At 70.8% G+C, this 57,671-nt stretch carries 47 protein-coding genes and 9 pseudogenes (1 of these 56 cut by a window edge); 31 read left to right on the top strand and 25 right to left on the bottom strand.

The genetic code is table 11. The features are described from left to right. Positions 1-83: 83 nt before the first annotated feature. The 6 genes and pseudogenes from OG524_RS05300 to OG524_RS05275 all read left to right on the top strand — a co-directional run bounded on the left by OG524_RS05300 (position 84) and on the right by OG524_RS05275 (position 6,867). A pseudogene (locus tag OG524_RS05300) lies at positions 84-1,252 on the top strand (PP2C family protein-serine/threonine phosphatase). Positions 1,253-1,353: 101 nt separating this feature from the next. Next, positions 1,354-2,438, top strand: a pseudogene (locus tag OG524_RS05295) (IS630 family transposase). 828 nt (positions 2,439-3,266) lie between these two features. Next, positions 3,267-3,872, top strand: a complete 606-nt coding sequence (locus OG524_RS05290; protein ID WP_405392101.1) for a PadR family transcriptional regulator — start codon at positions 3,267-3,269, stop codon at positions 3,870-3,872. Between the two features lie 186 nt (positions 3,873-4,058). Further along, a complete protein-coding gene (locus tag OG524_RS05285) occupies positions 4,059-4,595 on the top strand; it encodes a Clp protease N-terminal domain-containing protein (protein ID WP_405392102.1) in 537 nt (178 codons plus the stop codon). Between the two features lie 66 nt (positions 4,596-4,661). Beyond that, positions 4,662-5,714 (top strand): EamA family transporter, encoded by a 1,053-nt coding sequence (locus tag OG524_RS05280; protein ID WP_405392103.1) that lies wholly within the window; start codon positions 4,662-4,664, stop codon positions 5,712-5,714. Between the two features lie 233 nt (positions 5,715-5,947). Continuing rightward, positions 5,948-6,867: pseudogene (locus OG524_RS05275) on the top strand (DMT family transporter). A gap of 49 nt (positions 6,868-6,916) precedes the next feature. Here OG524_RS05275 and OG524_RS05270 read toward each other — a convergent pair. After that, positions 6,917-7,612: a pyridoxamine 5'-phosphate oxidase family protein gene (locus OG524_RS05270; RefSeq protein WP_405809287.1), complete on the bottom strand. Its 696-nt coding sequence runs from the start codon at positions 7,610-7,612 to the stop codon at positions 6,917-6,919. A gap of 35 nt (positions 7,613-7,647) precedes the next feature. Between OG524_RS05270 and OG524_RS05265 the strand changes: the two genes are divergently transcribed. After that, the gene (locus OG524_RS05265) at positions 7,648-8,979 is read left to right on the top strand and encodes an aminotransferase class I/II-fold pyridoxal phosphate-dependent enzyme (protein WP_405809285.1); all 1,332 of its coding nucleotides are present in this window, start codon (positions 7,648-7,650) and stop codon (positions 8,977-8,979) included. Here the strand turns inward: OG524_RS05265 and OG524_RS05260 are convergent. Next, complete coding sequence (locus OG524_RS05260; RefSeq protein ID WP_405809283.1) at positions 8,970-10,022, bottom strand: DMT family transporter; 1,053 nt, start codon at positions 10,020-10,022, stop codon at positions 8,970-8,972. The genes OG524_RS05265 and OG524_RS05260 overlap by 10 nt on opposite strands. Positions 10,023-10,095: 73 nt before the next feature. Here OG524_RS05260 and OG524_RS05255 point away from each other — a divergent pair, with 73 nt between their 5' ends. Continuing rightward, positions 10,096-11,040: a LysR substrate-binding domain-containing protein gene (locus OG524_RS05255; RefSeq protein ID WP_405392107.1), complete on the top strand. Its 945-nt coding sequence runs from the start codon at positions 10,096-10,098 to the stop codon at positions 11,038-11,040. Between the two features lie 37 nt (positions 11,041-11,077). Here OG524_RS05255 and OG524_RS05250 read toward each other — a convergent pair whose 3' ends face one another. From OG524_RS05250 to OG524_RS05225, 6 genes are all read right to left on the bottom strand, one after another. Then, positions 11,078-11,242 (bottom strand): hypothetical protein, encoded by a 165-nt coding sequence (locus OG524_RS05250; RefSeq protein ID WP_405809281.1) that lies wholly within the window; start codon positions 11,240-11,242, stop codon positions 11,078-11,080. A gap of 214 nt (positions 11,243-11,456) precedes the next feature. Then, positions 11,457-11,912 carry a Rieske (2Fe-2S) protein gene (locus OG524_RS05245; RefSeq protein ID WP_405392109.1) on the bottom strand — a complete coding sequence of 152 codons (456 nt, stop codon included), beginning with the start codon at positions 11,910-11,912 and terminating at the stop codon, positions 11,457-11,459. A 246-nt stretch (positions 11,913-12,158) separates the two neighbouring features. Next, the gene (locus OG524_RS05240) at positions 12,159-13,259 is read right to left on the bottom strand and encodes a hypothetical protein (RefSeq protein ID WP_405392110.1); all 1,101 of its coding nucleotides are present in this window, start codon (positions 13,257-13,259) and stop codon (positions 12,159-12,161) included. Between the two features lie 120 nt (positions 13,260-13,379). Then, positions 13,380-15,317, bottom strand: a complete 1,938-nt coding sequence (locus OG524_RS05235) for an ABC transporter permease (RefSeq protein ID WP_405392111.1) — start codon at positions 15,315-15,317, stop codon at positions 13,380-13,382. A gap of 64 nt (positions 15,318-15,381) precedes the next feature. Next, positions 15,382-16,179: a molybdate ABC transporter substrate-binding protein gene (gene modA / locus OG524_RS05230; protein WP_405809278.1), complete on the bottom strand. Its 798-nt coding sequence runs from the start codon at positions 16,177-16,179 to the stop codon at positions 15,382-15,384. Positions 16,180-16,323: 144 nt separating this feature from the next. After that, positions 16,324-16,719 (bottom strand): molybdopterin-binding protein, encoded by a 396-nt coding sequence (locus tag OG524_RS05225; RefSeq protein WP_405809276.1) that lies wholly within the window; start codon positions 16,717-16,719, stop codon positions 16,324-16,326. A 282-nt stretch (positions 16,720-17,001) separates the two neighbouring features. Here OG524_RS05225 and OG524_RS05220 point away from each other — a divergent pair, with 282 nt between their 5' ends. After that, on the top strand, positions 17,002-17,421 hold the full coding sequence (locus OG524_RS05220; RefSeq protein WP_405392114.1) for a molybdopterin-binding protein: 420 nt from the start codon (positions 17,002-17,004) through the stop codon (positions 17,419-17,421). A 278-nt stretch (positions 17,422-17,699) separates the two neighbouring features. On the opposite strand, the pseudogene OG524_RS05215 reads toward OG524_RS05220, so the two are convergent. The 3 genes and pseudogenes from OG524_RS05215 to OG524_RS05205 all read right to left on the bottom strand — a co-directional run. Continuing rightward, positions 17,700-17,887: pseudogene (locus tag OG524_RS05215) on the bottom strand (MerR family transcriptional regulator); the annotation flags it as partial. Positions 17,888-18,022: 135 nt separating this feature from the next. Continuing rightward, entirely contained in the window at positions 18,023-18,835 is an 813-nt protein-coding gene (locus OG524_RS05210) for an ABC transporter permease (protein ID WP_405392115.1), read from the bottom strand. After that, positions 18,832-19,758: an ABC transporter ATP-binding protein gene (locus OG524_RS05205; protein WP_405809273.1), complete on the bottom strand. Its 927-nt coding sequence runs from the start codon at positions 19,756-19,758 to the stop codon at positions 18,832-18,834. Before OG524_RS05205 ends, OG524_RS05210 begins: the two co-directional genes overlap by 4 nt. Positions 19,759-19,971: 213 nt before the next feature. Here OG524_RS05205 and OG524_RS05200 point away from each other — a divergent pair, with 213 nt between their 5' ends. Beyond that, the gene (locus OG524_RS05200; protein ID WP_405809271.1) at positions 19,972-20,610 is read left to right on the top strand and encodes a LysE family translocator; all 639 of its coding nucleotides are present in this window, start codon (positions 19,972-19,974) and stop codon (positions 20,608-20,610) included. Between the two features lie 639 nt (positions 20,611-21,249). On the opposite strand, the gene OG524_RS05195 is transcribed toward OG524_RS05200, so the two are convergent. After that, on the bottom strand, positions 21,250-21,618 hold the full coding sequence (locus OG524_RS05195) for a VOC family protein (protein WP_171397831.1): 369 nt from the start codon (positions 21,616-21,618) through the stop codon (positions 21,250-21,252). Positions 21,619-21,681: 63 nt separating this feature from the next. Here OG524_RS05195 and OG524_RS05190 point away from each other — a divergent pair, with 63 nt between their 5' ends. Next, positions 21,682-22,140, top strand: coding sequence for a MarR family winged helix-turn-helix transcriptional regulator (locus tag OG524_RS05190; RefSeq protein WP_405392118.1), 459 nt, complete (start codon positions 21,682-21,684; stop codon positions 22,138-22,140). Between the two features lie 286 nt (positions 22,141-22,426). On the opposite strand, the gene OG524_RS05185 is transcribed toward OG524_RS05190, so the two are convergent. Both OG524_RS05185 and OG524_RS05180 read right to left on the bottom strand, forming a co-directional pair. Continuing rightward, a complete protein-coding gene (locus OG524_RS05185; RefSeq protein WP_405392119.1) occupies positions 22,427-22,735 on the bottom strand; it encodes a hypothetical protein in 309 nt (102 codons plus the stop codon). Between the two features lie 310 nt (positions 22,736-23,045). After that, complete coding sequence (locus OG524_RS05180; protein ID WP_405809269.1) at positions 23,046-23,288, bottom strand: hypothetical protein; 243 nt, start codon at positions 23,286-23,288, stop codon at positions 23,046-23,048. Positions 23,289-23,635: 347 nt separating this feature from the next. Here OG524_RS05180 and OG524_RS05175 point away from each other — a divergent pair, with 347 nt between their 5' ends. The 7 genes from OG524_RS05175 (at position 23,636) to OG524_RS05145 (ending at position 29,807) form a co-directional block, all read left to right on the top strand. After that, positions 23,636-24,550, top strand: coding sequence for a HipA family kinase (locus tag OG524_RS05175; protein WP_405809267.1), 915 nt, complete (start codon positions 23,636-23,638; stop codon positions 24,548-24,550). After that, on the top strand, positions 24,547-24,930 hold the full coding sequence (locus tag OG524_RS05170; protein WP_405392122.1) for a DUF3037 domain-containing protein: 384 nt from the start codon (positions 24,547-24,549) through the stop codon (positions 24,928-24,930). The genes OG524_RS05175 and OG524_RS05170 overlap by 4 nt, the downstream gene beginning before the upstream one ends. Positions 24,931-25,132: 202 nt before the next feature. After that, complete coding sequence (gene fabG, locus OG524_RS05165; RefSeq protein WP_405392123.1) at positions 25,133-25,894, top strand: 3-oxoacyl-ACP reductase FabG; 762 nt, start codon at positions 25,133-25,135, stop codon at positions 25,892-25,894. A 22-nt stretch (positions 25,895-25,916) separates the two neighbouring features. Next, positions 25,917-26,672 (top strand): SDR family oxidoreductase, encoded by a 756-nt coding sequence (locus OG524_RS05160; RefSeq protein ID WP_405392124.1) that lies wholly within the window; start codon positions 25,917-25,919, stop codon positions 26,670-26,672. Positions 26,673-26,778: 106 nt separating this feature from the next. Then, on the top strand, positions 26,779-28,359 hold the full coding sequence (locus OG524_RS05155) for an ABC transporter substrate-binding protein (RefSeq protein WP_405392125.1): 1,581 nt from the start codon (positions 26,779-26,781) through the stop codon (positions 28,357-28,359). 81 nt (positions 28,360-28,440) lie between these two features. Next, a complete protein-coding gene (locus tag OG524_RS05150) occupies positions 28,441-29,124 on the top strand; it encodes a uracil-DNA glycosylase (protein WP_405392126.1) in 684 nt (227 codons plus the stop codon). A 257-nt stretch (positions 29,125-29,381) separates the two neighbouring features. Then, positions 29,382-29,807, top strand: a complete 426-nt coding sequence (locus OG524_RS05145) for a hypothetical protein (protein ID WP_405393314.1) — start codon at positions 29,382-29,384, stop codon at positions 29,805-29,807. Between the two features lie 48 nt (positions 29,808-29,855). Here the strand turns inward: OG524_RS05145 and OG524_RS05140 are convergent, their stop codons facing one another. The 3 genes and pseudogenes from OG524_RS05140 to OG524_RS05130 all read right to left on the bottom strand — a co-directional run. Next, entirely contained in the window at positions 29,856-30,302 is a 447-nt protein-coding gene (locus OG524_RS05140; RefSeq protein WP_405809264.1) for a hypothetical protein, read from the bottom strand. 146 nt (positions 30,303-30,448) lie between these two features. Beyond that, a pseudogene (locus tag OG524_RS05135) lies at positions 30,449-30,960 on the bottom strand (DinB family protein). 40 nt (positions 30,961-31,000) lie between these two features. After that, positions 31,001-31,225 (bottom strand): annotated as a pseudogene (locus OG524_RS05130) (TetR/AcrR family transcriptional regulator); the annotation flags it as partial. Positions 31,226-31,330: 105 nt separating this feature from the next. On the opposite strand from OG524_RS05130, the gene OG524_RS05125 reads away from it, so the two are divergent. Then, the gene (locus tag OG524_RS05125) at positions 31,331-32,236 is read left to right on the top strand and encodes a Gfo/Idh/MocA family protein (protein WP_405392128.1); all 906 of its coding nucleotides are present in this window, start codon (positions 31,331-31,333) and stop codon (positions 32,234-32,236) included. Here OG524_RS05125 and lnt read toward each other — a convergent pair. The 3 genes from lnt to OG524_RS05110 form a co-directional block, all read right to left on the bottom strand. Next, on the bottom strand, positions 32,208-33,842 hold the full coding sequence (gene lnt, locus OG524_RS05120) for an apolipoprotein N-acyltransferase (protein WP_405809262.1): 1,635 nt from the start codon (positions 33,840-33,842) through the stop codon (positions 32,208-32,210). The genes OG524_RS05125 and lnt overlap by 29 nt on opposite strands. Positions 33,843-33,941: 99 nt before the next feature. After that, a complete protein-coding gene (locus OG524_RS05115; protein WP_405809260.1) occupies positions 33,942-34,403 on the bottom strand; it encodes a nuclear transport factor 2 family protein in 462 nt (153 codons plus the stop codon). A gap of 129 nt (positions 34,404-34,532) precedes the next feature. Beyond that, positions 34,533-35,396, bottom strand: a complete 864-nt coding sequence (locus OG524_RS05110) for a universal stress protein (protein WP_405809259.1) — start codon at positions 35,394-35,396, stop codon at positions 34,533-34,535. Between the two features lie 249 nt (positions 35,397-35,645). Here OG524_RS05110 and OG524_RS05105 point away from each other — a divergent pair, with 249 nt between their 5' ends. The 3 genes and pseudogenes from OG524_RS05105 to OG524_RS05095 all read left to right on the top strand — a co-directional run bounded on the left by OG524_RS05105 (position 35,646) and on the right by OG524_RS05095 (position 41,292). Continuing rightward, complete coding sequence (locus tag OG524_RS05105; protein ID WP_405809257.1) at positions 35,646-39,812, top strand: molybdopterin-dependent oxidoreductase; 4,167 nt, start codon at positions 35,646-35,648, stop codon at positions 39,810-39,812. A 129-nt stretch (positions 39,813-39,941) separates the two neighbouring features. Then, on the top strand, positions 39,942-40,313 hold the full coding sequence (locus OG524_RS05100) for a VOC family protein (RefSeq protein WP_405392133.1): 372 nt from the start codon (positions 39,942-39,944) through the stop codon (positions 40,311-40,313). Between the two features lie 176 nt (positions 40,314-40,489). After that, positions 40,490-41,292: pseudogene (locus OG524_RS05095) on the top strand (HEAT repeat domain-containing protein). A 28-nt stretch (positions 41,293-41,320) separates the two neighbouring features. Here the strand turns inward: OG524_RS05095 and OG524_RS05090 are convergent. Beyond that, positions 41,321-41,449: pseudogene (locus OG524_RS05090) on the bottom strand (undecaprenyl-diphosphatase); the annotation flags it as partial. Positions 41,450-42,151: 702 nt separating this feature from the next. Here OG524_RS05090 and OG524_RS05085 point away from each other — a divergent pair. Beyond that, positions 42,152-43,132, top strand: coding sequence for an LLM class F420-dependent oxidoreductase (locus tag OG524_RS05085; RefSeq protein ID WP_405392135.1), 981 nt, complete (start codon positions 42,152-42,154; stop codon positions 43,130-43,132). Positions 43,133-43,165: 33 nt separating this feature from the next. Here OG524_RS05085 and OG524_RS05080 read toward each other — a convergent pair whose 3' ends face one another. The 4 genes from OG524_RS05080 to OG524_RS05065 all read right to left on the bottom strand — a co-directional run bounded on the left by OG524_RS05080 (position 43,166) and on the right by OG524_RS05065 (position 47,136). Continuing rightward, on the bottom strand, positions 43,166-43,663 hold the full coding sequence (locus OG524_RS05080; protein ID WP_405392136.1) for a MarR family winged helix-turn-helix transcriptional regulator: 498 nt from the start codon (positions 43,661-43,663) through the stop codon (positions 43,166-43,168). A gap of 209 nt (positions 43,664-43,872) precedes the next feature. Continuing rightward, a complete protein-coding gene (locus OG524_RS05075; protein WP_405392137.1) occupies positions 43,873-45,075 on the bottom strand; it encodes a cytochrome P450 in 1,203 nt (400 codons plus the stop codon). A gap of 14 nt (positions 45,076-45,089) precedes the next feature. Then, positions 45,090-46,280 carry an acyltransferase family protein gene (locus tag OG524_RS05070; protein WP_405392138.1) on the bottom strand — a complete coding sequence of 397 codons (1,191 nt, stop codon included), beginning with the start codon at positions 46,278-46,280 and terminating at the stop codon, positions 45,090-45,092. Between the two features lie 160 nt (positions 46,281-46,440). Then, positions 46,441-47,136 (bottom strand): response regulator transcription factor, encoded by a 696-nt coding sequence (locus tag OG524_RS05065; RefSeq protein ID WP_405392139.1) that lies wholly within the window; start codon positions 47,134-47,136, stop codon positions 46,441-46,443. Between the two features lie 366 nt (positions 47,137-47,502). Here OG524_RS05065 and hutH point away from each other — a divergent pair, with 366 nt between their 5' ends. From hutH to OG524_RS05025, 8 genes and pseudogenes are all read left to right on the top strand, one after another. Further along, positions 47,503-49,143: a histidine ammonia-lyase gene (gene hutH / locus OG524_RS05060; RefSeq protein WP_405392140.1), complete on the top strand. Its 1,641-nt coding sequence runs from the start codon at positions 47,503-47,505 to the stop codon at positions 49,141-49,143. After that, positions 49,127-50,560 carry a phenylacetate--CoA ligase family protein gene (locus OG524_RS05055; RefSeq protein ID WP_405392141.1) on the top strand — a complete coding sequence of 478 codons (1,434 nt, stop codon included), beginning with the start codon at positions 49,127-49,129 and terminating at the stop codon, positions 50,558-50,560. The genes hutH and OG524_RS05055 overlap by 17 nt, the downstream gene beginning before the upstream one ends. Positions 50,561-50,572: 12 nt before the next feature. Then, the gene (gene asnB / locus OG524_RS05050; protein ID WP_405392142.1) at positions 50,573-52,408 is read left to right on the top strand and encodes an asparagine synthase (glutamine-hydrolyzing); all 1,836 of its coding nucleotides are present in this window, start codon (positions 50,573-50,575) and stop codon (positions 52,406-52,408) included. Then, the gene (gene metK / locus OG524_RS05045) at positions 52,405-53,628 is read left to right on the top strand and encodes a methionine adenosyltransferase (protein ID WP_405809252.1); all 1,224 of its coding nucleotides are present in this window, start codon (positions 52,405-52,407) and stop codon (positions 53,626-53,628) included. Before asnB ends, metK begins: the two co-directional genes overlap by 4 nt. 1 nt (position 53,629) lies before the next feature. Beyond that, positions 53,630-54,625 (top strand): carbohydrate kinase family protein, encoded by a 996-nt coding sequence (locus OG524_RS05040; RefSeq protein ID WP_405392144.1) that lies wholly within the window; start codon positions 53,630-53,632, stop codon positions 54,623-54,625. Next, entirely contained in the window at positions 54,622-55,566 is a 945-nt protein-coding gene (gene metF, locus OG524_RS05035; protein WP_405392145.1) for a methylenetetrahydrofolate reductase [NAD(P)H], read from the top strand. Before OG524_RS05040 ends, metF begins: the two co-directional genes overlap by 4 nt. Then, positions 55,553-56,647 (top strand): carbohydrate kinase family protein, encoded by a 1,095-nt coding sequence (locus tag OG524_RS05030; protein ID WP_405809249.1) that lies wholly within the window; start codon positions 55,553-55,555, stop codon positions 56,645-56,647. The genes metF and OG524_RS05030 overlap by 14 nt, the downstream gene beginning before the upstream one ends. 30 nt (positions 56,648-56,677) lie before the next feature. Continuing rightward, positions 56,678-57,671: pseudogene (locus tag OG524_RS05025) on the top strand (class II 3-deoxy-7-phosphoheptulonate synthase); its annotated part runs 356 nt beyond the window's last position; the annotation flags it as partial.

The following is a 57,671-nucleotide window of genomic DNA, read 5'->3' as shown; positions in this document are numbered from 1 at the left end:
GGATGCATGATCGAGGCAGCCTGCCTGTTTCCGCGTGCGGTACCCGCACAGGCCTGACGCCGTCGCCGATGGAGGACGCCCGCATGTTCCGTTCGCTGCGCGCAGCGTTGCCCTCGGCGCAGGGCTTGGCAGACGGCGACGAAGTCACCGCCATCCGCACGCCTTCCACCCGCAGTGTCGTATGGGCGACCCTGGCAGCGACAGTGGTAGTGGTCGCCCTCGGCCTGCTGACCGGGACCGCCGTCCTCCTTCTGGGCCTGCTGGTGTTCCTGCCGGCGTTCGCCGCGGCGCTGTGCAGCCCGCGCCAGACGGCGATGATCTCCGTCTGGGTGAGTGCCGTGGTCATCGCGCCCCTGGCCTTCCGGTCCGGAGGGGATCTTTTCGATCAGATGCTGCTGGCACTGTTCGCCGTCGGCTTCGGTGCGTTGGCCGTCTACGGCGCCAGGGTACGGATCACGCGCGAGGCCGCGCTGGTACGGCTGCGGTCGACCGCAGCCGCGATGCAGCGCCAGATCCTGCGCCCTTTGCCCCTGCTCACCGATGATGTCCTGGTGGATGGCGGGTACGAACCGCTCCAGGACGACAAGCTCGTCGGGGGCGACATCTACGACGTGGTCGCCACCCCGTGGGCACCCGGGTGCTGATCGGCGATGTCCAGGGGAAGGGCCTGCCCGCCATCGGCATGGCCATCGACATGGTGGGCGCCTTCCGTGAAGCCGCCCACCACGAGCCCACGGTGACCGCGCTCGTCGACGCTCTCAAGGCCGCGGTCGTGCGCCATAACGACTACGCCGCACAGCGCGGCGAGCCGGAACGGTTCGTCACCGCGCTCGTCCTGGGAGTGGACACGGGAACCGAGACCCAGTTCGTCTCCTGCGGCCACATCCCGTTCTACCTGCTGCAGGACGGCGCCGTCACTGTTGTCGGCGCGGGGAATGAGCACGTGCCGCTCGGCTTGGCGAACCTGGTGGACGAGCCGCGCACCGTGGATTGGTTCGCGTTCCCCGGCGGGGCCACGCTGTTGCTGTGCACCGACGGCCTGACCGAAGCCCGCTCACCCGAGGGCGTTTTCTACCCACTGGAAACGCGCCTCAGCGGCCGCGTGGACATCACCGCCGGACGCCTCATCGGGTCGCTCGTTGCTGATACGAGTGATTTCACGGCAGGGACACAACAGGATGACCTGGCGATCCTCGCCGTCCGCCGATCCCCGCACCGGAACGCCGAAGCGCCAGTGACCGCCACCACCTAGTGACCTGGTTTTGAGGTCGTGGGTCGCCACGTGAGGCGTCTTCTGTTTCAGGTTGCGGTGTTTGACTGCGGCGGGTCAGGCGTTCGCGCTGTCCTGTGAGCATGGGCGATACCCGGCTGGAACCTGTCGTGCTGTCGGAGGCCGAGCGGCTGACGCTGGGGAACTGGGCCAGGCGTCGCTCGACCGCGCAGGGACCAGCCGTTCGCGCACGCATCGTGCTGGCGTGCGCGAACGGCTGGAACAACACCGTCGTTGCCGCGCGGCTTGATGTCGGCAGAGGCACCGTACGCCGCTGGCGCACACGGTCCTGCGCGACCGCCTCGACGGACTCGTGGACGAGCCACGGCCCGGGGTGCCGCGGACCGTCACCGACGCCCAGGTGGAAGAGGTAGTGGTCCGCACTCTGGAAGAGACACCCTCCGCGGGCACTCACTGGTCCAAACGGGAACTGGCCAAGGTCGTGGGGATCTCACCCGCAAGCGTGCTGCGGATCTGGCACGCCTTTGGCCTGCAGCCGTGGCGGACCGAGACCTTGAAAATCTCCCCGGACCCGTTCCTGATCGACAAGATCCGTGATGCCGTCGGTCTGTATCTCGCTCCGCCGGCGAACGCCGTCGTCTTCGCGGTCGAGGAGAAACCACAGATCCAGGCCCTTGAACGGACCGCACCGGTCCTGCCCATGATCCCGGGAGTGCCCGAGCGGCGGAGCTTCGACTACGTCCGCCACGCCACCGTCGATCTGTTCGCCGCCCTGAACACCGCGACCGGCAAGGTCATCGGCAAGCTGTCCGCCCAGCACCGGGCAGTCGACCTCCTCGACTTCCTCGATGAGATCGACCGCCAGACCGAACCCGGCCTGGCGGTCCACGTCATCTGTGACAACCTCTCCGCCCACAAAGCACCCGTGGTGCACAAGTGGCTCCTCGCCCACCCCCGCTTCCAGCTCCACTTCACCCCCACCTACTCGTCCTGGATCAACCAGGTCGAGCGGTGGTTCGCCGAGTTGGAACGACGCTGCCTCGAACGCGGAGTGTTCTGCTCACTCGATGACCTCAAGACGGCGCCAGAAGACTGGATCAAGGTCTGGAACGACGCCGCCCGACCCTTCAAGTGGACCAAGACCGCCGGCCAGATCCTCGACCGCATCTGCCGCTACTGCGACAGGATCTCAAAACCAGGTCACTAGTCGATCGTGTCCACCGGCCGGAGCTGGGCAGGGCGAAGGCCGCTCCCCGCTCCGAGGGCACACTGTGTGGTGCTGTTCCGTCCCGATCGGACCGCACCCAGCTCTCCATGAGCGTCCAGTCGCGAGGAAGGCCGGCGGACAACAGCATGGCCTCGACCTCGGCGGGTGGGAAGTCCGGCCGGCTGCGCTCCACGTCGTGTCGGCGGTTCAACCGCCGGTCCAGGAAGCGTTGGGTTCGGATCAAGCCGTCCGCGGCCTCAGCGGGGCTCAGTCGGCCGTCGGCCATGGCCTCGGCGTATTCGTCGAGGTCGAGGAGGCGGTAGGGGTGGTCGGGCGGCCCGACGATGACGTCGATCCACAGGTCGTCGACCCGTAGCAGCTCGCCCTCCTGGACAACAGCCACCAGGTCGCAGTATCACCAGCCTCGCTGCTCAGGAGGGAAGAGGACCGGCTGATTGATCTGGATCCCGTCGTCGAGCAACACGAAGCTCCGTTGGATGTACTGCTGCCCCTGCTTCTCGAAGCCCCAGCCATAGGCGACGACGTTGCCCCACCTGAGGCCCGGGGGCCCGGAGTCTGCCGTCCCGCAGGACGGTCACCGGCTGTCCCGGGTGTGCCGGCGAATCAGCCACGGCGCCCAGCCTGCCATGGGCCACCGCGGCCGTCACCGAGGCTGGGTGCTGACCACCGCGGGACCAAGTTCGTCGAGACAGCGACTCGATTGAGTGGGCAGCACAATCGCGCTGCCCTGTGCCCTCCTTGTCAGGCGATAGCTTCCGATATATCGTTGACGTATCATGACCGATCAACGATGAGAGGAGCGCAGCGATGCGTTCACATGGACACGAACACGGGAACTACGGCCCCGGGCGCCAGGGCCGGCCGGGCTTCGAGGGGGGACGGGCCGCTTTCGGGCCGTTCGGGCCGCCCTTCGGCGGCGGACCCTTCGGCGGCGGCGGTGGGCGCGGCGGCAGGGGTGGCGGTCGAGGAAGGGCGCGGCGCGGTGACGTACGCGCGTCGATCCTGGCGCTGCTCAAGGACCGTTCGATGCACGGCTACGAGATGATCCAGGAGATCGGCGAGCGCAGCGGCGGGGCCTGGCGGCCCAGTCCCGGCTCGGTCTACCCGACGCTCCAACTGCTGGAGGACGAGGGGCTGATCGTCAGCGCCAGCGAGGGCGGCAAGAAGCTGTTCACGCTCACCGAGGCGGGCCGCACCGAGGCCGAATCCGGTTCCGAGGCGCCGTGGGAGGAAGCGGGGCGCGGTGTTGACTGGGAGGGCGTGAACGAGATCCGGCAGGCCGGTTTCGGTCTGATGGAGGCGTTCGGCCAGGTCTGGAAGACCGGCTCGGCCGACCAGCGGCAGAAGGCGCTCACCGTGATCAACGACGCCCGGAAGAAGCTGTACCTCATCCTCGCCGACGACGATCGCTGAGTCGTGCGGTACGGACCGCGGCCGGCAGGGGCCCCGCGGCAGGTCCGCGGGGCCCCTGCTGTTCCCGGTGGCGAGATCTCATCCGTAGGGATGAGGAACCACCCGGACGTGCCCGTCCTCGGTGGTAGGGCCGGATGGGCCGTACCGGGGATGTATTCGCCCTTCGGGGCTGATGAGGTGGGAATCGTGCACAATCCGACACGAGGGATCCCCCTACAGGCCCCGCCGAACCCCGTCGAGCCCGCGACCGGGCTCACCGCGGAGACGGCCGCGGCCGCGACCGGTGCGCGCAGACGGGCGATGCGTGACGGTGACCGTCACATCGACACGGCGCACCTTCTCCACTCCCTGATCGAGTCGGATCCCGAGGTCCGGGAGGCGTTCGGCGACGGCCCGCGGCTGGCCAGGGTCCTCGGCTATCTCGTGCAGCGCAGCATCGGGTACGGCCTCCGCTGGCAGGGTGTGCAGGAACGCTCGGGTGCGCTGCCCGCCCTGCGGGACGCGGCCGACGTGTGGTCGCCCTCGGCCGCGGCGGCCCTGGCCCGGGCGGTGCGGGGTGCGGGTCTGCGTGGTGAGCCCCGCGCCGGTGGCCTCGATCTCCTTGCCGCGCTGGTGGCGGACCGGCAGTGCCGGGCCGTCGAGGTGCTGGAGCGTGCGGGCGTCGACGCGGCATGGCTCGCGGGCCGGACGGCCGACCGGCTGACCGGGGCGGCGCCGGGGTGATCATGGGCGCGGATCGACAGGGGTGACGGTGGTGACGCTCCTGACGTCAGCTGCCATGATGTGCCGATGCACGCGTCTCAGAGGAGAAGCGCCGGTCTGGGCCTCGCCCTTGCCTCGGCCTTCGCATTCGGTGGTTCAGGGGTGGCGGCCAAGCCGCTGATCGAGGCCGGGCTCGACCCCTTGCACGTGGTGTGGCTGCGGGTGGCCGGTGCCGCCCTCGTCATGCTGCCCGTCGCCTGGCAGCACCGGAACCTGGTGCGTGAACGGCCCGCCCTGCTGGCCGGGTTCGGACTGTTCGCCGTGGCCGGGGTCCAGGCCTTCTACTTCGCCTCGATCTCCCGCATCCCGGTCGGGGTCGCCCTACTCGTCGAGTACCTGGCGCCCGCGCTGGTCCTCGGCTGGGTGCGCTTCGTGCAGCGCAGGCCCGTGACCCGGGCCGCCGCGGCCGGTGTGGTGCTGGCCGTCGGCGGACTCGCCTGTGTCGTCGAGGTCTGGGCGGGTCTGAGCTTCGACGCCGTGGGGCTGCTGCTCGCCCTCGGGGCGGCGTGCTGTCAGGTGGGCTACTTCGTCCTGTCCGACCAGGGCAGCCAGGACACCCCGGACGGGGGCGCAACGGACACCGAGCCGCCGCATCCCGTCGGCGTGATCGCGTACGGACTGCTCGTCGGCGCGGCTGTCCTCACCGTGGTGGCCAGGCCGTGGGGGATGGACTGGGCGGCACTCGGCGGGAACGCGGCCATGAACGGACATCAGGTCCCCGCATGGCTGCTGCTCGGCTGGATCGTCCTGCTCGCGACCGTGCTCGCCTATGCCACCGGCGTGGTGTCCGTACGGCTGCTCTCGCCCCAGGTGGCGGGCGTCGTCGCCTGCCTGGAGGCGGTGATCGCGACCGTGCTCGCCTGGGTGCTGCTCGGCGAACACCTCTCCACACCCCAGCTCGTGGGCGGTGGCGTCGTCCTGATCGGGGCCTTCATCGCGCAGTCCTCCGCGCCCAGGCCGCCGTCCGGACCGGTGGCATCCGGCCCGGGAACGCCGGAGCTCCGCACCGGGGGGACGCCGGGCATCCGTGCGTCCGGTGCCGCCGAAGGTGAGCTGTCCGGCCGTCCGGCCTCATCGTAGGGTGGCGATCATGCAGCGCACCGTACTTCCGCCTCCTGCCGCCTGACGCGCGGCAGCCACTCCTGACGAAGACCGGGCCCGGGCACGTCCCGAGCGGGTCGTCGCTGCCCGCGTGCGGAGCCGAGCGACCACCCTTCCCTCCTCTTCTTCCGGAGACTCCGTATGTCCCTGCCTGCTTCCGGCCTGCCCATCGGGCGGAGCCTGCTCCATCCCGTCGTCCCATCGGGCGGAGCCTGCTCCATCCCGTCGTCGCCGGTCTCGCCTGGGGTACTGCGGGCGCCGCCGCGTCCCTGGCTGTTCCGGGTCAGCGATCTCGGCCCTCTCGCCCTGTCGTTCTGGCGTCGTGCGGGCGGACTCGTCCTGCTGGCCGGGGTGCTCGCGCTGCGCCCCCGGCGTCCCCGGCCCTCCACGGAGTCCGGCCGTCGGCGGCTGCTGCGCATCCTCGGGGCCGGCGTCGGCCTCGCGGTGTTCCAGCGCGCCCAGTTCGCCGCGGTCGAAGCTGCCGGCCTCGCCGTCGGGACCGTCGTCACCCTGAGGGCGGGCCCGTGCTCATCGCCGTCGGTGCGCGGCTGATCCTGGGGGAGCGGCTGGGCCGGGGCGGGATCGCCGCCGTGGCCGGTGCGCTCACCGGACTGGCCGTGCTGGTGCTCGGCGGTGAGGCGGCCGAGGTGCGGCCGGCCGGGGTGCTGCTCGCCCTGCTGTCCGCCGCCGGCTTTGCGGCGATCACCCTGCTGACCCGTTGGCTGGGCCGTGACGGTGCGGCGGGGACGCCCTCGCCACCAGCGCGTGGGCCTTCGGCACCGGCGCCGTCGGACTGCTGCCGATGGCGGCGGCCGAAGGGCTCGTGCCGCACACCGCCGCGACGGGGCAGGTGCTGTGGCTGCTGGTCCACGTGGCCGCTGTCCCGACCGCCCTCGCCTACGCGCTGTACTTCTCGGGCGCGGCGGCCGTCCGGTCGGCGACGGTCTCCGTGATCATGCTCCTGGAACCGGTGAGTGCCACGGTCATCGCGGTGACGGTCCTGGGGGAGCGGCTCACCGCCGCCACCGTCATCGGCACGCTGCTCCTGCTCGCCGCGGTGGCGGGACTCGCCTGTACCGAGACGCGCGGTGCGGCGGCCGCCCGCCGGAGCCGTGCGGCGGTGTCCGCCTGACCGGGGGCGGGCCCGTCGCCGGGCGGGCCCGCCGTGATCCGGGTGCGCTTCAGAGCGCGGTCAGATAGTCCGGCACCTGGACGGCGGGGTCCAGGTCGTCGGACGGCACCGGTGCGGCGTATCCGTGGGCCAGCGGAACCACGCCGGCCCAGTACGGCAGTGCGAGGTCCGCCGGATCGTCGTTGGGTCCGCCGGTGCGGACCTTCGCGGACAACTCCTCGAGATCCAGGCGGATGACGGCCGTGGCGGCGAGCTCCTTCGCGTCGGCAGGCCGCGAGTCCCGGGACCGGCCCGGTACGACCTGGTCGACGATGGCGTCGAGCGCGATGCGCCGCTCCTCCGGGTCGGTGACCGTACGGGCGATGCCGTGGACCACCACGGAGCGGTAGTTCATCGAGTGGTGGAAGGCGGAGCGGGCCAGGACCAGGCCGTCCACGTGGGTGACCGTCAGGCAGACCGCCATGCCCGGGTCCGCCGCGCGCGTCTCGCGCAGCGGGCGGGATCCGGTCGAGCCGTGCACGTACAGCCGCTCGCCGACCCTTCCGAAGAGCGTCGGGAGCACGACCGGCGCGCCGTCGCGGACGAAACCCAGGTGGCAGAGGTACGCCTCGTCGAGGATCGAGTGGACCAGCTCCCGGTCGTACGAGGCGCGCTCCTTGGACCGGCTCGGGACCGTACGCCCGGTCGGTTCGTAGGGGGCTGCGGTGTCCGTTCCGGTGCTGTCGGGCGTAACCGTGCCGGGCATTGCTTCCTCCGTTGCACTAGTGCATAATAAAGTTTGTGCTAGGAGAGTATCGGATCAGTGGGCGGCGTGCATCGGAAATTGCCGCGAGCGTGGAGCGCGGGGTCGGCTCGGGAGACCTCGCGCCCGGTCATGTGCTGCCCCCCATGCGTGAGTTGGCGGCCCTGCTCGGCGTCAATCCGAACACGGTGGCTGCCGCCTACCGGACGCTCCGCGAGCGCGGGGTGATCGAGACGGCGGGCCGCAGGGGCAGCAGGGTGCGCTCGCGCCCGGCGAGCACCGCGCGTGGCTCCCTCCGGATCGAGGCGCCGCCGGGTGTGCGCGACCTTGGCAAGGGCAACCCGGACCCGGCCCTCCTGCCGGACATCGGTGAGGCGCTGGCCGCAGCCGCGCGGGCGTACGCACAGCAGCCCGGCATGTACGGGGAAGCCCCCGTCCTGGCCGAGCTCGAGGCGTTCGCGCGGGCCGCGATGGACGCCGACGGTGTGCCCGGCGGGCCGCTCGCGGTCACCTCCGGGTCCCTCGACGCGATCGAGCGGGTGCTGTCCGCGCATCTCAGGCCCGGTGACGCGGTCGCCGTCGAGGACCCGGGGTGGGGCGGTCTGCTGGACCTCGTCCCTGCGCTCGGGCTGCGTGCCGTACCGGTCGCACTGGACGATGAGGGGCCGCTGCCGGGCGAGGTGGAGCGGGCGCTGCGGGCGGGGGCCAGGGCGCTGGTCGTCACGGACCGGGCGCAGAACCCGACCGGTGCGGCGGTGAGCGGCGGCCGGGCGGCCGAGCTCCGGGCCGTTCTCGCGGAGCACCCCGGTGTCCTGCTCGTCGAGGACGACCACGGCCACGCCATCGTCGACCTTCCGCTGCATCCGCTGGCCGGGGTCACGGAACGCTGGGCGTTCGTCAGGTCCGTCGCCAAGGCGTACGGACCGGACCTGCGTCTCGCGGTCCTCACGGGCGACGCGCTGACCGTGGACCGGGTGACCGGACGGCAGTGGCTGGGGCCCGGCTGGGTCAGCAGGCTGCTGCAGCGGACCGTGGTGCACCTGTGGACGTCGGGGGCGGTGGACGCGACGGCGATCGCCCGGTCCTACGGGGAGCGCCGGGACGCGCTCATCGGTGCTCTGGAAGCGCGGGGCGTCCCGGCGTACGGGCGGAGCGGGATGAACGTGTGGGTGCCCGTCAGTGACGAGACCGGCGCGGTGGCCCGGCTGCTGCAGTCGGGCTGGGCCGTCGCCCCGGGGGCGACCTTCCGGATGGATTCGCCGCAGGGGTTGCGGCTGACGGTGTCCCCGCTGGCCGCGGCCGACATCGCGTCCCTGGCGGACGCGGTCGCGGCGGCGGCGGGGCCCGTCCGGCCCGTCAGCTACGGCTGAGCGGCGTGGCTGCGCGCTTCGGTGGTCCGGTCCTCGGGCGATCCGGGCGGCTTGGTTGCTCCGGGCGATTCGACGGGAGTCGGGACGGGTCCGCCGCGGGCCCGGCTCTGGGTGAGTGCCGCGCCGACGAGGACGATGAGGGCGCCGACCGGGGTGTTCCAGCTCAGCCGTTCGTCGAGGAGGGCCACGCCGGCCGCGGTGGCGATCACCGGGATGAAGTAGGTGACCATCTGCGCCGTCGTCGGGCCGACCTCGGTGACGAGGCCGTACTGGATGAGGAGGGCCAGGCCCGTTCCGAGCGCGCCCAGGGCGATCACGGAGAGCGTCGGGAGAAGCGGGACGCGGTCGGGGAACGAGGTGAACAGAGGCGTGACCACGGCGAGTTGGAGCGTGCCGAGAAACAGCTGACTGCCCGTCATCGCCAGCGCCGACGAGCCGGTTCCCGCCAGGGTACGGCGGAGGTAGATCCAGCCGACGGGGTAGCTGAGGGAGGCCAGGAGGGCCATCGCCGTACCGCTGAGGTCCAGTCCTGAGAACCCCTGCCAGGCGCCCAGCACCGTCAGCACGCCGATGAAGCCCAGGCCCAGCCCGGCGACGCGGCGACGGGTCGGCCGGTCCTCGGAGAGGGCGACGAGCGAGAGGGCCATGCCCCACAGGGGGGAGGTCGCGTTGCAGATCCCGGCGAGGGTGGACGGGATGGTCAGCTCGGCGTACGCGAAGAGGGAGAACGGCAGCGCGTTGAGGAAGAACGCGGCCACGAAGAGATGGCCCCAGGTCCGCCCGGAGCGCGGCAGCCGCTCACGGCGGACCGCCATCGCCACGGCGAGGACCGCCGTGCCGAACAGCAGGCGTCCGAACGTGACCTGGAACGGCGCGTATCCGTCCGTGCCGACCTTGATGAGAAGGAAGCTGAAACCCCAGATGAGGGAGAGCGCCACGAACCGGATGCGCCAGTCCACGGCCGGGCGCGGGGCGGTGGTGGTTGCGGAGGGCAGGGGGGTGCCGGGCGGCGGCACGGTTCGCGGTGCGGAAGGGGCGCTCATGGCTCCACGATGACGGCCTGATTCACGTAGGACAAGTGAGAATTTGTGGCTCCTTTCGCGTAGCATCGCTTACATGTTGAATCTGGAGCGCCTGCGCACGCTGGATGCCCTGGCCCGGCACGGTTCGGTGAGCGGGGCCGCCGACGGTCTTCATGTCACGACGTCGGCGGTCTCCCAGCAGATGTCGAAGCTGGAGCGCGAGGTGGGGCAGCAGCTGCTCGCCAAGAACGGCCGCGGGGTCCGCCTCACCGACGCGGGCCAACTGCTCGCCGACCATGCCGCGAAGATCCTGTCCCAGGTGGCGATCGCGCAGTCCGACATCGAGGCCCAGCGCGGCCAGGTGGTGGGCGAGGTCAGGATCGCGGCCTTCCCGACGGCTGCCCGCGGGCTGTTCCCGGCCGCCCTCACCGCGCTTCGCACGGATCATCCCGAGCTGAGGCTGCGCACGACGGAGCTGGAGCCGGAGAGTGGGATCCGCGCGGTGCTCCGGGGGGACGTCGACCTCGCCGTGGTGCTCGACTGGAGCAACAAGAGGCTGCCCGTCCCCGGTGGACTGGCCAAGGCCGAGATCCTCGACGACGCACCGGACATCGCCATGCCGGCCGGCCATCCGCTCGCGGACCGTACGGAGGTCGACCTGGAGGACTTCGCCGACGACGAGTGGGTGTCCTGGCCGGAGGGCGAATTCTGTTACGACTGGCTGATGTTCACGCTGCGGTCCAAGGGTATCGAGCCGCGCATCGCGCACCTCGCGGGCGAGCACCACACGCAACTGGCTCTGATCGACGCCGGATTCGGCGTCTGCGTAGCGCCCAGGCTCGGCCGCGGGCCGGTGCCGGCCGGCGTGCGGCTCGTGCCGGTGCGGCAGACGATGCGCCGCCATGTCCACGCGGTGTGGCGCACGGACGCGGACCGCCGGCCGTCGATCAGGGCTGTGGTGGAGGCGCTGCGCGCCGCCGGCCGGGCGCTGGACACCCCGGTGGTCCAGGACCTCGGGCCGGATCGGGCGGCTTCCTGAAATCCCAGGACGTGACGGTCCGCGGGGTGAGCCGCAGTCAGGCATGGCGCCCGTCGTGCGGCAGGGTGTCCATGCCGAAGTACCCCGATGCGAACGCCCGCCCGGGCGGATCCAGTTCGGCGCACTCCGCACCGTTGCGCGGGATCCCGCCGACGAACTCCGCATCGCCGGGGAGCTCCGCGCCGCTCCCCGTACTCCGCACCGTCGTCGGCCGCCACCGCGAACTTCGGGTCCTGCCGCAGGTGCTGCCGGCTCAGGTTCCGGGGTGGGGAGTGCAGCTGGAGCGATGTGCCGTCCCGGGCGAACCGCAGTGTCCCGACGAGGCCCGCCCGTGATCACGCCCTGGGTTCCGCCGGGCGGTTCACGTCGCGGTGCCGACGCGGACACCCGGCGGAGCCCTGGGCTCCGGGTTCCGCTCAGGCGAGGGTGATCGAGTCGCCCTGCACCTGGATCGGCTTCTCGGGCAGCGGCTGCGTCGCCGGGCCACCCGTCACCGCGCCGGTCGCCGCGTCGAACGTGCTGCCGTGGCAGGGGCAGTTGATGATGCCGTCGGCGATGCCCTTCACCGCGCAGCCCTGGTGGGTGCACTTCGAGGAGAACGCCCTGAATTCACCGGCCTTCGGCTGCGTCACCACGACGCCCTGGTCGGCGAAGACCACACCACCGCCCTCCGGGATGTCGGTGGTCTTCGCGAGGACCGCTCCGCCGCCGTTCGCACCGTCGCCCTCCCCGGCCGGCCGGACCGTGTCAGACCCTTCCGAGTCCTCCGCGCCGCCGCACGCGGTGAGAGCGGCCGCCACTCCCGCCGCACCGACCGCTGTGACCACGGTGCGGCGCCCGAAGCGGACCTGACGCTTCTGCGATGCGCTCATTCCGGCGCTCCCTTCATCGGATTACATGACGTCGAACATGGATACGGGCCGGTGCGGCCCGGCGTTCAGGGCGCGGGGAAATCCTCCGGGAGCGGATCGTGTCCGGGCCGACGGTCCCTGACCTCGCGCGGGTGCCTTCGGCGGGCCGTCCCCGTCCTGCCGACGCCGGCGGCATCGAGCAGGGCGGCCGCCGTCGCCGCGCCGATGCCGGAGAGGGGCTGGGCACGGACGACGGCCCGCGGCCGTTCACGAGCGCGTGGCTCTCCCGCATTCCGCGCCGCTCTCACCGATGCGCGCGTCCAGCGAGGTGCTCCGGTCGTACGGGTCGACCTCGGGTCCTTCCCCCGGGCCCTTGACCGCGCGTTCGGCGGTGAACTCGGGGGTGAGGTAGCCGGTGTGGGTGTCGCAACCGCCGTTGGTGGTGTCCACCTTGTAGGAGACGAGGGAGAACGTCCCCGGCTCGATGATGATCTTCTCCGGGTCGTCCCAGCTCATCACGACCTCGCGGCGCACGATGGTGCGGGCGACCTCGTCGCTGCCCGGAGCGGCGCGTACGACCGGATAGACGTACGTGACATCGGTGGTCACCTCGACCGCACCGCGCTCACCCTCCCGGTACGTGATCCGCCCGCGGGTCTTGACCACGTCGCCGACCAGCCGCACATCGTCCTCGGCGAAACGGCTGAACAGCAACAGAGGATCGTTGTCCCGGCTCGGCGTGCGGAACGCGGCGGCCAGGTAGTCCCGGACGTCCCGCTGATGCGGATTGATCAGCGCGATCGCCTTCGCCGGCCGCTCCCCCCGCAGCACACCGGGGTCCAGGCTCGACGCGGCGAGGAAGTCCTGGGTCCGGTCGAGCGCCTGCGCGACCTGCTCCTTGCTCATCCAGCCGGTGGCCCGGGCCGCGGGCAGCGGGAGCGCTGCGGTCCCGTCGCCCCACCGCGCCGCGGGCGACCCCCTGAACGGCTCCTCCAGTGTCGGCGGCCGGACCGACGTCTCCCGCGCCGGCGGCCCATCCGGACGTTCCGACTCCGCGGCGAGGGGCGTACCCCCGCCACCCCCGTTCCCGACTCCGAACCACCCGGCCACCCGCCCGGGGATCAGCACCACGACCAGCAGGCAGACCACCGCCAGCAGACCGGCCGCGTACCAGCCCTTCCTCCTTCGCGGGCGGGCCGGCCGGTGGGCCCGCCATCCCTCCGGCGGGCCGGGTTCCTCCCGCAGTCGCCGCGTCACCATCCGGGCCCGCGCCGACGGTTCCTCGGGCGCACCCGCGCTCCCGGCCTCCGCCTCCCTCAGGAAGCGCTCCCATTCCTCGTCCGGTATGGATTCCCCACCCTTGCGCACGCCGTTCTCCCCGCCCCTTCTCACCCGCCCGGTCTCTCCCCGGAGCCGGTCGGCCAGCGTGCATCATCACACAGCTCACCGGCCCGCCCAGGACCCGAGTCACCCTGGGCCAGGGTTCGTTCAGAGGGCGACGACCGTTGCTTCCGTCGCCTTGACGGAGGTCCAGACGGGAGTTCCTTCGGCGAGCCCGAGTTCGGCGACTGCCTGCGGGGTGATCTCGGCGACCAGGTCCGGCGTGTGGTCCGACGTGATCAGGACGCGGAGGCGGCTCCCGCTGGCGGTGATCTCCCGTACGGTGCCGGGCCAGACGTTGCGCGGGCTGCCGGTGGGCCTGTCCCGGTGTACGGCGACGGCTTCCGGGGCGATGACCGAGAGGCAGTTCGTACCGGGCGGGAGCGGGTCCGCGGCGACGAGGACTCCGCCGCCGCCGAGCTGGACGCCTTCGGCCGTCGCGATGCCGGGCCAGGCGTTGCGGCCGAGCATGCGGGCGACCCAGGGGGAGCGGGGGTGGCGGGTGACCTCGGTGGGCGGGGCGTCCTGCAGGGCCCGGCCGTCGTCGAGGACCAGGACCCGGTCGGCGAGCGCGACGGCTTCGACCGGGTCGTGCGTGACGATCAGGCACACGCCGCCGAAGCCGTCGAGATGGCGGCGAAGGGTGTGCCGGACGTGGGCACGGGTGGTCTGGTCGAGTGCGGCGAGCGGTTCGTCGAGCAGGAGCAGCCGGGGCCGGGCGGCCAGGGCCCGGGCGAGGGCGACGCGCTGCGCCTGGCCGCCGGAGATCTCGGCCGGCCTGCGGTGCGCGAGATGACCCACGCCCAGACGGTCCAGCCACTGCTGGGCGCTGCGCCGGGCCTCGGCGCGCGGCACACCGTGCGCGCGAAGGCCGTACGCCGTGTTGGCCAGCGCGTTCATGTGAGGGAAGAGAGCGCCGTCCTGCGGGACCCAGGCCACGCCTCTGCGGTGCGGAGGGAGAGCGGTGACGTCGGTATCGCCCAGGCGGAGCTCGGCGTGGGCGCGCGGGGTGAGGCCGAGGAGCGCGCGCAGCAGTGTGGTCTTGCCGGCGCCGTTGGGGCCGACGACGGCGATCGTCGTCCCGGCATCCGCGTCGAGGGTGAGGTGGTTGAAGCCGGTGACCGCGGCGTGGAGCGGCCAACTGCCCCCGGACCCTTCGGGGGTGTCCGTGGTCTCCGGGGCGTCGCTCTGCGCGGCGGGCCCGGAATCGGCCACCGAAGTCCGAGGACGTTCCGGGGTGTTCGGGGTGCCGGTCCAGCGCCCGCGCAGGGAGACGAGTACGACCATGGCGATGGCGAGCAGGAACAGGGAAACCGAGGTGGCGGCCTCCGGGTTGTCCTGGAGCAGCAGATAGACCTGGAGGGGCAGCGTCTGCGTGGTGCCGGGGAGATTCCCGGCGAAGGTGATCGTCGCACCGAACTCACCCAGGGCCCGTGCCCAGGTCAGGGCGGCGCCCGCGGCGAGTCCCGGCGCGACCATGGGCAGGGTGACGGTGAAGAACACCCGCACCGGTGAAGCTCCCAGGGAGGCCGCGGTCTCCTCGTAACGGGGGCGCAGTCCGCCCAGCGCCCCTTCGAGGCTGATGACCAGGAACGGCATCGCGACGAAGGTCGCGGCGAGGACGGCACCGGAGGTGTGGAACGGCAGGGTGATGCCGAACGTGTCCTCCAGCCAGGGCCCCAGGAGGCCACGCCTGCCGAAGGCCAGGAGGAGGGCGACGCCGCCGACGGTGGGCGGCAGCACCATCGGCAGGAGCACCAGGGAGCGGACGAAGGCCTTGCCGGGGAAGTCGACACGGGCCAGCAGCCAGGCCAGGGGAACGCCGAGGACGACGGAAAGGCCCAGCGCCCAGGCGGACACGACCAGGGACAGCGCCAGCGCCCGGGTCGTCTCCGGGCTGGTCAGATGAGTGCCCAGGTCGCCCCATGAGGTGCGGGAGAGGATCCCGGCCAGCGGCAGCAGCAGGAAGGCGACGGCCAGCAGGGCGGGGATCGCCAGGGCGATCGGCGCGCGGGGACCGGTGGCACGTCGGTGAAGGCGTCTCATCAGGGATTCCTGAGCTGGGAGTGCCGTGCGGGCGGCCCGGCCGCCCGCACGGGGAGGTGGCCCGTTACGGCTTCTGGAAGCCCGCGTCGGTGAGGATCTTCTGGGCCTCGGGGGTCGACAGCCACGTCACGAAGGCGGTCGCGGCCTCGCTGTTCTTCGAGGTCTTCAGGGTCGCCGCGGGGTAGGAGGCGACGGCGTTCTGGGCGTCCGGGATGTCGATGGCGTCGACCTTGTCGGTGGCCGTCGCGGCATCCGTCCGGTAGACGAGGCCGGCGTCCGCCTCGCCCAGCTCGACCTTGCTGAGGACGGCGCGGACGTTGGGCTCCTCCGATACCGGCTTCACGTCGATCTTCTGCGTGTCCAGGATCTGCTTGCTGTAACGCCCGACCGGAACCTCCGGTGCCGCGAGGACGACCTTCAGCTCGGGGCCGGCGAGGTCCTTCAGGCTCTCGACCTTCTCCGGGTTGCCCTTGCCCGTCGCGATCACCAGACGGTTCTTCGCGATGACGGTGGGCGTTCCGATGTCGGACCCGAGGCCGTCCATCGTCCTGGTGTCCGCGGTGACCAGGGCGTCCGCGGGGGCGCCCTGCTGGACCTGGGCGGCGAGTTCCTGGGAGCCCCCGAACGAGAACGTCACCTTCGTTCCGGGGTGCTCCTTCTCGTACGCCGCACCGGCCGTCCTGAAGACGTCGGTCAGAGAGGACGCGGCCAGGACCGTCAGGTCCGCCTTCGGGGCGCCGGAGGAGGCCGTGGCCCTGTCGCCCGAGTCCTTCTCGTCGCTGCCACAGGCGGCCAGCGGAACGAGGAGGGCGGCCGTGAGCAGAGCGGCCGCGGTGCGCCGCCCGGTGAAGGTGACAGACATGAGGGTGGGACTCCTGGGGACGCGGTCGGCCGGTGCCGTCCGAGCGGATGAAGGTGAGCCGCGCCGCACGGGGCCTCCTCAGCTCGAGTCCGTACGGGAGCCCGGGAAAGGCGGACGCCGACGGCGGGGCGGAGGAGCGGCGGATCAGGTGCGGTCGATGTGCACGCTGGTCGACTTGACGCGTGCGGTGGCCTGCATGCCGGCCTCCAGTCCCGGTTCCTCGACCGCTTCCCGGGTCAGGAGCGAGACGAGGCGGTGCGGGCCGGCCTGGATCTCCACCTGGGCGGCCACGTCGCCGAGCTTGACGGCGGTGACGATGCCGGGGAAGGCGGTGCGGGCCGATGTGCAGGACGGGTCGTCCTCGCCGGTGCCGCCCTGGGTGACTTCGACGGAGAACGAGGCCAGGTCCCGGCCGTCGACCGGACCGCGCCCGCTCTCCTCCCGATGGGTGGTGACCCGTCCGGCATCCGTCCAACGGCGGACGGTGTCGGGGCTGACGCCGGGAAGGCGAGCGGCCTGCCCGATGCTGTAGGACTGCATGTGCCACACAATAGGACTTCCGGGCTTGCATTTACAATGCTTAATGCGATGCTCCATGGCAAATGCAATGCGGTTTGGAGGATGGTCCGAAGGTGTGGCCGGGAGTCGTTCCGAGGTGCGGTGCGCCGGCCGCGTGGTCGCCGTTCCCGCTCTGCCGCGAGACGCGCCGGATCGCCCTCGCGCCTGCGCCGGGTGGGCGGACGGCTGTGCTGGGGTGTGCGCAGCGGGAAATGCAGACCAGGAGATACCTGGCATTCCGTTACGAATTCGAGGTGCCGTTTCATGAGTCTGAGCATCCGCAACCAACTCCCCGGCACCGTGACCGCCGTCACCGCGGGTGATGTCATGGCCACGGTGAAGGTGCGCCTCGCGGGCGGCCAGGAGATCACGGCCGCGATCACGCTCGAAGCCGTCGGGGAACTCGGCCTCGTCCAGGGGTCCTCGGTCCGCGCACTGGTCAAGTCGACGGAGGTGTCTCTGGCCACCGGTGCGGTCGAGGGGCTGAGTGTGCGCAACCGGATCCCCGGCGCGGTCACCGATGTCGCGACCGGCGATGCCATGGCCCGCGTCAAGGTGTCCGTCGAGGGTGGTGAACTCACCGCGGCGATCACCAAGGACGCGGTCACCGATCTGGGACTCGCGGCCGGGACGGCGGTGATCGCCTTGATCAAGTCGACCGAGATCTCGCTGGCCGCGCTCTGATCCCCGGTCCGGCCGGCCCGCCTGTCCGGCCTGCGGGAACATGCCGTGTTGCCTGTCCGGCCTGCGGCCGCGTGCCGCCCCGTCCAGCCAGGTCCTCGCCACGCGCCGGCCCGCGTGTCCGGCCTCCGGCCACGCGCCGACCCGTACACGGGTGAGGGCGCTGACGTAGCGCGCCCCGCACCGGTCGACGGGCACCACCGGCTGACTTCCGGCGGGGTCCAGATCCTCGTCGTCGATCCGGGTGGCCGGCAGGACCGGGGCGTTCCCGAAGTCATCACCCCGTCCGGCACCGGATGCAGACCCGCGGCCCGCTCCGTGGCGAAACGCGCCAGGCTGAAGCCGTCGATCGCCCGGTTCCCGGACCCGCCCGGTCCATCGCGAGATGACCGCCGTCCGCCCGGCGGCGAACGGTCTCGGGGCTCACGGCCAGCAGGTCAGCGGCCTGGCCAATGCTGTACGAAGGCACCCCGGCACTCCAGGGCAACGGCAGGACGGGCCTGCGTCCCGGGCGGGCTCCTACGTGGCCCGCGGCAGGGGCGGTCGCCCGGTACGGAGGCGGCGTACCGACGCGGCGGACGGTCCCGGCGGTCGGCGGCGCGCCTCAATGGCGCGGACCCCAGCGGAACCACCGCCGCACACCGAGGGCCGCCACACCCGTCCAGGCCAGGGAGACGAGCACCAGACGGCCCTGGTCCATGGCGCCGAGGTCGCCCGTCCAGCCGCCCCGCAGGAGGTCCATCACCGGCGAGAAGGGCAGCCAGGCACTGATGTCGGCCGCCGCACCCGGCAGCATCTCACGCGGCATGAAGAGGCCGGATCCGGCCATGGTCACCAGCATGAACGGCAGGAACGTCAGCTGCGCGCTCTCTGCCGTCCGGGTGATCGCGCCCGTCAGCGCGGCCCCGGCCACGAGCATCAGCGAGCCGACGACCAGACCGGCGACGAGCAGGTGCGGGGCCACGGGTGCGGGCGCGTCCAGGACCACGGTCAGGCCGACGGCCAGCAGCACGCATTGCACCAGTGCCAGCAGCACCGCCGGCAGCGCGCCGCCCGCGAGGATCTCCCAGTCGCGCACCTCACCCGTCCGCAGCCGCTTCAGCACCAGGCTCTCGCGGCGCGTGACGTACACGCCGACCAGGTTCGTGTAGATGGAGAAGAACAGGGCCATGGCCAGGGTGCCGGGCACGAGGACGGTCGCGATCGACAGCCCGGTGCCGCCCAGGTCGAGGCTCTTGACCAGGCCGCGCATGGATACGGCCATGGCGGTGGGCAGGACGAGCGCGGTGACCAGCGATGCCTTGCTGCGGAGCAGCAGTGCCAGCTCCGCGCGGCCGAGGGCGGCCATGCGGGACGCGGGGCCGGTCCGCACGGGCGTGGCGGCGGCGACCGGTCGGGCGGGGGCGGTCGTCGTCATCGTGTCTCCTCGTTGTCCAGGCTCTTGGCGATCTCCATGAACGCCTCTTCCAGCGACGCCGACCGGGCGTCCAGGGCCCGCAGGGCGATCCCGGTCCGCTGTGCCCAGGTGAGCAGTTCGGTGGCCGTGCGCTGCAGGTCCCGGGTCTCCAGACGGACGGTACGGCCCTCCGTCTCGTGCCGGGTCACACCCATCGGTGCGAACGGTGGCAGTTCGCCGGGGAAGCGGTCCCGGGGCAGCTCGAAGCTGATCCTGGAGGGGCGTTCGGCCACCACGTCGGCCACCCGCCCGGTGGTGGCGATCCGCCCCCGGTGCATGATCGCCAGCCGGTCGGCCAGTTGTTCCGCCTCCTCCAGGTAGTGGGTGGTGAGCAGCACGGTGGTGCCCTGGGCCTTGAGTTCGCGGATCAGTTCCCAGGTGTCGCGGCGGGACTGCGCGTCGAGGCCGGTCGTCGGCTCGTCGAGGAACAGCACCTCGGGGCGGCCCAGCAGGGCGAGCGCGAGATCGAGGCGGCGGCGTTCGCCCCCGGACAGCTGCTTGACCCGTACCCTGCGCCGTGCGTTCAGATTCGTCAGCGCGAGGGCCTCGTCGGCGGGGCGGGCGCCGGTGGTGCAGCCGGCCCACATCCGGACGGTCTCCAGGACCGTGAGCTCCGGTGGGAAGCCGCCCTCCTGGAGCATCACCCCGATGCGGGGCCGGACCGCCGCCCGGTCGTGGAACGGGTCCCGGCCCAGCACCCGGACGGTCCCTCCGGTGGGGGTGGCCTGGCCCTCCAGGATCTCGAGCGTCGAGGTCTTGCCGGCGCCGTTGGTTCCCAGCAGGGCGAACAGTTCTCCGCGGGCGACCGTGAAGTCGATGCCGCGTACGGCGTCGAACCCCCGGTAGCTCCGCCTCAGTCCGACGGTTTCGATGACTGCGTTCATGCACTCCACACTCCCGGCGACAGGGGCCGGGCGGCAGTGCGCTCTGTCATGGGTTCGTATGACAGGCGTCATGCGAACCATGGGACGGAGCGCACCGCACGGTCCGGGGAGGTGACGTGCTGCCGGGGCGGTGCGCCCCGGCAGCACGCCGGACGGTCAGGCGTGCTGGAAACCGCTGGAGCGGAGAACCCTCCCCGTGCTTGCATGGGCCTCATGGTGCCCACCGATCGCCTGCTCAACTTCGCGGCCATGTCGTTCCTGCTGATCGTCATCCCCGGCCCCAGCGTGCTGTTCGTGATCGGGCGCGCGCTGGCGCAGGGCCGGCGCGCCGCACTGACCACGGTTGTGGGGAACACGCTCGGCGCCTACCTCCTCATCGTGGCCGTGGCACTGGGGATCGGGACGGTCGTGGAACGCTCCGTCCTCGTCTTCACCGCGCTCAAGCTGGCCGGCGGCGCCTACCTGGTGTATCTCGGCGTCAAGGCGTGGCGGGAGCGCGGTGCGCTGCGGGCCTCGTTCGCCGGCGGCGGGGCGGAGCAGGGCGGACTGCGCACGTTCTGGGAGGGGTTCGCGGTCGGTGTGTCGAACCCCAAGACCATCGTGTTCTTCGCGGCCGTCCTGCCGCAGTTCGTCGACCCCGGACAGGGGCACGTCCCGGTTCAGATGCTCGTGCTCGGACTGGTCTTCAACGTCATCGCGGTCGCCTCGGACTGCGTGTGGGGTCTGGCCGCGGCCACCGCGCGGGACTGGTTCGCCCGCTCGCCCCGGCGGCTCTCCACGGTCGGCGGAGTCGGCGGGCTCGCGATGATCGGCCTCGGCGTGACGGTGGCCGCGACCGGGCGCAAGGACTGACTCCGGCGCAGGTCCCCGGGATCCGGCCCGGCCGGCCGTCGGCGTGGGCTTCCCCGGCGTGGGCGCCCCCGGTCGGCCGGCTCGGCTGAGAGGATCCGAAGGAGCGTCAGGAGCCGGGTGGCGCCGGGAGCGGCCGGACGGCCGCCGCGCAGGAGGGCGGCACAGTGACCGAACATCCGGGCAGAGTGATCTGCGACCTCTCGATCTCCGTCGACGGCTACTCGGCCGGCCTCGGCCAGTCCGATTAGATGCCGTTGGTGGCATCGATCGGCCGGTGTCGGTCGACTCCGGTGCTGTCCGTGCAGGCCGGCGCCCGCAGGAGGGGCACCGCAATCCGGCACCCGGACGCTCACGGGTCCCCTGCCTCGGGCCGGGGTGGCCGGGTGTACGGGCCGCCCACGTCCTGGGCCAAGGGCTGCAGCTCCACAGGACCCGCGCCCGGCCGCGGCATCCCGCACACCATTCCGGAGCGGACCGACGATGCCCGCAACAGACTTCACCGAGGGGGCCGAGGGCGGGCCTGCGCCCGTGTTCGACCCGCAGATCTGCAAACGGCGCAACGTCGTGGAACGCTCCACTCGCAACAGTGGCCGTCACCCCCGCCTCGCCTGCCCATCGCAGAAGGGGGTGTTTGGCAGATCAGGCGCGGTCGTGGAGCGTGACTTGGTAGCCGTCGGGGTCGGCGAAGGTGAATGTCCGGCCGAAGGGGCCGTCAATCGGCGCGGAGACGATGGTGTGACCGTCGGCGACGAGAGCATCGTGGATGGCCTGGACGTCGGTGGCGTGGAGCCAGATCGCGGCACCGATGCCGGGCTGGGCGACGGATGCGAGATCGGTGCCGGGAACGACGTCGCGGAGTGCGAACGCGATCGGCTTCGTCTCGAAGACGACGGCGTGAGGAGGTCCGGCCTGCGAGCGGACGAGGCCGAGGTACTGCTCGTAGAACGCCTGCGAAGCGTCGAGGTCGCGCGCCTGGAGCGAGATGAAGTCGGGGCCGGTGACGGGCATGATGATGCTCCTTATCTCCGTGTCAGATTCCTGACACAACCCAACGTATGTCAGAATCCTGACATGAGTCAAAACGGTGCCGGCGTCGATCTGGACAAATCACTGGGCTACCTGCTGAAAGAGGCTTCGAGTGCCCTGCGCGCAGCCATGGAGGAGGTGCTGCGGCCGCTCGGGATGACCGTGACGCACTACTCCTGCCTCGAACTGCTGGCTCAACGGCCGGGCCTGTCGAACTCCGAGCTCGCGCGTGGCGCGTTCGTGACACGGCAGTCGATGAACGTGCTGCTCCAGACCCTGGAACGAGAGGGCTACGTGACCAGGCCTGCTGAGGCGCCCGTCGGGAAGGTGCTTCCCGCGCGGCTCACGTCCAGCGGCCGACGGAGCCTGGAGAAGGCGACCGTGGCGGTCCGGTCCGTCGAGGTCAGAATGCTGGCCGGCATGACCGAGGCCGAGCAGGCGGGGGCGTTCCGGATCCTGCAGAGCATGATTCATTCCCTGCGCGACGGCAGCGACGGTGCATAGCTCGATCCTCGGCGCACGTCTCACCGCGCCCGGCCGGGAGTGCGGCCGGGCGTCGGAAACCGTCGCCGGTCTCCGACTACGCTTTTTCCACGATGAGCCTCTTGTGTCGGCGTGACGCTTTGACGACAAATACTCAAGGGTGTAATCGAATGCGGAAGTCTTGGGCTGGGCAGGCGAGGCCGGGCTGTGCGGCTGTGTTGATCATGCGACCAGGGCGTGGTCGTGGCGGGGCAGCGAGCGGCCGCAGTCGATGGACGACCCGGCACACGTGGCCGGCGAGCACGCTTCAGCCGCGCTTGAGGACCCAGGTAAGGGCCGGCCAGGGAGTGCGGGCAGCCGCGAGGGCGAGGAGCCAGCCCGCCCAGGTGGACGTGTGGAAGTACGCGCCGGGCAGCAGGAGGAGCACCCCGAGACAGAGCACCAGCCCTGCCACTCCGTGGACCTCACCGAGGAACCTTTGGGCGGCATGCACCCCGGTGCGGCCCAGGGCGAAGATCCCGGAGGCGAACAGGGCCACGAACAAGGTCAGCGCCCAGATCCACAGGAGTGCGACGCCGCCACTGGTGAAGAAACCGGAGCCGTCGTGGTAGCGCACGCCGAGCTCGGGGCGGCCGGGGCATACATGACAGCCACCGTGCCACTCTCGTCCGGTACTCCGAGGGTCCTCGCGTCCCGGACGGTGATCCTGCGGGGGCCGTCGTCGAATCGCAACGTCACGACGACGTCAGTGGCGTATTCGTCGACGTCGTTCACGTTCACGCCCGGTCGGCCGCGGTTCGCTCACCGTCCTCTCGACGGGAACCTCATAGGCGCCCCGGCGGCTGTGTACACCTCCGAAACCCAACGACCCCGCTCACCGTCCGGGCCGACCGCCCGGACCAGGGCTGCACCACTCGCCAGAGGGATCAGGACCGCGAGGAGGACGGGCAGGCTGCGGGAGGGGCGGCGCGGCGGCCGCACGGGCGTGTCGAGGCGGACCGCGCCCGCACCGGGACCGTCATCCACATCAGCACGCACAACAGCGAGCAGCCGAACAGTGCGAGCCGCAGATCCTGGGCTTCCGCCCGGGGCGGCAAGGGCAGGATGCCTGCGATCAGCGTGGCGCACACGGCCGCCATCATCAGAATTCCGGTAGTCCGCGTACTCACCGACGCCAGTCGCGGTGATCGCGTGCGCAAGACACCAGGCCCCTCCCCGGGCCTCCGTGTGGTCAGCACCCGTCGGCCTCGGACGCCCCCGCGTCCGGTGCACCGAGGGTAACTCGCTTCCCGCCCAGATCACTTCAGTCACCTCTGAGGAATCTTCGTACAGCGAAGATCCGCCGACGTGAAGTGCGCAGGGGCGCCGGGCTGTGATCGACGGCCTCCCCGGGGGACGGGCCGCCGGTCGGAACTTCCCAGATTCTCCCCAGGGCCGACCGGGGTGATTCTCCGGCGTCCATGACCCTGCCCCTGGTCGTGGATCTCCAGGTAGCAGATCCGTATAGCCTGGGGAAATGCTCACAGAAGTCACCGCGACCCGCTATGTCACGCCCCTGCGGGAGGGCGGATCGCTGCCAGGGATCGTCGAGGCCGACGACCTGGGCACGTACGTCATGAAGTTCACCGGTGCGGGACAGGGCCGCAAGACCCTCGTCGCCGAGGTCATCTGCGGGGAGCTGGGCAGGCGGCTGGGGCTGCGGGTGCCCGAACTGGTGACCATTCAGCTCGATCCCGTCATCGGGCTCGCGGAGCCGGACCAGGAGGTGCAGGAGCTCCTCAAGGCGAGCGGCGGGCTGAACCTCGGCATGGACTACCTGCCCGGCTCGCTCGGGTTCGACCCGCTCGCCTATGAGGTGGATCCGGCGGAGGCCGGGAAGATCGTCTGGTTCGACGCGCTGATCAACAACGTGGACCGGTCGTGGCGGAACCCCAACATGCTGGTCTGGCACGGTGACCTCTGGCTGATCGACCACGGGGCCACCATGATCTGGCACCACAACTGGCCGGGCGCCCAGGCCTCGGCGGCGAAGCCGTACAACGCCTCCGACCATGTCCTCGCGCCGTTCGGCCCCGACATCGCCGCTGCCGCCGCGGAGCTCGCCCCGCTCGTCACCGGGGAACTGCTCACCGAGGTGGCGGCCGACGTACCGGACGAGTGGCTGGCCGACGAGCCGGGCTTCGGGACGACGGACCTGCTGCGGCGGGCGTACGTGGAGCCGCTGCTGGCGCGTGCCGGCACGATCCACGAGCGGATCTCCATGGGGGAGCCCACGAAGACGCGGCCCTCCCAGGCGCCCGGCTGGCTCAGCGAGCGACTGGCTCCGTTGCCGCGCCCGACGAAGAAGGACGCTACGGAGACGGACCCTCCCGAGAAGGACCGTGCCGCCCGGGCGGACGCCGGACAGAACACCAAGGACGGCGGCCGATGAACAAGCGCGATGTCTTCGAGTACGCGGTCCTGCGCGTCGTGCCCCGGGTCGAGCGCGGCGAGTGCTTCAACGCGGGCGTGCTGGTCTACTGCCGGGCGAAGTCCTTCGTCGCGGCGCGCACGCACCTGGACGAGGGCAAGCTCAAGGCCCTGGACCCGCATGCCGACGTGGTGGGCGTACGGGCCGCCCTGCGTGCGGTCGAGGGCGTCTGCTGCGGCGGCGAGGCGGCGGGCCAGGCGGCCGGTGACGAACCGGGGCGGCGCTTCCGCTGGCTGATCGCACCGCGCTCCACGGTCGTCCAGCCGGGCGTCGTGCACAGCGGACTCACCGAGGACCCCGAGACCGAGCTCGAACGGCTGCTCGACCTGCTGGTGCGCTGATTCCCGTACCGACGGCGCCGCCCGTGACGTACGCGGTCGCGGCGCCGTCGGGTGTGACATGCGCCCGTGCCCCCGTGGGCCGTTGACACCGGGTGCCAGGGCTTCTAGCGTCTCGTCTGCTGAAGGTACTAAGCGGTTGCTCAGTTATCGGGAACTTCCTGACGTCCGCTGAGCCGCGATCCAAGGGCGAGGAGAACCAAGCATGTCCACCACCGAGCAGCGCGTCGCCATCGTGACGGGAGCGGCACGGGGCATCGGCGCCGCCACCGCCGTACGCCTGGCGGCCGAGGGCCGCGCCGTCGCCGTACTCGACCTCGACGAGGCGGCGTGCAAGGACACGGTCGAGAAGATCACCGCCGCGGGAGGCACCGCCCTCGCCGTCGGCTGCGATGTGTCGGACAGCGCCCAGGTGGAAGCCGCCGTCGCGCGCGTCGCCGCCGAGCTCGGTGCCCCGACGATCCTCGTCAACAACGCGGGCGTGCTCCGCGACAACCTGCTCTTCAAGATGAGCGAGTCCGACTGGGACCTCGTGATGAACGTCCACCTCAAGGGCGCGTTCCTGATGGCGAAGGCCGTCCAGGCGCACATGGTGGAGGCCAAGTTCGGCCGTATCGTCTCGCTGTCCTCCTCGTCGGCGCTGGGCAACCGCGGCCAGGCCAACTACTCCGCGGTCAAGGCCGGTCTGCAGGGCTTCACCAAGACGCTGGCCAAGGAACTCGGCAAGTTCGGCGTGACCGCCAACGCCGTCGCCCCGGGCTTCATCGTCACCGAGATGACCGCCCAGACCGCGGCCCGCGTCGGGATGGGCTTCGAGGAGTTCCAGGCCGCCGCCGCCACCCAGATCCCCGTGCAGCGAGTGGGCCGGCCCGAGGACATCGCCAACGCCATCGCCTTCTTCACGGGCGACGACGCGGGCTTCGTCTCCGGTCAGGTCATGTACGTCGCCGGCGGACCGCTCAACTGATCCCGGAAGGGCAAGGGACATCATGACTGTGCAGGACAGTGGCAAGGTCGCGCTCATCACGGGTGCGAGCCGGGGCATCGGTTACGGCATCGCCGAGGCGCTCGTGGCCCGGGGGGACCGGGTCGTCATCACCGGACGCGGCGAGGACGCCCTCAAGGAGGCCGTCGAGAGGCTCGGCGCCGACCGGGCGATCGGTGTCGCGGGCAAGGCGCACGACGAGGCGCATCAGGCGACGGCCGTCGAGCGTGCCATGGAGACGTTCGGCCGGGTCGACTTCCTGATCAACAACGCCGGCACGAATCCGGTCTTCGGGCCGATGGCCGAGCTGGATCTCAACGTCGCCCGCAAGGTCTACGAGACCAATGTGATCTCGGCGCTCGGCTTCGCCCAGCAGACCTGGAAGGCCTGGCAGAAGGAGAACGGCGGTGCGATCGTGAACATCGCGTCCGTCGCGGGGGTCTCCGCGTCACCGTTCATCGGCGCCTACGGCATGAGCAAGGCGGCCATGGTCAACCTGACCCTCCAGCTGGCGCACGAGTTCGCGCCCGTGGTCCGGGTCAACGCCATCGCTCCCGCCGTGGTGAAGACGAAGTTCGCAGAAGCACTGTACGAGGGCCGTGAGGCCGAGGCTGCCGCGGCCTATCCGCTCGGCCGGCTCGGAGTTCCCGAGGACATCGGCGGTGCGGCGGCGTTTCTCACCTCCGCGCAGTCGGATTGGATCACGGGGCAGACTCTCGTGGTCGACGGCGGTATTTTCCTGAATGCCGGTGTGGCCTGAACCGGTTTGACCTGATTGAGGCAAGTGCCCTGCCGGGCCAGCGGATTGACCCGGCGGGGCGCTGCGGTATGGTCTGCCGACCCATGGCTGATCGAGGAGCGTGCACGTGTTCTACCGGGCCAGTCTGCAGGCTGCTGCAGCCCTTGCTTCCCTTTCTTTGCTGGCCGGCTGCGGACTGCTGTCCGACGATGACTCGGAAACGAACCAGCAGATAGTGGTCGGGACGACGAGCTCTCCCACGACACTCGATCCCGCTGCGGCCTACGACAGCTCCTGGGAGCTGTTGAGGAACGTTTTCCAGACGCTGGTGAGCTTTCCGACCGGCAGTACGAGCCCCGAGCCCGACGCGGCCAAGTCGTGCCTGTTCACCGATGCCACGAGCATGGCCTACCGGTGCACCCTCCGTGACGGCCTGAAGTTCTCCAACGGCGAGAAGATCGACGCCGAGGTCGTGAAGTACTCGATCGACCGCATCCTGAAGATCAAGGTCAAGGGCGGTCCGGCCAGCCTCCTCGGATCCCTCGACCGGGTGGAGACGAAGGGCGACGACACGGTCGTCTTCCACCTCAGCAAGGCGGACGCCACCTTCCCGTTCATCCTGGCGACCCCTGCGATGTCGCTCGTCCCGCCCAGTGAGTACCCCACGGACAGCATCCGCGACGACGGCAAGATCACCGGCTCCGGACCGTACGTCCTGAAGTCCTTCAAGGCGGGGAAGAAGGCCGAGCTGGCCAAGAACCCCGACTACAAGGGATTCGCCAACCGGAAGAACGACGCGGTCACGATCCGCTACTTCGAAGGCTCCGCCCCGATGGTGGAGGCGCTGAAGAAGAAGAAGATCGACGCCACCTACCGGGGTCTGACCGCCGAGGAGGTCGTCAGCCTCGAGGACAACAAGGCCGACAACGAGGGCCTGCAGATCACCGAGACGGTCGGCGCCGACATCCGCTTCCTGGTCTTCAACCCCAAGGACCCGGCTTCCGGCAAGCTCGCCGTCCGGCAGGCCATCGCCCAGCTGGTGAACCGCGACGCGCTCGTCGCCAAGGTCTACCAGGGCACCGCGGAGCCCCTGTACTCCATGGTTCCCAAGGGCATCGCCGGCCACACCACGAGCTTCTTCGACACCTTCGGCGAACCCGACAAGGGCAAGGCCAGGGCGATCCTCGGCGAGGCGGGGATCAACGAGCCGGTCGAGATGACCCTCTGGTTCACCACGGACCGCTACGGATCCTCCACCGCTCCCGAGTTCGCGGAGCTGAAGCGCCAGCTCGAAGCGTCCGGCCTGTTCAAGATCACGCTGAAGAGCGCGCCGTGGAAGACCTTCCAGGAAGGCTTCACCAAGGGCGAGTACCCGGCCTTCGGGCGCGGCTGGTTCCCGGACTTCCCGGACCCGGACAACTTCATCGCCCCCTTCGTGGGCGAGCAGAGCGTCACCGGCACGCCCTACGCGGCGAAGGAGATCACCGAGGAACTGCTCCCCAGCTCCCGCCGGGAGAGCGACCGCGGAGCCGTCTCCAAGCAGTTCAAGCGCGCCCAGGAGGTCCTCGTCGAGGACGTACGGCTGCTGCCGCTGTGGCAGGGCAAGCTGTATGTGGCGGCGGGGGAGGACATCGGCGGCAGCGAGCGCGCCCTGGACCCGCAGACGGTCATGCAGATGTGGGAGCTGTACCGCAAGACCAGCTGGTAGGAAGGGCTCGGCGGGTCGGTTGTCAGTGGCCCCCGGTAGGTTCTGTGGTCAAGAACCAATTGCTTACCGGAGGTTGTGGACGTGACCGACACCGACCTGCTGCCCGAGTCCTGGCGCGGCGTCCTCGGCGAAGAGCTGCAGAAGCCCTACTTCAAGGAGCTCACCGACTTCGTCGAGAAGGAGCGGGCCGACGGGCCGGTGTACCCGCCGCGTGGGCAGGTGTTCGCCGCGCTGGACGCCACGCCGTACGACCGGGTGAAGGTGCTCATCCTCGGCCAGGACCCGTACCACGGCGAGGGGCAGGGCCACGGGCTCTGCTTCTCGGTCCGGCCGGGGGTCAGGACGCCCCCCTCGCTGCGCAACATCTACAAGGAGATGAACGACGAGCTCGGCCTGCCGGTTCCGGACAACGGGTATCTGATGCCGTGGGCCGAGCAGGGCGTCCTTCTGCTCAACGCCGTGCTGACGGTCCGGGGCGGCGAGGCGAATTCGCACAAGTCCAAGGGCTGGGAGAAGGTCACCGACGCGGTGATCCGCGCGGTGGCCGACCGGCCCGACCCGGCGGTCTTCGTGCTCTGGGGCAACTACGCGCAGAAGAAGATCCCGCTGATCGACCCGGAGCGTCACGTCATCGTGAAGGGCGCGCACCCCTCGCCGCTCTCCGCGAAGAAGTGGTTCGGCTCCCGTCCCTTCACCCAGATCAACGCGGCCGTCGCCGCCCAGGGCCACGAGGCCATCGACTGGCGGATCCCGGACCTGGGCTGAGAGCGGCCCCGCCCGCCGGTCCCGGCCGGTGTGCCTTCCCCGGGCGGTGGGCGACCGGGCCGGTGCCCCCGTTCCGAGCGGCGGGCGACCGGGCCGGTGCATCCGGCCATCCGGCCCCGCGCCTGAGCGCGATTGCCAGCGGCTGCGGCTAGCGTCGGCTCGACGGGAACAGGCCGGACGGTGATCAGGAGACCTCTGTCGTGGAGCAGCAGGAAGCGTCGAAGGACGCTGTCGTGACCAGGATCGGCCAGGCGGTCATGCTGCTCCACGGTGGGGACAGGGAAGAGGCCCGCAATCGTTTCGGTGCCCTCTGGGCGGAGATCGGCGAGGACGGTGACGCCCTGCACCGCTGCACCCTCGCGCACTACATGGCCGATACCCAGGACGATCCCGGCGACGAACTCGCCTGGGACCTCCGGGCCTTGACAGCGGCGGAAGGGCTGACCGGCACAGCCGTGGCCGAACACCGGGACGCCTCCGCGGTGCGGTCCTTCTTCCCCTCCCTGCACCTCAATCTCGCGGCGGACTACCTGAAACTGCAGCGCTTCGGGGCCGCCCGGCTCCATCTCGACCGGGCGTGGGACACCGTCGGCGTCCTGGGGGACGACGGTTACGGCGGAGGGATCCGGGCCGCGATCGGACGGCTGGAGCAGCGGATGCGAGGGCACGGGGCGGGGGAGTGAGCCGGGGCGGCACTGTCCCGGTGACACCGGCCCGCCGCCCCGCCTGGTTCAGCGGCCGTACGTCGCGTCACAGATCCTGGACTGCGGGCTGCCCGCCGGCCAGCTCCCGTAACCCCGGCCCAGCGCGCAGACGTCCTTCCCGGTGACGGGCACGGAGGATCCCGGGGCGGCCGGCCGTGCGAGGCCCGGAATTCGAGGGGGCAGGCGCGGCGCCTGAGGGCGCGCGAGGTCCGCCGGCCCGCGCCGAGGCGGCGTGCTGGGCCCGTCCTTCCGGATGGCGGGAGCGGCGGTCGTGGACGCGGCGGGATCCGGCAGCTCCTCCAGGGAGTCGCGGCCCGGTGGCTGCACGATCTGTGGCGCCACGTCCTGCACGGGTCTGCTGGTGCCGGGACGCGGCGCCACGGTCTTCCGGGGCGGCTCCACCGAGACGCAGCCCGAGACCGCGGTGACGGCGATTCCCACCAGGAGCGTTGCTGTGATTCCGGTTCGATGCACCCGGCTCACTCTGCCGGGCCGATCCCGTCGCGGGACAGCCGCTGGGCCAGGATTGGCCCGCACGAGTGACGCCGGTGGCCGGCAGGCGCGGTATGTCCCCCCGGGCGCCGGGCGTCAGACGCCGCTCGCGTCGGGGCGTCGGGGCGTCAGGTGCCGGCAGCGCCGTCGATCCGCTCGCGTAAGAGGTCCGCGTGTTCGTTGCGCCGGGCGTACTCCTCGATCATGTGCGTGCAGATCCAGCGCAGGTTGAACGACTCGCCCCGCTCGCTCCGGCCGAGCGACAGGGCGTCCAGGCCGAACTTCGCGGCGTTGGCCCGGGCTGTCTCGATCTCCGCGAGCCAGACCGTCCGGGTCTCGTCCCAGGTGTCCGTATCCCTGAGATGGAACTCCCCGTCCGGGTCCTCGTCCGTGCCGTAGACCGACGGAAGATCCTCACCGGCCGGCACCTCGCGGAACCAGCTGCGCTTGTTCTCCGTATGAGGTGCCGCACGAGCCCGAGGGTGAGTTCCGACGGGGCCACGGACGCCTCACGCAGCCGGGTGTCGGTGAGGCCCGCACACTTCTGGGCCAGTGTCGTGCGGTGATAGCCCAGCCACCCCTCCAGCATCGGGCGCTCGGCGGCGTCGAGGGCGGGCTCGTGGCGTTCGTTCGTCGCCATGCCGGACATCGTCGCCCAGAGGCCCCCGGGAGGTCACTGCTCAGACGCTCCCGCCGCCGAGCATTCCGCGCAGCAGCTCGGCGCAGCCGGTGCGCAGCTCCTCCTCGGTCGGCACGGACCGGTGGTACGCCCCCGCGGCGCACGCGAACATCATTCCCTCCGACCAGGCCACCAACGACAGGGCGTGGCGCTCCGGCTCGGCGGATCCCGCGGCGGTCATCAGGGCCACCAGCGGTTCGCGGAACTGCCGGCCCGCCGCGTCGTAGTGGCCGCCTGGCACCCGCCGCGGCGCACGTATGCTGCCGGGGCCGAGGACGGGCACAGGACGCGGCCGTGAAACGGCCGCGGTGAGGGCGACAGGGAGAATTCCGTGAAGGTCGGTTGCATCGGGCTCGGCGACATCGCACAGAAGGCGTACCTGCCGGTGCTGACGACACTTCCCGGGGTCGAACTGCATCTGCAGACCCGCACGCCGGCCACGCTCGCGGCCGTCGCGCGGACCCACCGGATCCCCGACCGGCAGTGCCACACGGATCTCGGCTCGCTCCTCGCCCAGGGACTGGACGCCGCCTTCGTGCACGCGCCCACGTCCGCGCACCCGGAGATCGCCCGGCGGCTGCTCGAAGCGGGCGTCCCCACGTACATCGACAAGCCGCTCGCCTACGAGCTCGCCGAGTCCGAGCGGCTGGTGGCGCTCGCCGAGGAGCGCCGCGTCGGCCTCGCCGTCGGCTTCAACCGCCGCCTGGCCCCGTCCTACGCACAGTGCGCCGAGCACCCGCGTGAGCTGATCCTGATGCAGAAGAACCGGGTGGGGCTGCCCGAGGACCCGCGCACCCTGGTGCTCGACGACTTCATCCACGTCGTCGACACACTGCGCTTCCTGGTGCCGGGCCCGGTCTCCGACGTCGTCGTGCGGGCACGGATCGTGGACGGGCTCATGCACCACGTGGTGCTCCAGCTGTCCGGCGACGGATTCACCGCCATCGGCACCATGAACCGGCTCAACGGATCGACCGAGGAGATCCTGGAGGTATCCGGCCAGGACAGCAAACGCCAGGTGCTCAACCTCGCGGACGTCGTCGACCACAAGGGGCAGCCCACCCTGCGCCGGCGCGGTGACTGGGTGCCGGTCGCCCGTCAGCGCGGCATCGAACAGAGCGTGCTCTCCTTCCTGGACGCGGTGCGGGCCGGTCAGGTGCTCGGAGCCCAGGACGCGCTGGAGACCCACCGGCTCTGCGAGAGGGTGGTCAGGGACGCTCTGGAGCAGGCGTCCTGAGAGCGCGTACCCCCGCCGTGCAGAAGAAGACGGCCAGCACCGCCAGCGCCCCGTAACCGGGCCAGGCGCCCAGCCGGACGTAGAGCGTGGTGCCGTGGGCGAGCGGTACGTCGTACACGGCCGCCGTGCTCGCGTCCGTACCGAGCGGAGCGCCCACCCGTTCGCCCCGCGGGCCGTACACGGCGCTCACGCCCGTCAGGGTGGCGTGCACCATCGGCCGCCCGGTCTCGGCCGCCCGCAGCGCACCGAGCGAGGCGTGCTGCGCGGGCGCCCAGCTGTGCTGGAACGTCGAGGTGGAGGACTGGGCGACCAGCAGCTGTGCGCCGTCGGCGGCCAGTCGCCTGCTCATGTCGGGAAACGCGGACTCGAAGCACACCAGCGGCCCGATCCGCAGCCCGTCCCGCAGATCCATCACCACGGGGCCGCTGCCGCGCAGCCGGTCCTCACCCGCCGCCTTGCCCACCGACGTCGCCCAGCCGAGCACCGCACGCGCCGGGACGTATTCACCGAACGGCACCAGGCGCATCTTGTCGTAGCGGTCCCCGGTCGGCCCGTCCGGGCCCACCAGCACCGCGGACTTGTAGATCCCGGCACGGTCCGGATCGTCGGTCCGCCGGGCGTCCATGTTGACCAGCACCTCGGCCCCGGCCAGCCGGGAGAGCGCGGCGATCCGGTCCGCGGTCCCGGGGCTTCGCGTCAGGTCCACGGCCACACTGCTCTCGCCCCACACCACCAGGTCGACGTCACGGCCGACGAGGGAACGGGTCAGCTCCTCACTGCGGGCGAAACGGCGTTGGATGCTGCCCGGGCCGTCGACGACGCCCGGCTGTACGACGGCGATCCGGGTGGTGCCCGAGATCTCCGGCTGCGGCGCCCACGCCCATACGGCGGTCACGCCCAAGGCGCACACCACCAGACACGCGGCGGCTGCGGTGCGGGCCGACGGTACGACCAGGAGCAGCGCGACCGCGGTGTTCACCGCCACCACGAGCAGGCTGACCAGCCACACGCCCCCCACCGAAGCGGTCCGCAGCGCGGGTGCGAACTCCCACTGACTGGCGCCGAGCAGCCCCCAGGGGCCCCCGAGCCCCTCCCAGGAGCGGACCAGCTCGATCATCAGCCACCCGGAGGGCAGGACCACGACGGCGGCCACGGCACCCCGTACCGACGGTGATCCGCCGAGCAGCCGGGACACCAGCAGACCCCAGGGAGCCCACAACAGGCCGAGCAGGGCCGCAAGCACCACGAGGAACACATGCAGGCTCGGCATCAGCCAGTGGTGCACGGCGAGCATGAATCCCATGCCGCCGAGCCAGCCGTCGAGGGCCGCGCGCCGCCCGGTGCCGGCCGACCGGATCAGCAGCAGCCACGGTACGAGGACGACCGGGGCGAGCCACCAGAGCGACGGGGCGGGGAACGTCAGGGCGGGCAGTGCGCCCGCGCACAGGGCCGCGGCGCCGCGCCACAGGGGGGCGCGCAGCAGGCCCGTGCGCGCGCCGGCACCGCCGGCCTGGCCGCCGTTCGGTGGTCCGCCGTCCGACGGTCCGTCGCCGGCCGCGTTGCCCGGAGTCCGATCCGCCGGAAGCCGCCCGCCGCCCATCGGCATGCCGTGTCCTCCTCGCCGGTTCCCCCGCTCGGTCCCAGTGTGCGGCAGAAGATCGGCAACGCACAGGGGGCGTGCCGCGAGGCGCGCCCCTTGCGCCGGTCAGCCGCCCGACGGCGTGCCCGGCACGCACCGCCACTTCTCGTGCGCCTCGACCGTACGGATCAGCCAGCCCGGCTCCGTACGCAGCACGCCGAAGGTGTACCGGCCGCCGGAGAAGAAGACCGGGGTCGTTCCCTCCTGGCCCATCGGGTTCAGGTAGTCGGCCCGTACCTGCGCATGGTCACCGGGGTAGCCGCCCAGGTCCTGGAGGTCGATCCGGCGGTTGACGATCAGGTGCTGGCGGACCGGGAAGGGCCGCAACGTCTCCGCGAGCCACTGCGCGGCCCCGGCCGCCGGACCCTCGGACCCGCCCGCACCGCGGTAGTCCGCACGGCCGTCCGCGGTGAACAGGGCGCCGTAGTCCTCCCAGGCGCCGTCGTCCACCGCCACGGCGTAGCCGGTGATCACCGCATCGATCGAGAGCCGGTCCATTACCGTCGCGAGAGCCACGCGCTGTGTCATGGTGCAAGTCTCTGCCCGCGGGTCCGGAAGTCCAAGGGGCCTGCACGGTCCGAGGGGCCTGCACGGTCCGAGGGGCTCGCACAGCTCACGGGGCTCGCACGGTGCGAGGGCTCAGCGGCCCCGCAGCGTTCAACAGGGCACGACGGCCACCGGGCCGAGGGCGTGCGTCACCGTCGTCTGCGCGACGGGGGAGAGCCCGAGCCCCAGGGACTCGCCGCCCCTGCGCCGCCCGACCACGGTCAGCGCTGCGGTGGCCGACGCCGTGACCAGGGTGCGGGACGCCGAGCCGCTGACCGGTTCGCGTACGACGTCCACCAGCGGGTACTTCTCCAGCAGGCCAGCCGTCAGCTCGGCGAGGGTGCGCTCCGCAGCCCCCGCCGCCGCCTCCCGGTCGAAGACCGGCCCGCCGGACAGTATCGAGGAGAACATCGTCCAGCCGTGCACGAGTCGCAGCCGTGCGCCCGGCCGGGACGCGGCGGCGGCGAAGGCGAAGTCCAGCACCGCCTCGCTGCTCTCGTCGGCGGCCACCCCCGCGACGACGTCCGGGAAGGTCTGCGCCGCTTCAGCCTCGTCCTCGTCGGTCCGCCCGCTGTGGACGACGACGACCGGGCACCGGGCCATCGACGCCGTGGCGAGGCTGTTCGAGCCGATCATGAGCGACCGGAAGCCGCCCAGGCCGCGCGAGCCGACGACCACCATCGACGCGTCACGGCTGAGCGAGGTCAGCGCCGCCGAGGGGAAGTCCAGCGGGGCCAGCGTCGAGGTGGCCAGCCCGGGAGCCGACGTGGAGGTCCGCAGCACCGCCCGGTCGAGCAGTTCCTCGGACTCCCGCAGCCCGCTCTCCTCGTCCGTACGCCGGGTGAGCGGCCTGACATGGACGATCAGCAACGGCAGCCCGCGGCGCACGGCCTCCTGAGCGGCCCAGTCGAGCGCCTCCCAGCTGTGGGAGGAACCGTCGACCGCGGCGATCACGGGAAGGTCGTTGGCGGTCATGACTACCTCCTGGGCGCGCCGGCGGGCGCAGTCGATTCCGGGGGCCGTCCGCGAGGGCTTCTGCAAGGCCCTGCGGGGACCCGCTCCTCACGGTACGTCCGGCGGGTGGGCGCCCTCAGCCCGGGGCCTCACGTACGGGCACGCCCGACTGTGCACGGGACGTAACCACGCTTGATCGTCCGGTGTGACACCCGGGAAACGGACGTTTCGTACCGTCGTAGGACCAGCGTCCCCCATGAGAGGCCGTCCATGACCGCGCCGAACCCGCAGCCGGACACCCCCACCCAGGTGCGGACCGTCTGCTCGTACTGCGGTGTCGGCTGCGGGATCGTCCTCGACCTCGGCATGGGACCCGACGGGCGGCGTACCGTCCTGAGGGCCTCCGGCGACAAGGCGCACCCCGCGAACAGGGGACGGCTCTGCACCAAGGGGGCGACGAGCGCGGAGATGCTCGCGGCGCCCGGACGGCTTTCCACGGCGCTGGTGCGGGCGGACCGCAGCGAGGAACCGGCTCCGCTGGGCATGGACGCCGCCGTCAAGGAGACCGCGCGGCGGCTGCGCGCGATCGTCGACGAGCACGGACCGGACGCGCTCGCGCTCTACGTCTCCGGGCAGATGACGCTGGAGGCGCAGTACCTGGCCAACAAACTGGCCAAGGGCTTCGTCCGCACCAGCTGGATCGAGTCCAACTCCCGGCTCTGCATGGCCAGCGCGGGCAGCGGCTACAAACTCTCCCTCGGCGCGGACGGCCCGCCCGGCTCCTACCAGGACTTCGAGCACGCCGACACGTTCCTCGTCATCGGCGCGAACATGGCGGACTGCCACCCCATCCTCTTCCTCCGCCTCATGGAGCGGGTGAAGGCCGGTGCGAAACTCATCGTGGTCGACCCCCGGCGCAATTCCACCGCCGACAAGGCAGACCTGTTCCTGCAGATACGCCCGGGTACGGATCTGGCGCTGCTCAACGGCCTCATGCACCTCCTCGTCGAGAACGGCCACACCGACCCGGAGTTCATCGCCCAGCACACCGAGGGCTGGGAGGAGATGCCGGACTTCCTGCGGGACTACACCCCGGCGGCGGTCGCGGAGACCACCGGCATCCCGGAGGCGGACATCCGCCGGGCCGCCCGCTGGATCGGCGAGGCCGGCGACTGGATGAGCTGCTGGACCATGGGCCTCAACCAGAGCACCCACGGCACCTGGAACACCAATGCCCTGATCAATCTGCACCTGGCGACCGGCGCCCTCTGCCGCCCCGGCAGCGGGCCCTTCTCGCTCACCGGCCAGCCCAACGCCATGGGCGGCCGCGAGATGGGATACATGGGACCGGGCCTGCCCGGGCAGCGCAGCCTCCTGGCCGACGACGAACGCGCCTTCGTCGAGGACCTGTGGGACATCGCCCCCGGGACCCTGCGCACAGACACGGCGGGCACCGGAACGGTCGACATGTTCCGGCGGATGGCGGACGGCGAGATCAAGGCATGCTGGATCATCTGCACCAACCCCGTCGCGTCCGTGGCCAACCGCAGGACCGTCATCGAAGGGCTCGAAGCAGCGGAATTCGTCGTCACCCAGGACGTGTTCGCCGACACCGAGACCAATGCCTACGCCGACGTCGCCCTGCCCGCCGCACTGTGGGCGGAGGCCGAGGGCATCATGATCAACTCCGAGCGCAACCTCACACTCGGCCGTCCGGCCGTCGAACCGCCGGGGGAGGCCTGGCCGGACTGGCGGATCATCGCGCGGATCGCCTGCGAGATGGGGTACGAGGACGCCTTCGGCTACAGCAGCGCCGAGGAGATATTCGAGGAGCTCAAGCAGGCCCACAACCCGAGGACCGGGTACGACCTTCGCGGTGTCACGTACGCACGGCTGCGCCGAACCCCCGTCCAGTGGCCGAGCGCCACCACGGACGGCCCTGACCGCAACCCCGTCCGCTACCTCAACGACGGGGTCAGCCAGACCCTGACCGTACGCCCCGACGGAACCGTGCCCCGGCTGGCCTTCCCCACGGCGAGCGGCCGGGCGGTGTTCTTCGCCCGCCCGCACCTGCCCCCGGCCGAGATGCCCGACGACGACTTCCCGTACGTGCTCAACACCGGCCGTCTGCAGCACCAGTGGCACACCCTGACGAAGACCGGGAAGGTCGCCAAGCTCAACAAGCTGAACCCGGGCCCCTTCGTGGAGATCAACCCCCAGGACGCCCGGGCACTCGGCATCGGGGAGGGCGATTCGGTCGAGGTCGCCTCACGGCGCGGCCGGGCCGTTCTGCCGGCCGTCGTGACCGACCGGGTACGGTCCGGGGACTGCTTCGCGCCATTCCACTGGAACGACCTGTTCGGCGAGTACCTCAGCGTCAACGCGGTGACCAACGACGCGGTCGACCCGCTTTCCTTCCAGCCCGAGTTCAAGGTGTGCGCCGTGACGCTGGCGAAGGTGGCCGCCGTCGTCCCCACCGCTGCCGCTGTCCCTGTTGCCGTTCCTGCCCAGGCCGCCGGACCGGTTTCCGCGCTCGCCGGGGTGTTCGGGATCGCCGATGCCGCGCCTCCCGTACTGGCCGGCCACGAGCGCCGCTATCTGGCCGGATTCCTCGCGGGTCTCGGTTTGCGGCCGGCCGGTACGCCGGTGCTGCCGGCGCACGCGCCGTTCGAGCCGGAGCACGCCCTGTGGGTCAACGGAGTGCTGGCGGGGATGTTCTCCCGGCTGCCCGGCGACGAGCCCGGGAGCGGGGAGCACACTCTGCCCGCGCAGGACGCTCCCGCAGGCCGGCAGATCGTGGTCCTGTGGGCCTCACAGACCGGGAACGCCGAGGAGGTCGCGGCGGCGGCGGCGCGGCGGCTGACCGACGAGGGGCGGACGGCGACGCTCCTCGGGATGGACGACAGCCCGTTGGAGAGCCTGCCGCGGCCCGCCGATCTGCTGGTCGTCACCAGCACCTTCGGTGACGGCGACGCCCCGGACAACGGATCCGGTTTCTGGGAGTCCCTCAACGCGCCCGACACCCCGCGCCTGGAGGGTGTGCGCTACGCCGTGCTCGCACTCGGGGACTCCTCGTACGACGACTTCTGCGGGCACGGCAGACGGCTCGACGAGCGGTTCGACGAGCTGGGGGCCGTGCGGCTCCTCCCGCGCGCCGACTGCGAACCGGACTACGAGGAGCCGGCGGGGCAGTGGCTCGACCAGGTGTTCGCCGCCCTGGGCACCCCGACGGAGCCCGTCCCGGCCACCACCGGCCCCGCGCCCGCCCCCGCTCCGAGGGCTGCTGCCACGGTCGCCCCCGCTCCGGCCCGCCCTTCCAAAGCCGCGCCCGTGCTCGCCCGTCTCACCGGCAACAGGCTGCTCAGCCTCCCCGGCGCGACGAAGGAAGTGCGCCGGTTCACCTTCGACACCCAGGACAGCCCCGCGCCCCTCGTGTACGAGGCGGGCGACGCGCTCGGTGTCGTACCGGTCAACTGCCCCGACCTCGTGGCGGAATGGCTCGCCGTCACGGGCCTCGACGCCTCGGACCCGGTCGACCTCTCCGGCCTCGGTCCCGTACCGCTCGGCGAGGCGCTCCACCGCCACCTCGACATCGCGCAGGTCACCCCCGACCTCCTGCGCCTGGTCGGCGACCGTACCCACGACCGCACCCTCAAGAAGCTGCTGCGCCCGGACAACAAGGGCGAGCTCGCCCAGTGGACCTACGGCCGGCAGGCCATCGACGTCATCGCCGAACACTCCGCCCGCGCCACCGCGGCCGAGTGGACCGAGGCGCTCAGGCGCCTGCGGCCACGCCTCTACTCCATATCCTCCAGCCCGCTGACCGACCCCCGGCTGGTCAGCCTCACCGTCTCCGTCGTCCGCTACGAGAACCGGCACGGCCACTCACGCAAGGGCGTGGCGTCCACCTTCCTCGCCGACGCGGAATCCGGCAGCCCCGTCCCCGTCTTCGTCCAGCGCGCCCCGCACTTCCGCCCGCCGGCCGACCCCGCCACCCCCATGGTGATGGTCGGCCCCGGCACCGGGGTCGCCCCCTTCGTCGGCTTCCTCGACGAGCGACGCGCCCTCGGGCACCGGGCCCCCAACTGGCTCTTCTTCGGCGAGCAGCGCCGGGCCACCGACTTCTACTACCGGGACGAACTCGACTCGCTGCGCGCCGAGGGCACCCTGACCAGGCTGGACACCGCCTTCTCCCGCGACCAGCGGGCGAAGATCTACGTCCAGGACCGGATGCGTGAACACGGCGCCCACCTGTGGTCCTGGCTCCAGGACGGCGCCCACTTCTACGTCTGCGGCGACGCCTCCCGGATGGCGAAGGACGTGGACCGCGCCCTTCGCGACATCGCCGTCGCCCACGGCGGACTGGCACAGGACGCGGCAGCCGCGTACGTCAAGCAGCTCGCCGCCGACAAGCGGTACGTGCGCGACGTGTACTGAGCGGCTCCCCCCGTGCGTCGGAGCGCCTGCGGGGTGCGCCGGGGCGGAGCCGGCCGTAGCGTGGACGGGCAGTCTCCGAGCGGTAATCCCCGAGCGAGTCCTCGGACGAACGGACGGCAGGTACCCGCGATGGCCGGTGAAGTGTCCTTCTTCGAGCTGGGCGCGGGCGACGCCGAGCAGGCGCGGACGTTCTACGGCGGGCTGTTCGGCTGGACCTTCGAGCCGGGGCCGGGCGGCGGGTTCGCGATCGGTACGCCCAATGTTCCCGGCGGGCTGCACGGCGGCGATCCGGGCTCGGGGCCCTACCTGTTCTTCTCCGTCGACGACCTTGAATCCGCCGTCGCACGCGTCCGTGAACTGGGCGGCACGGCCGACGACATCGACCTGGGGGACGACGAGGCCCCGGCCGCCCGGTTCGGACGCTTCCAGCTCTGCCACGACGACCAGGGCTCGCCCTTCGGGCTGCACCAGCCGCCGGACCGGAGCTCAGCCGCGGGGTGATCCCCACGGTCGGCCGCCATGGTGCGAGATGCGGAGACGTTTTCAACAGGTCGTCGGTCTTCACACGGAGTGCGGTCGCTAGACCTCCAACTCCGGTTTCCCGCACCGACGTCGGACGCACTTGTCCCGTACGCGCAGCCGATGCCGTGGAATGGGGTCGCCCAATATCCCGTGCCCTGGCGATTCTCGTGCACCTGACCTCAGCGGCGAACGCGCCGCGCCTCCGGCGGTCCGGGATCCGGGCGGCCGGCCACGGACAGGACAGCGCGCGGGGCGTCCACTGCTTCCCGGTCCTGCCGTCGTACACCCTCACCCACCAACGGCTGCGCGAGCTTGCCCGTTTCGGCAGCCGGGGCGGGCTTGTGGCAGTCCACGTGCGACCCGACGACGCCCAGGACGTGCTGGTCGGGCGCTGTACCGACCGGGCGCGGGATATCCGGGTCACCGTTTCTGCGGCGGAGGCGGTGCGGCGGATCGCGGCGCTGGAGGACCCGCGCGGGTGGGAGGTGTTCGTCCTCCGGGCGATCCGGCCGCGTGAAGTGCATCGGGTCCGCACCGCGCCGCAGGTGGCGGGCTTGCGGTACCTGGCGGACGCACACGGTGTGCGCCCCTGCACCTGTTTCGGATGTCAGGGTGCGCGGCGGGTACGGGGCGCGGCGCCTGCGCGAGCGGTTGCCGCACCCGCTGGACGGTCCGCCGCCCCCCCCGTCAAGGTGCTGCTCGCCCGAGTCGCAGCCGGTGACCCAGGGGACCCAGCCGCGCTGCGGGAGGCACTGCACTGGTTCGGAATGCGTCGGCGCGGCCCGCTCGCCCAGTTGACCCGCCTCGCCACCCACCCGACCCCGGGGTGCGGGAGGAGCTGGTGTGGGCGATCGCCCGTTGGTCCACCCCAGGGGGCACCGAACTGCTGCACGGCCCCGCCGACGACCCGCACCCGGACGTCCCGGAGACAGTGGAAGCGGCCCGCGATCCGCAATGACCACCGCCCCCTTGGAACAGAGCGTCTGGCCGGCGGACTCACCCGCGTGCGGGCTCAGCACGCCCGCGCCGATCAGGATGAACAGAACGATGCCCAGGATCACGCGGTAGATGACGAACGGCATGCAGCTCTTCGTCGTGATGAACTTCATGAACCAGTTCAAGCGTCGAGGTCCTGAGCGGCTTTGACCTGCTGTTTCCACCACTCTTCAAGATCGAATGCGAAAGCAGTGGGAGAGGGCACTTTCCAGTGCTCTCCCTCGCCGGTCACGAAGCGCAGCCACCTGGCGTTTCATGCCACGCTGCCACGGAGGGCCCCGAGCCCGTGGACCCGATCGCGACCTGGAGGACCGTCACCACGCCGAAGCCGCTGCTTGAACCGGGCGACGTGCTCGACCCGCAGAGCAGATCCTGGGCGGCCTGGAGGCCATGCCTGAACAGCGAAAACTCAACGGTCACGACTGGCAGGACAGCGGCTTCTGAGCGCGATCAGCTCGCCTGGTTCTGTTCCGCGACCGCCGAAGAACAGGCCGGTGAGAAGGCCGCCCCGTGCGTGTGTCAGCCGGAGTTCCCGTGAAACAGGTCCACGGTGTGGCCGCCGACTACGGCCGCGCGTTCGATGTCGCGCCGACTGAGGCCCCCACGAAGCTGCGGAGGGGAAGATGTGCGTCGGGTCGAATCGGGGGCGTTTCGGGTATTCGCGATTCCTGTCCTGCGTCGCTGCTGGTGGGTGTTGACATGATCACGACCTCAGTCGTAGTTTTGTAATTGTCGAACAATTGAATAATGCTCGATACGGCTGCGTGACAGGCGACCTGGCTCGTCTGGGTGCTGCCCCGTGAGAAAGAAGGAGTGATCCATTGGACCGCTACGGGGTGACGATCCCGCTCCAGACAGTTCCTCTGTCCGCGCACCGTCGCATACTCGAGGAACTCCCCGATCTCGGCTATACCGACGCCTGGACCGGGGAGGCCGCGGGCTACGACGGCTTCACGCCGCTCGCGTTGGCCGCGGCGTGGGCGCCGTCGTTGAGGGTGGGAACCGCGGTGGTGCCGGTGCAGACGCGCGGTCCTGCCCTGCTGGCGATGACGGTGGCGACGCTGGCTGAGGCCGCACCGGGGCGGGTGGTGGTCGGGGTGGGATCCTCGGGGCCGCCGTTCGTCACGCGGATCAACGGCATCCCGTTCGAGCATCCCTACCGAAGGGTCCGTGACACCGTCCGCTTCCTCAAGACGGCGCTGGCCGGGGAGTACGTCGAGGGGGACTACCACTCGTTCAGCATCGAAGGCTTCCGTATCGCCTCCGTGCCCCGGCCGGCACCGCCTGTACTGATCGGCGCGCTCCGGCCGCAGATGCTGCGGCTCGCCGGGACGGAAGCCGACGGAGTCGTCACCAATTTCCTCGCCGTGGACGACGTTCCGCGGGTGGTGGACGCGATGGGGCCCGAGGGCAAGGCGAAGGAAGTCGTCGCGCGGATTTTTGTCTGCCCCACCCGGGACAAGGACTACGCCCGGGCCCAGGGGCGGTCGATGCTGGGCGCGATCCTCAACGCGCGGACCTACTCGGCCTTCCACGACTGGCTCGGGCGGGGCGAGGTGCTGGAGTCCTCCCACCGGGCCTGGGCGGCCGGTGACTTCAGGGGTGCCGCTGCGGCCGTACCGGACCGGCTCGTGGACGAACTCCTCGTCCACGGCAGCCCCGAGGAGTGCCGCGCGCATGTGGAACGCTATGTCGAGGCCGGCGTGGTCACTCCGCTGCTCGCCGTGAGTCCCGCGCCCGAGTTCGGGGCCGGACCTGACGGGATGCTGCGCGCGCTGCGCGCCCTGGCGCCGACTTCCTGAGCCGACGGTCGGCCTTGCCCGCCGACCGGTCACTCACTTCACTTCGAGGATCTTTGCGACCAGGCGGGCGAGAGTCTTGCGCTCGGCGGGAGTGAGTGCTTGGAAGGCGCGGTCCAGCAGGCGCGGCACTCCGCTCTCGACCTCGGCCAGGGCGACCAGCCCGTCGGCCGTCAGCGTAATGGCGTTGGCCCGCCGGTCCTTGGGGTGCCGCTCGCGGCGCACCAGCCCCGAGTCCTCCAGACCGTCGATGCAGCCGACCATCACGCTGCGGTCGATGCGCAGTTGCTCACTCAGCTCCTGCTGCGAACAAGGCCCCACGTCGCTGAGCATCTTCAGCACCAGGTGCTGGCCCGCCGAGACCCTGTAGCCGGTGAGTTCGGCGTCTATGGCGCGGGCCACCACGGTCGTGGCCCGGCACATGGCGATGTCCGGACGGTTCAGGGCGAGGGTGGAGAAATACTGCTGGCGTGCGCTGTCGTCGGCAGCCCTGCTCGGCGAGGTGCGGCGGGTTCGCGGTGCGTTGGTGGTCATCCGGGCTCCCTCTGGCGGCTGCTGTCATCCTGACCACGGAACAGGAGGTGTCAAGATTGTTGGCGCGGCTACGTTTCCGGCTCCATGCTAACGCCTGCGTGGTCGGACCGAGCAGGAGGGCGCCGCGGCGCCACCTTGGACGACTGAAGTGCGGGCGGGCTCTCTAGCCCATCACCGCACTTCGGTCCGACATCCGACGTGTGCCGCTGTCACCACTCCACGGGCAGGGCCTTGGGACGCAGGGTCAGCAGTCCTCCCATCCACTCGACCTGCTCCGCGGGAACGGCCAGACGCAGCGAGGGAAGCCGCTTCGCGAGCGTTCCGAAGGCGGACTGGAGCTCCACCCGTGCGACACCCGCGCCCGGGCAGTAGTGGTGGCCGTGTCCGAAGGCGAGGTGGGTGTTGTCGGTGCGGGTGAGGTCCAGCGTCTCTGGTGCGGAGACGCGCCTGCTGTCGCGGCCGACCGCGTGCATCACCGGGATGACGCCCTCACCCTTGGCCACCTGGGTGCCGGCGATCTCGACCGCCTCCGTCGCTATGCGCATGAAGCCGATCTCGGAGGGAGGCGCGTAGCGCAGTAGTTCCTCGGTGGCGGCGGGCAGTACGTCGGGGTTGTCGACCAGCAGGCGCCACTGGTCGGGGTGGCGCAGTAACTGGAACAGGCTGCGCGAGATCGCGCTGACGGTCGTGTCGTGACCGGCGACGAGCAGGTTGATGCCGAGCCAGACCAGCTCACGCTCGTTCAGCCGGTCGTCGTCGTCACGGGCCGTGATGAGCGTGCTGAGCAGGTCCTCACCGGGTTCCTCGCGGTGCCGTGCGACCAGTCCGGCCACGTACGCGGCGGACTCCTCGCGTGCGGTCAGCCGCTCCTCGGGGGTGTGCGCGGTGATGCTGACCAGCCGGTCCGTCCACTTCTGGAGCTTCGCGCGGTCCTCGACGGGGGCGCCCACCATCTCGCAGATGACCCAGATGGGCAGCGTGGCCGCGAAGTCGTGGTGCAGGTCTGCCGGACGGGGGCCGGCGATCAGCTGGTCGATCAGCTCATGGGCGATTTCCTCGATTCGGGCCCGCCACAGCTCCGCCTTGCGGGGGGTGAACGCGGGGGAGATGAGCCTGCGCAGCCGGGAGTGGTCGGGTCCCTCCTGGTTCAGGAGGTTGTAGGGGTTGTCCGTGAAGTCCTCCCCGCTGATCGTGCGGACCGCCCCGGGTTCGCGCAGCGCCGCACGGGACAGTCGCCGGTCGGACATGGTGGCCATGACCTCGTCGTAGCCGGTGACCATCCACGCGCTGTCACCGCTGGGCAGTTGGACGCGGGTCACCGGGCACTTCGCGCGCAGTTCGGAGTACTTCTCCGGGGGCTCGCCAAGGGGCCCCAGCGGGAGCGGGTACTGAGGAACCGTGTTGTCGGACATGTTGTCGTTCCCTTTCAGGCGGTTCGGGAAGGGGCGGTTTCGGGCGACGAGGGAGGAGCGGCGGGCGACGGCAGGGAAGGGCCCGTGCGGGGCGCGGACTTGCCGCGGCCTTGGCTGAGCAGGCGCATCGCGGGACGTTCGACGCAGACGTGCAGCGCCCAGGAGATCAGCAGGGACAGGGCGAACGCGGCCGCGAACAGGCCGAACACGGTGGGCGTCGACCAGGTACGGCCCTCGCCGAGCAGCCGGTGCCCGTGCTGGAGCAGCAGTCGGTGGACGAGGTAGAAGGCGAAGGACCATTCCCCCAGGCGGACGGCCACGGGATGGGCGAGCACCGATTCCGCTCCGCGGATGTCCTTCTGGGCGACGGCCGCGATGAGCAGCCCGACGGGCACGACGGTCACGCTGGTCAGCCCGTACAGGAAGGGGAGCTGGAGCGAGATCGCGTAGGTGATGACGACGAGTGCGGCCGCGGGCAGGACCGGGACGGGGATGGTGCGTCCGGACAGCAGCATCCGGGCCAGGAAGATGCCGAAGCAGAACTCGAGCAGACGGCCGACCGGCAGCACGTACGCGAACCAGAACTGCCACACGGAGCCGGAACCGAAGGGCAGCGGCGGTGAGTCGGGGAGCAGCTCGGACAGCAGCGGCAGCGCGGGGACCAGGAGCGCCGTGACGGCCGCCCACATCCACAGGTGGTCGGCCTTGATACGACGCGCTTTCCGTAGCAGGAACGGGAAGAGGAGGTAGAAGAAGACCTCGCAGGACAGTGACCAGCTCACATCGTTGAGGCTGGAGAAAACGTCACGGTCGGGAAACCAGGTGTGGACCAGGAACAGGTTCGGGAGCGCCTGGCGCAGCTGTGCCGGAGTGCCGGCCGTGGCCAGCAGGACGAGCGCGGCGGCCCAGGTGATGATGTGCAGCGGATAGATCTTGGCGGCCCGCCGTCGCCAGAATCCCGGCGTGGTGTCGCGGGTGCGGGCGGACCAGGTCAGGACGAAACCGCTGAGGACGAAGAAGAAACTTACGCCCAGCCATCCCGCGTTTGCGGTCGCGTCGGCATATCCCTGGCCGAAGCCGGTGTTGGTGAACGGCGCCTCCAGGGAGGCGTGGAAGGCGAAAACGAACAGAACGGCGACGAAGCGCAAGCCCGTGAGGGACGGGAGTCGGGAGAGACCCGTCGGCCTGCGCGGATCCGTGGTCATGAAGGCACTCCGGATCTAGAAGGCCAGTATTCCAAGGTTCGCTAATAATCGAACTATAAGGGGAGGTTGACTGCCTCGCAAGGGAGTTGGGATTGAGGAGGTTTGGAGAGCGCGGCAGACGAGCGGCCCGCCGCGCCTCGCGGCGGATGCTATCGCGACCTCACGCCGCCTTCTCGACCGCCTGGTGGGCGTGGGCGACGGCCTGGAGGCGATTCTTTACGCCGAGTTTGCGGAGAATGTTGGAGACATGGAACTTCACGGTCTTTTCGCTGAGATAGCATGCCTCGGCGATTTCCGCATTGGACAGCCCCGCGGTCAAGTGAGAGTAAACCTCTCTCTCGCGGGCGGTGAACCGGTCCAATGGTGAGGCGATTCCGGGGGTGAAGAATGGAAGATGAGGCATTATGCCGTCGATGATTTGAACCGCTATGCTGTGGGGAAGGAACACCTCTTTCCGTGCGGTCGAATGCACGGCGTCCACGAGGGTGTCGAGCGGCGCGTCATGGCAGACGAAGGCGCGTACGCCCGACCTTAGATACGCGACGATGCGCTCGATGCTCGGGTCATGTGTCACCAGTACCACCCCGGCCTGTCGCTGCCAGGTCCCCGGGGTCGGTGACGGGCGGGCAGCGGCGATGACTGCGGGGGGAAGTAAGGAGGGATCGTCCTCCACCAGGAGGACGTCCGCCTGTGGCCTGGGGTCTCGTCCACCCGGCCTGGGGCGGGTGGGGGTGATGATGTGCATGCCCGGTGTCGAGTGCAGGGCTGCGGCGATTCCGGCGGACAGGATCGATGGGCTTCTGGGGGTGGCCACGCGTACCAGCGGTCGGGTGCGGGTGGTGTCGCAGTCGATCATTGATCCCCCTGTGGATATGGCTTCGCGGAGCCGCTCTCGCGGTGACGGCCGGGGTGCTGCGGGACGCTGGTCGCAAGGACACGGCGGGTAAATGCTAACCCGGTAACCGTCTTTGATTCAATGATTTACGGCCAGACATAACTCTGTAACATGTGCTCTTCTCGTGCTTTTATCGCTGATCACAAGGAGATTGGCCGGTTATGTCGCGGTGCATTTCCGGCATTTTCTCTGCCGTCTCGCAGCGGAACCAGGGGTTCCCCCTGGTCTTTGGTCCAGGTAGAGACTGGCCGACCGGCCGAAGCCCGGAGCACGGTCGATCACAGAAGCTGGGTGTATGCCGAATCGATTTGTGCCGGAGATTGCCCCGTGACCGCACAGACCAACGACGTCGGAATCGAACTCGATGGCCGATCGCTCACCCTGCGCGACGTAGTACGCCTGGCCCGCCCGCCCCGCGAAGGCGTGGCCCCCACCGTGGCGCTGAGCCCTGAGGCGTTGGCCGCCGCGGAGGGGAGCGTGCGGCTGCGTGACCGTCTGATCGCCGGTCGGAAGCCCATCTACGGTGTGACCACGGGCTTCGGAGACAGCGTCACCAACCAGATCAGCCCTGAGCGTGCGGCGCATCTGCAACGGAATCTGATTCGCTATCACCTCAACGGCACAGGCCCGGACACCGCGGCCGACGTGGTCCGCGCCACGCTCCTCATCCGGGCCAACGCACTGGCCCGCGGCAACTCCGGAATCCGCCCCCTGGTGATCGAGAGGCTGCTCGCCCACCTGGACGCGGACATCCTGCCGCGTGTGCCCGAGCGGGGCTCCCTCGGGGCAAGCGGGGACCTGGTCCCGCTCTGCTACGTAGCCTCCGTCCTGCTCGGCGAGGGTGACGTTCTCTACGGCAAGAGAGTGGTGCCGGCTTCCGAGGCCCACAGGGAGGCGGGCATCGCTCCCCTTGCCCTGGAGGCCAAGGAAGGGCTGGCGCTCATCAACGGAACGTCGTTCACCACGGCGTTCGCGGTCCTCGCCGCGCACGACGCGATGAGCATCGTCCGGACCGCCGAGATCGTCACCGCGTTCATCAGTGAGGCTCTGCTGGGCAACGCCTCCCACTTCGCCGCCTTCCTGCACGACGCCAAGCCCCACCCCGGGCAGATCGCGGCCGCCGGGGAAGTGCGGCGGATGACCGCGGAGTCGGGGCTCTCCACGACGTACGAGGAGATCCTCGACGGAACTGACCCGCTGCGGGACGACTACCGCAAGCTCGAACAACGCATCCAGGACCACTACTCGGTGCGCTGCGCCCCGCATGTCGTCGGTGTCCTCCGCGACACCCTCACCTGGGTCGAGCAGTGGCTGACCACTGAGATCAACGCCTCCACGGACAACCCGCTCTTCTCGGTCGAGGAGGAACGGGTGCACCACGGCGGGAACTTCTACGCCGGTCATGTCGCCCAGGCGATGGACAGCCTCAAGGTCGCCACCGCCAGCGTGGCCGATCTCCTGGACCGGCAGCTGGCTCTGGTGGTCGACCCCAAGTTCAACTCGGGGCTGCCGGCCAACCTCGTGCCGCCCTCTCTGAGCAGTGAGGCCGGACTGCACCACGGTTTCAAGGGCATGCAGATCGCCGCCTCCGCGATCACCGCCGAGGCACTGAAGACCGCCGCTCCGGCCAGCGTGTTCTCCCGCTCCACCGAAGCCCACAACCAGGACAAGGTGAGCATGGGCACCATCGCGGCCCGCGACGCCCGCACCGTGAACGAGCTGACGAGCCAGGTCGCGGCGATCGCCCTGCTCGCAGGCGCCCAGGCCATCGACCTCAGGGGCCGGGAGAACGCCGCCCCCTGGATCCGCCGGGTGCATGAACTCGTCCGCGCCCACGTCCCGTTCACCGACGGCGACCGACGCATGGACGGGGACATCGCCGCGGTCTGCGAGCTCATTCTCGACGGCAGCTTGGCCCGCGCGGCCGGCTTCTCCTCCGACAAGGACACCGATGTTGCTGCTGCGTGACTCCCACACCCAACACACGCTCCTGGGCGCAGCCCAGGCCCACACCGTTCTCGTCCGCGCCAGCCACGCGGGGGCAGCCGAACCCGCCGCTCTCGGCCGGAAGTTCACCGCCACCCTGCAGGCCGCCCTCGGCTCCGGGCTGTACGAGCGCGACACACTCACCGGCCTCGCACAGAAGGCGCAGGCGGCGGCGCCGGAGACGGTCGTCGCGGACCTCCTGCCCCAGCTGCCGTTCCTGCCCAAGCAGAGCCTGAGTTCCGGCGGCCACAAGGCGTTCACCCGGGACCTGTCGGAGTTCCTCCACTACTACGAGTCGTCCGGCACGACGGGCAACCCGGTGGCGGCGCCGAAGGCCCTCGACGACCTGATCGTGAACACCATCAACATCGGGGAGCAGTGGGCCCGCATCCTCGAACGGAGCGACCGGGCGCTCATCCTGATCAACGCCCCCTTCGCGCCGGCGGCCTATCAGTTCGAGAAGGTCCTCGAGTACCTCCAGGTGATGTCCCTGCGGCCGTGGGTGGACAACATCACCGGGGACTACACCCGGGTCCTGCGTCTCACCCGTGAACTCGGCGTCAACGTCTTCGTCGGGCCTCCGTCCCGCCTCCTGGAGATGGTCCAGTTCGCCTACCGCAACGACGAGCCGGTGCCGGCCTTCGACAAGCTTCTGCTCATGGCCGAGCAGACGGGGCCGGGGTTCATCCGGCACCTGGAGCGGCTCACCGGAGCCCGCGCCTACTCCGCCGCCTACGGCTCCTCCGAGACCGGCACCACCGCCATCACCTGCGAACAGGGCAACCTCCATCTCCAGTCGCAGAGTTACGTTCTGGAACTGACCGACGACACCGGCACGCGGTTCATCGACGGCCACCCCGACCGCGGTGAACTCGTCGTCACCACCCTCGACGTGCAGGCGCGGCCGCTGCTGCGCTACCGCACGGGCGATCTCGTCGAGATCCCGGGGACCCCCTGCCCGTGCGGGGTGGCCACCCCGCTGCTGCGTACCCTCGGACGCTCCCAGGACCTGATCGTGCTGGAGGGCAATGGCATCCGGCAGAACGACTTCGAGGCCGGCCTGTGGCCGGAGGAGCACAGCGGTCCGACGGTCCTGAACTACATGCTGGTGATCCGCGGCACGGCCATCGTGTGCCTGGCCACCACCGACGCTCCCGTCGACGAGGCCTGGTCCCGCGCGACCGCCGAACGCCTCGGCGGGCTCTTCCCGGGCTATGACCTGGTGCTGCGCCCGGTGGAGAAACTGCCTCCGCTCGCGTCCCTCGGCCAGTACCTCGGCTGGAAGCTGTCGAGGGTCCTCGATCTCAACGACGTGCGCAACTGGGACCGGCTGCCCGACCCGATCCGGGGCGTGGTCGAGGCGAGCCTCGCTGACTTCGCCTCCGTCTCCGAGAAGTGAGGAGCTCACGCCATGTGCGGTATAGCAGGCTGGTTGGACTGGGAGCGCGACATGACCGGTCAGGTCGCGACGGTCTCCCGGATGGCCGAGACGCTCGCGCTGCGCGGCCCGGACGACGCCGGGGTGTGGAGTGCGCCCCGCCTCGGTCTGGGGCACCGCAGGCTCGCCGTCATCGACGTGGACCACGGACAGCAGCCGATGGTCGCCCGCGGCGAGGACGACGGCCGGGAGCTCGCAGTGGTCTCCTTCAGCGGCGAGATCCACAACTTCCGTGAGCTGCGCAAGGAGTTGACCACTCAGGGACACCGCTTGCGTACCGGCACGGACACGGAGGTGATCCTGGCCGCCTACCGAGAGTGGGGCGCCTCGGCCGTCACGCGCTTCGCCGGAATGTTCGCCTTCGCGCTCTGGGACATCGCGCAGGAAACGCTGTTGCTGGCGCGCGACCCGCTGGGCGTGAAGCCGCTCTACTACGCGGAGCACGCCTCGGGCGTGATCTTCGGATCCGAGCCCAAGGCGCTGTTCGCGAGCGGCCAGGTCGCCGCCGAGGTCGACGCCGAGGGCTTGGTGGACGTCTTCACGGTGGCGGCCAAGCGCCCCGGGGACGCCGTGTTCCGCACCCTGCGCGAAGTGGAGCCGGGCCATGTGATCCGTTTCGACCGGCGGGGTGCGAGCCCGCACCGGTACTGGCAGTTGCACAGCGCCCCGCACGAGGACGACATCCCCACCACTGTCGCCCGAGTGCGCGAGCTGCTCGGCCGGGCGGTCTCCGAGCAGATCGAGGCCGATGTGCCGCTGGGCGCACTCCTTTCGGGCGGCATCGACTCCAGCGCCATCACGGCTCTGGGCACGGGCGTGCTGTCCGCCGCGGGCCTCGACCCGCTGGCCACGTACTCCGTCGACTTCGCCGACAGCGAGGAGGAGTTCACCGCCGACGCGCTGCACGTCTCCCGGGACGCCCCGTTCGTCCAGGCGGTCGTCGGACACCTCGGCACCAAGCACACCGAGGTCCTGGTGGAGCCGGCCTCGCTGCTCCACGAGTCCAGGACCACCCTGCGGGCACGCGACATCCCCGGTGTGGGCGACCTCGACGTCTCCCTGTACCTGCTCTTCCGCGAAGTGCGCAGGCACCTAACGGTCGCCCTGTCCGGCGAGGGGGCGGACGATTCGTTCGGTGGCTACCCCTGGTTCTTCTCCGAGACCCAGCAGCCCACGAACGGTTTCCCCTGGTCGGCCGGGGTTCAGGACCGCAACGCCGTCCTGTCGGCCTCCCTTCGCGCCGGCCTCGATCTGCACGAGCGGCTCGACGCCCGCTACCAGGAGGCCCTGAGCGAGGTGCCCCGCCTTGAGGGCGAGACCGGGACGGACCGGCGGATGCGTGAGGTGTACTACCTCCAGCAGACGCGCTTCCTGCCGTTCCTCCTCGACCGCAAGGACCGGATGAGCATGGCCAACGGCCTGGAGGTGCGCGTCCCGTTCTGCGACCACCGCCTGGTCGACTACGTGTGGAACGTGCCGTGGCAGGTCAAACGGCTCGGCGACCAGGAGAAGGGACTGCTCCGTAGCGCGGTCGAGGACCTGCTGCCGGCCGAGGTCGTGCACCGCCCCAAGAGCGGTTTCCCCGTCGGCAAGGGCTCCGAGTACCTGGACTCCGTCCGCGAGGCGGTGTCCGACATGATCAACGACCCGGGCTCGCCCGGCATGGAACTCCTGGACGCGGCGACCCTGCGCGCCATGGTCGACAACAAGGACTGGTTCAACGGGGCGTTCACGCCACCGCCCATCCTGCCCCGGGCCCTTCAACTCGACAGCTGGCTGCGTGACTACAAGGTGCGGGTGGTCCTGTGACACGTCGTCTGTTCACTTCGGAGTCCGTGACCGAAGGCCACCCCGACAAGATCGCCGACCAGATCAGCGACACCATTCTCGACGCGTTGCTGCGCGAGGACCCGACGTCCCGGGTCGCCGTGGAGACGCTGATCACCACCGGTCTGGTGCAGGTGGCCGGCGAGGTCACCACCAAGGCGTACGTGCCGATTCCGCAGCTCGTCCGGGACAAGATCCTGGAGATCGGCTACGACTCCTCCGCCAAGGGCTTCGACGGTGCCTCCTGCGGCATCTCGGTGTCGATCGGCTCGCAGTCCCCGGACATCGCGCAGGGTGTGGACACGGCATACGAGCAGCGGGTCGAGGGTGCCGCCACAGGTGAGGAAGGGGACGAACTCGACCGGCAGGGCGCCGGTGACCAGGGACTGATGTTCGGCTACGCGACCGACGAGACGCCGACGCTGATGCCGCTGCCGATCTTCCTGGCGCACCGTCTGGCCAAGCGTCTGTCGGACGTCCGCAAGAAGGGGACCGTCCCCTACCTGCGCCCGGACGGCAAGACCCAGGTCACCATCGAGTACGACGGCGACAAGGCGGTCCGTCTGGACACGGTGGTCGTCTCCTCGCAGCACGCCTCCGACATCGACCTGGACTCCCTGTTGGCCCCGGACATCCGCACGTTCGTAGTGGAGCCGGAACTGAAGGCGCTCCTGGACGAGGGCATCAAGCTGGAGACCGAGGGCTACCGCCTGCTGGTGAACCCCACCGGCCGGTTCGAGATCGGCGGCCCGATGGGTGACGCGGGCCTGACCGGCCGCAAGATCATCATCGACACGTACGGCGGCATGGCCCGGCACGGCGGCGGCGCCTTCTCGGGCAAGGACCCGTCCAAGGTGGACCGCTCGGCGGCGTACGCGATGCGCTGGGTCGCGAAGAACGTGGTCGCCGCGGGCCTGGCCTCGCGCTGCGAGGTGCAGGTGGCGTACGCGATCGGCAAGGCCGAACCGGTGGGCCTGTTCGTGGAGACCTTCGGTACCCACAAGGTCGACCCGGAGAAGATCGAGAAGGCCATCGACGAGGTCTTCGACCTCCGTCCGGCCGCCATCATCCGCGACCTGGGTCTGCTGCGACCGATCTACGCCCGGACCGCGGCCTACGGCCACTTCGGCCGTACGCACCCCGACTTCACATGGGAACGCACGGACCGGGCGACAATGCTCCGGAAGGCAGCGGGGGTGTGAGGTGCGCACAGTGATCACCGGATCCATCGCCACCGATCACCTGATGCATTTCCCCGGCCGCTTCACGGAACAGCTCGTGCCGGAGAAGCTCGACCACGTCTCGCTCTCCTTCCTGGTCGACGAACTGCACATCCGCCGGGGCGGCGTCGCCGCCAACATCGCCTTCGGCCTCGGCAGCCTCGGTCTGCGGCCCGTGCTCGTCGGAGCCGTCGGCCGCGACTTCGACGAGTACGCCGACCGGCTCGCCCGACACGGCGTGGACATCGGGTCGGTGCACGTGTCGCAGTCCCGGCACACGGCGCGGTTCCAGTGCACCACGGACGACGACGGCAACCAGATCGCCTCGTTCTACGCCGGCGCGATGAACGAGGCGGCGACCATCGACGTGAGCGCGGTGGCCGAACGGGCCGGTGACATCGGTCTCGTCCTGATCGGGGCGAACGACCCCGAGGCCATGCTCCGGCACACGCGGGACTGCCGCGCGGTGGGGCTGCCCTTCGCCGCCGACCCGTCCCAGCAGCTCGCTCGACTGGACGGCGACGCGATCCGGGAACTGGTGACCGGCGCAGACCACCTCTTCAGCAACGAGTACGAGAGCACCCTGCTGCTCCACAAGACAGGCTGGACGGCGGCCGATGTACTCGCCCGGGTCGGCACCTGGGTCACGACGCTGGGCAGCAAGGGCTGCCGGCTCCAGCGGCAGGGCGAACCGCCGGTCGAGGTCGCGGCGGTGCCCGTGGCCGAACCGCGGGACCCCACCGGCGTCGGCGACGGGTTCCGCGCCGGATTCCTCGCGGCGGTCGCATGGGGGCTCACTCCCACCCGGGCCGCCCAGCTCGGCTGCGCGGTGGCCGCGAGCGTACTGTGCGCGGTCGGAGCGCAGGAGTACCGGCTGCGCCACGACGAGTTGCTGTCGCTGTGCGGTTCGGCGTACGGGCCCGAGACAGCGCTGGAGCTCGCCCACTGTCTCGGCGGCACTGGTGGTGGAGCGTTGTGACACCACGAGGCGAATCGCCGGGCGGGGTGCGCCGTAGGCTGGCCGAGGGGCACACCCTCTACTCCTTCGAGATCTTTCCGCCGAAGACGCCGCAGGGCGACCGGACTCTGTGGCAGACCCTGCGCGAGGTGGAAGCGGTACGGCCCGCGTTCGTCTCCGTCACCTACGGGGCCGGCGGATCCTCGCGGGACCGGACGACGGCCCTCGCCGAGCGCATCGCGCAGGACACCACGCTCCCCGTGGTCGCCCACCTCACTGCCGTCGGACACTCGGTGGCCGAACTCCGGCGGATCATCGGGCAGTACGCGCACGCCGGAGTCCGTGATCTCCTCGTCCTGCGCGGCGATCCACCCTCCGACCCCCGGGGCCCCTGGATCCCGCACCCCGAAGGACTGCGCCACGCGGCCGAACTGGTGCAACTGGTCAGGGAGTCGGGTGACTTCGGGATCGGAGTCGCCGCGTTTCCCGAGCAGCACCCCCGCTCGCGGGACTGGGAGGGCGACATCAGCCACTTCGTGGCGAAGGCGCGGGCCGGTGCCGACTTCGCGATCACCCAGATGTTCTTCCGGTCCGAGGACTACTTCAGGCTCCGGGACCGGCTCGACGCGGCGGGCTGCACCATCCCGGTCATTCCCGAGATCATGCCCGCCACGCGGTTCCAGCAGATCGCCCGGTTCGCGGAGCTGAGTGGTGCCACGGTCCCGGCGAACCTGGCCCGCCGCCTGGAGAACGCACGTGACGACGCCGAGGGCCACCGCATCGGAGTCGCCCACGCCACCGAGATGGCCCGGCGACTGCTCGACCAGGGCGCCCCGGGACTGCACTTCATCACCCTCAACCGCTCCACGGCAGCCCTGGACATCTACCGCGGGCTCGGCCTGCCCGAACCGCGCCGCGCGATGTACGCCGCTGCAGGAGAAGCCGACCATGGTACCCACTGAGCAGCCGGCCGCGACAGGCGGCACCGAGTGTGATGTGTATGTCGTCGGCACGGTGTTCCAGGACATCGTCTTCACCGGGCTGGAGGGCGCCCCGGTCAAGGGCGGCGAGTCCTGGGCCCGCGGCATGGGGTGCGGCCCCGGTGGCGTGGCCAACGCGGCGACAGCACTGGCCCGGCTCGGCCTGCGTACCGCGCTGTCCGCGGCGTTCGGCGACGACGAGTACGGCGACCACTGCTGGGCGGACCTCCGCGCCGAGGGCGTCGACCTGTCGCCGTCGCGCAGACCGGCAGGCTGGCATTCCCCCGTGACCGTCTCGTTCGCCTACGACGGCGACCGCACCATGGTCACCCACGGGCACGAGGCTCCCGCCGAGGAGCAACCGCCCCTGCGGCGCCCCCCACGCAGCCGCGCCTGTGTCGCCGGCCTCGCGCCGGGAGAGGACGCCGAGTGGGTCCGCCGGGCGGCCGAGGACGGCAGCCTGGTGTTCGCCGATGCGGGGTGGGACTCCACGGGCCGCTGGTCCCTGTCCGATCTCGACGGGCTCCGCCACTGCCACGCCTTCCTGCCGAACGCCGCCGAAGCCACGCGGTACACCCGGACCGACAGCCCGCGAGCGGCCGCCCGGGCCCTCGCCGAGGTCGTTCCGGTCGCCGTGGTGACCGCGGGCGCGTGGGGAGCCGTCGCCTGCGACGGACGTACCGGCGACGAGGCGGCTGTGCCGGCGGTCCCCGTCGACGCCCTTGACCCCACCGGCGCGGGCGACGTGTTCCTGTCCGGTTTCCTCTTCGCGACCCTGGCTGACTGGCCCCTGGCCGACAGCCTCGCATTCGCCGGCCTCTGCGCCGCGCTGTCCGTCGCGGAGTTCGGCGGGGCGCACTCCGCGCCCGGCTGGCACGAGATCACCCGTTGGTGGTCCGGGCTGTCGGACGCGGACCCCCGAGGTCGCCCCGATCCCGAACTGCTGCACCGCTATGCCTTCCTGGCAGCTCTGTCCGAGAGGGCGCCACTGACATCGCCACGACGTGCGGTTCCGACGATCGGATTCAGAGGTGCCGTCGTATCCCCCGTCGCCCGACGCTGACCGCCTTCTCGCGCCACAGGAGAGTTCGTCATGCATGCCTTTCCGGAGGACTCGGTGCCGGCCCGGCTCGGCCGGGGAGACCTGCGCGCGGCGCAGCAGCCCGAATACCCCGACCCCGAGGCTCTGCGCGCAGTGATCGCCGACCTGGAGTCCTATCCACCGCTCGTCTTCGCGGGCGAGTGCGACCAGCTGCGCGCCCGGATGGCGGCCGTCGCCAAGGGAGAGGCGTTCCTCCTCCAGGGCGGCGACTGCGCGGAGGTCTTCGACGCGGTGTCGGCCGACCACATCCGCAACAAGCTCAAAACCCTCCTCCAGATGGGCGCCGTCCTCACCTACGCGGCCTCCGTACCGGTCGTGAAGGTCGGCCGGATCGCCGGCCAGTACTCCAAGCCGCGCTCCAAGGGCACCGAGACCCGCGACGGCCTCACCCTGCCGAGCTACCGGGGCGACTCCGTCAACGGCATCGAGTTCACCGAGGAGGCGCGCATCCCGGACCCCCAGCGACTCAAACGCATGTACCACGCCTCGGCCTCGACGCTCAACCTGGTGCGCGCCTTCACCACCGGCGGGTACGCCGACCTGCGTCAGGTGCATGCCTGGAACCAGGACTTCGTGAAGTCGTCCCCGTCCGGCCAGCGGTACGAGCAGCTGGCCCGAGAGATCGACAACGCGCTGAACTTCATGCGTGCCTGCGGCGCGGATCCGGCCGAGTTCCAGACGGTCGAGTTCTACTCCTCCCACGAGGCGCTGCTGCTGGACTACGAGTCGGCGCTGACCCGCGTCGACTCCCGCACCGGACGGCTGTACGACGTCTCGGCGCACATGGTGTGGATCGGTGAGCGAACCCGGCAACTGGACGGCGCGCACATCGAGTTCGCCTCCCAGGTCCGCAACCCGATCGGCATCAAGCTCGGCCCGACGACGACGGCCGAGGAGGCGCTGCAGTACATCGAGCGCCTCGACCCGGACCGTGAGCCGGGCCGGTTGACCTTCATCGTCCGGATGGGCGCCGACAAGGTCCGCG

It is taken from the genome of Streptomyces sp. NBC_01520 (assembly GCF_045040375.1).
Taxonomy (GTDB): domain Bacteria; phylum Actinomycetota; class Actinomycetes; order Streptomycetales; family Streptomycetaceae; genus Streptomyces.
Note: the sequence above shows the minus strand (reverse complement) of the source record. Positions and strands in the feature narration are given on the sequence as shown.

Coding starts and splice junctions, on each gene's coding strand:
- OG524_RS05290 (WP_405392101.1), top strand. CDS start 3,267: ATGCGTTCACATGGACACGAACACGGGAACTACGGCCCCGGGCGCCAG.
- OG524_RS05280 (WP_405392103.1), top strand. CDS start 4,662: ATGCACGCGTCTCAGAGGAGAAGCGCCGGTCTGGGCCTCGCCCTTGCC.
- OG524_RS05270 (WP_405809287.1), bottom strand. CDS start 7,612: ATGCCCGGCACGGTTACGCCCGACAGCACCGGAACGGACACCGCAGCC.
- OG524_RS05260 (WP_405809283.1), bottom strand. CDS start 10,022: ATGAGCGCCCCTTCCGCACCGCGAACCGTGCCGCCGCCCGGCACCCCC.
- OG524_RS05255 (WP_405392107.1), top strand. CDS start 10,096: ATGTTGAATCTGGAGCGCCTGCGCACGCTGGATGCCCTGGCCCGGCAC.
- OG524_RS05245 (WP_405392109.1), bottom strand. CDS start 11,912: ATGAGCGCATCGCAGAAGCGTCAGGTCCGCTTCGGGCGCCGCACCGTG.
- OG524_RS05235 (WP_405392111.1), bottom strand. CDS start 15,317: ATGAGACGCCTTCACCGACGTGCCACCGGTCCCCGCGCGCCGATCGCC.
- modA (WP_405809278.1), bottom strand. CDS start 16,179: ATGTCTGTCACCTTCACCGGGCGGCGCACCGCGGCCGCTCTGCTCACG.
- OG524_RS05225 (WP_405809276.1), bottom strand. CDS start 16,719: ATGCAGTCCTACAGCATCGGGCAGGCCGCTCGCCTTCCCGGCGTCAGC.
- OG524_RS05220 (WP_405392114.1), top strand. CDS start 17,002: ATGAGTCTGAGCATCCGCAACCAACTCCCCGGCACCGTGACCGCCGTC.
- OG524_RS05210 (WP_405392115.1), bottom strand. CDS start 18,835: ATGACGACGACCGCCCCCGCCCGACCGGTCGCCGCCGCCACGCCCGTG.
- OG524_RS05205 (WP_405809273.1), bottom strand. CDS start 19,758: ATGAACGCAGTCATCGAAACCGTCGGACTGAGGCGGAGCTACCGGGGG.
- OG524_RS05200 (WP_405809271.1), top strand. CDS start 19,972: ATGGTGCCCACCGATCGCCTGCTCAACTTCGCGGCCATGTCGTTCCTG.
- OG524_RS05195 (WP_171397831.1), bottom strand. CDS start 21,618: ATGCCCGTCACCGGCCCCGACTTCATCTCGCTCCAGGCGCGCGACCTC.
- OG524_RS05190 (WP_405392118.1), top strand. CDS start 21,682: ATGAGTCAAAACGGTGCCGGCGTCGATCTGGACAAATCACTGGGCTAC.
- OG524_RS05175 (WP_405809267.1), top strand. CDS start 23,636: ATGCTCACAGAAGTCACCGCGACCCGCTATGTCACGCCCCTGCGGGAG.
- OG524_RS05170 (WP_405392122.1), top strand. CDS start 24,547: ATGAACAAGCGCGATGTCTTCGAGTACGCGGTCCTGCGCGTCGTGCCC.
- fabG (WP_405392123.1), top strand. CDS start 25,133: ATGTCCACCACCGAGCAGCGCGTCGCCATCGTGACGGGAGCGGCACGG.
- OG524_RS05160 (WP_405392124.1), top strand. CDS start 25,917: ATGACTGTGCAGGACAGTGGCAAGGTCGCGCTCATCACGGGTGCGAGC.
- OG524_RS05145 (WP_405393314.1), top strand. CDS start 29,382: ATGCTGCTCCACGGTGGGGACAGGGAAGAGGCCCGCAATCGTTTCGGT.
- lnt (WP_405809262.1), bottom strand. CDS start 33,842: ATGCCGATGGGCGGCGGGCGGCTTCCGGCGGATCGGACTCCGGGCAAC.
- OG524_RS05115 (WP_405809260.1), bottom strand. CDS start 34,403: ATGACACAGCGCGTGGCTCTCGCGACGGTAATGGACCGGCTCTCGATC.
- OG524_RS05110 (WP_405809259.1), bottom strand. CDS start 35,396: ATGACCGCCAACGACCTTCCCGTGATCGCCGCGGTCGACGGTTCCTCC.
- OG524_RS05105 (WP_405809257.1), top strand. CDS start 35,646: ATGACCGCGCCGAACCCGCAGCCGGACACCCCCACCCAGGTGCGGACC.
- OG524_RS05100 (WP_405392133.1), top strand. CDS start 39,942: ATGGCCGGTGAAGTGTCCTTCTTCGAGCTGGGCGCGGGCGACGCCGAG.
- OG524_RS05080 (WP_405392136.1), bottom strand. CDS start 43,663: ATGACCACCAACGCACCGCGAACCCGCCGCACCTCGCCGAGCAGGGCT.
- OG524_RS05075 (WP_405392137.1), bottom strand. CDS start 45,075: ATGTCCGACAACACGGTTCCTCAGTACCCGCTCCCGCTGGGGCCCCTT.
- OG524_RS05070 (WP_405392138.1), bottom strand. CDS start 46,280: ATGACCACGGATCCGCGCAGGCCGACGGGTCTCTCCCGACTCCCGTCC.
- OG524_RS05065 (WP_405392139.1), bottom strand. CDS start 47,136: ATGATCGACTGCGACACCACCCGCACCCGACCGCTGGTACGCGTGGCC.
- OG524_RS05055 (WP_405392141.1), top strand. CDS start 49,127: ATGTTGCTGCTGCGTGACTCCCACACCCAACACACGCTCCTGGGCGCA.
- asnB (WP_405392142.1), top strand. CDS start 50,573: ATGTGCGGTATAGCAGGCTGGTTGGACTGGGAGCGCGACATGACCGGT.
- OG524_RS05030 (WP_405809249.1), top strand. CDS start 55,553: ATGGTACCCACTGAGCAGCCGGCCGCGACAGGCGGCACCGAGTGTGAT.